Consider the following 57,671-nt stretch of genomic DNA (forward strand, 5'->3'; position numbering starts at 1 on the left):
GGAAGACATTTTAAAAACTGCTCTATTTCATGAGGAATACTCTGAAATGGTGATCGTAAAGGATATCGAAGTTTATTCCATGTGTGAACACCACATGCTTCCATTTTTCGGAAAGGCACATATCGCTTACATTCCAAATGGAACAATCGTCGGTTTGAGTAAAATTCCACGTGTTGTTGATGCCTTCAGCCGCAGATTGCAGGTTCAGGAGCGTTTGACGATCGAAATTCGCGATTGCATCCAACAGACATTGAAACCGAAAGGAGTTGCGGTTGTAATGGAATGCCAACACATGTGCATGCAGATGCGCGGTGTGCAAAAGCAAAATTCGGTGACCACTTCGAGTGCATTTACCGGATTGTTCCTGAGCAACGATTCTACCAGAAAAGAGTTTATTAATTTAGTACAGGCAAAATTGCATTAGATAAAAACGAACCAACTTATTACTAAATCACATGATTAGAAAACCACTTTTCTTAATCCTTACCGGTTTTTCGCTGCTTTGTTCCACACTGGTTTTTGGAACGGAAGGATTGAAATTCTCTTTGGAGAAAACAATTGTCAAAGTAAATTCGGATGGTTTCTATCAAACCTCCAATTATTTTGAGGGTTCCAATGAAACAGACAGAGAGCAGACCTTTCGCTTCTCTGTGATTGAAACAGAAAACCTTGCTTCAAAACAAGGAACCTTCATCATTAACGGGAAACCGAAAAAGATCAACTTCGAATCCAATCTGACGGTATCAACAATCAACTGGGGATCTGTTTTCAATGGAGTACGAACCTACAGTTTCAGCGTGCCGGCAAATTGCTTATTCAAGTTTGAATATCAAACAGCATCAAGTGAGCTCATTTTCCTAACCAATATTTTCAAAGACGGTATAAATGAAGCGGACGATTTCTTTTACGAAATCACACTTCCGGAGAACATGGAAGCATCATTCAGACATCGTGAAGGGAAAAGATCGGGACATTTTGTCATTACGAACCAGGACTTTCTTGCAGACGAAGAATGTATGTACTTTTTGATCCATCCAAAAGGAATGGAACCGAACCAATATTTCAATGATTGGTTTATCCAGAAAACAAAGAACCAGGAAGCCTTGAAGATGGATCTACTTCCTGAAGACTTGCGAAATCTGGCTAAGAAAGGAAAATCGTTGGAGTTGGCACAGGCATGTTACGAATATGTACAGGAAAATATTCTCTACCTGGATATTGAAAACGGATTGAATGCATTGATTCCAAGACAGGCGAATGAAACCATCACGAACAAATACGGGGATTGTAAGGACATGGCCATGCTTCTTCATCAAATGTTGCAAGCGTTCGGATTCGAATCCTATCTGAGCATCTCAAAAACCTCCATCAAAAAAGACACCTATGACTTCCCTTCCATTGCCATGGCAAATCACATGATCGTGTCGTTGATCTGGGAGAATAAGACCTACTACCTGGATGGAACGGAAAAACAATGCCTGTTCGGAGATCCGAGTATGCAAATCCTGGGAACAGAGGCATTCCTGCTTCAAAAAAAACAGAACCAATACCAAAAAGTGCCTGAAACATTGCTCTTTCAACCTAAATTATCACTTGATTATCAATTTTACCTGAACGAAAAAAGTCAACCGGCTTACCGTCTTAAAATGGTTTTCCAGGAAAAATTCGCGCTGATCTTCCGACATCTCCACAACTTTAACGGGATGGATGATAAAACGCAGAAAGTGGTGGATTATCTCATTCCATACGATCATAAAATCGACAGTTCATTCATGACGGAGCATCAAAAGACGATCTATGTTTCATGCAATCTTCCTTCGTCCTATTACAACATCGTCAATAACCAGCAGTACATCGATCTGAAATGTTTACCTGAACTAACGAAATTGATGGAAGTAGTCTACAGTAATGACAGTGCGCGTTTCGCAGCGGATTTTAACTTCTCATTCGATCATTTGAAATTCAAGTCGGGTTTTGACACAAGCAAGAACATCGATCTCAAGACCAACAATACCCAAAGCACCTTTGACTTGCATCTGACGAAAGAAAACTCCGGAAGCAAGGGCATTCTGGTGAATTATTGGAAAACCTACATCTTAAAACCTGCAACTTTTCAACCATGAAACCAGTTACTTTATCCATTCTATTTCTCTCATTCTTTATCCATCTTTCCTTCGCTGGAGATAAATACATCTGGCCCGAATTTTCAAACCCGGCTATTCCCGATTCACTAAAATCGGAAGATGCCATTTATTTTGAAAACCGCATTACGGTCGATTTCATGATGGATTACGAAACCTCTGTAGTTTATTTCAAACGAATAAAACTACTTTCAAAAAAAGGAATTGAAAATTTCATCAATCACGATTTATTCCAATTCAACAACGGAACAATCACCTTGAAAAAAGCCCGGATTATTAAGCCGGACGGATCCATCAAAGAACTCACCGATGAAAACATCAAGGAAACCTTCATTGATAACAAGAACAAATACGAATCCGATTATTACAAGCGCATTCAGTTTATCTTCCCCAATTTGGAAGTAGGAGATGTCATCGATGTCGTTTATCAGATTGATTATAAAAGCTACAGTCTTTCGCATTGTATTTATCTGGAAGATGATTTGTATTCTTTAAATTCACGCTTGTCACTTCGGAACTTCAGTAATTTCGAGTTAACCGTTTACCCTTCAAAGAATCTGAGCAATTATGTGGTAACGGACAAGAATTCTTCGCCCACTTTTTATTGGAATATCCAAGGAGTGAAAAAAAATTCCCAAAATGAATTCTCAGCACATCGCGCGGATGCTTCCAAGGTTGCCTATACTCTTTGGATGCCCAACGAAACCTTTTCATACGATCTGGTTTACTCAAAGGACTATGATCGCTACCACATGAATACGGGCTTCAAAAAAGCCGGTAAGGCATTCGACGACAGCGGTATTCTGAATCCGGAGCTCGGACCTATCGAGAATCTCAATGCAATCATTCACTTTTTCGAAACCGATTTTGAATGGAATGAGGATGAAGACATGCCGGAAAGCATTAATGCCGCGGACTGTTATTGGAAACGAATTATTGATGCCAAAATGTTCTTCCGACTAATCCAACAATATTTGGACGAAAATGACATTACCTATCATGTCGGTTTTACCAGAAATTTGAATGAAGGAGTTTTTGAACATGGATTTGTTGCGCTTTATCAATTGGACTATCGTTACCTCATCATTGAAAACATTATCGGAGAAAAACATTTTTTATTTGGTCCAACTAGCAAAAGCAGGTTCTACTATCTGGATGAAATCCCTGCAGCATGTGAAGGAAACCAATCCATCCTATTTACTGGCAACCGGGATAAAGTGGCTACCAGTGCAGTTCTGTTACCACAAAGTGATTTCAACGAGAACAAGCACACTGCAACCATTGTTTTGAAAACAGGACATCTTTCAGATAGCACTTTAGTCATCAACAGACGTGACAGTTTCAGTGGACAGCATTCTGTTTTCTTCCGAAACCCTTCCAGTTCCTATCGTTTCAAGATTATGAATGTATCGGACACCATACTCAAACCGTCGGAAGTAAAATACATCTATCCTTATCCCGTCAGTTTCAAACAAGAAGATACGGTAAGCACTTACTTTTCAAACTTTGATGAGAACTTGTATTCCTTCAATGCTGAAAAACTCATTCCGAATTTCATCTTTTTTGAAGGTGAAACCAAGGAACCAACAGCTGATTACAGTATCATTCCTTTCAGCAAACAGCAAAAATATTCCATCTACATTGAATCTCCTGCTTCCATCAAGATTGCAGATAAGATCACTTCATTGGTCAAAACGAATTCCGTAGGTTCCGTAAAAACGGAGATCATTCAAACGGATGCGAACAAGATTAAAATCAACTACGAGATCAAACTGGAAAAACGCATCCTTTCCAATGAAACAGAGAGCAATGAATACCTGGAACTGGTAAAGGAATGGGGAAATATAGTGATTAAAAAATGGATCCTTCAGGAAGGGTAATCCCAAATTTGAGTAAATTTAAACCTCTAAAAACAGACACATGAGTGAACTAATTGACAATTACAGCTTCGATACCGCTGAGAAACAAGCTGCAGCAAGAGTATTCTTTGGAAAAGTCTACGGATTTATGTTCTTTGCCTTGATCGTATCAGGTGCAATTGCATACCAATACGGAACAATTGAGTTTTACACAACTTATTTTTCGACTCTAACTCCAAAAGGATATCAACCTAACGCACTTTTTTATGTGGTGGTTTTTTCACCAATCGGGATCGCTTTGTTATTCCAGACCATGATCAACCGACTTTCATTTCCGGTGTTATTCGGATTGTTTTCCCTTTACAGTATCCTGATCGGGTTTGCATTATCCACCATCTTCATCCAATATTCGTTGGGATCCATCGCAGTAACTTTAGGAGTTACAGCCGGAACATTCGGAGTGATGGCAATCATGGGATACGTTACGAAAATCGACCTGACGAAAATGGGATCCATTCTATACATGGCATTCATCGGAATCTTCATCTCATCCATCGTTAACTTCTTCCTGAAAAGTGAAGCTTTCGACTACCTGATTTCCATTTTAGGAGTAATCGTCTTTACCGGATTGACAGCATATCATATGCAGCGATTGAAACAATTTGCACATGACTCCGAACTTTCTGCAGACGAAAAAAATAAACTAGCTCTTTTAGGAGGGTTCACCTTGTATGTTCTTTTCATCAATCTGTTCCTTTCACTGCTTCGTTTATTTGGAAGCCGGGATTGATCCGAGCATAACATTCTTTAAGTTAAAACCTGCTAAAATTCAAGTATAGCAGGTTTTTTTGTACTTACCTTTGCAGTATAAATTTACAAACAGATGATACCTCTCGGCCCAGCCATGCTCATAGGTTTAGTCTTCATGGGAATTGGACTAATTGTGAGCTGGCGCTTAAAAAGCAAATTTCAAGAATTCAGTAAAATTCCCTCTCAAAGTCGGTTAAGCGGTCGGGAAATTGCCGAACGTATGCTTCATGACTATCACATTTACGATGTAAGGGTAACCTGCATTCCAGGTCAATTGACAGATCATTACAATCCTGCCGATAAAACAGTGAACCTTTCAGAAGAAGTTTATCATGGAAGCAATGCGGCATCTTCAGCGATCGCAGCACATGAATGCGGTCATGCGGTTCAACATGCAAAAGCATATGCACCACTTCGCTGGCGGTCCAAATTAGTTCCATTACAACATGCTTCCGGGTTGTTTTTAAATATCCTGATGATGCTGACTTTCATTGGAGGAGCGATTTTGTTCGAATCATTCCCGATCAAATGGGTTCTTTGGGCGATTGTCATTGCTTACGGAGTCATTGCCTTATTCAGTCTGGTGACCCTTCCTGTGGAGTTTGATGCTTCAAGAAGAGCATTGAATTGGATCGAACATTCCGGAACAGCAACCAAAAGCGAATACGAACGCTCGAAAAAAGCATTGAATTTGGCTGCATCAACCTATGTGGTAGCCGCTTTGGGTGCCGTTGTCACGATGATTTATTACATTTTGAGATTAATTGGAGTAAACGATGATTAATTTCTTTTCATTTTTCAAACAAAACCTTACATTTGAAAAAAAATTGAAGTTATGTCAGAACACCATTCAGAACATCATTCAGATCACCACGAGAAGAATGACACTTTCTTTGAAAGTTCAACTGTAGGAATTGGGTTTGTGTACACAATCATCTTGTTGGCAATCATAGGATCGATTTACGCATTCGGATAGTATAAGGAGGAAAATAAATCCTCCTTTTTCATTTTATTGATTTCTTATTATGCCATTCAATTCAATTTTTGCTTGGGTCATAAAAAAGCGCTTGCATCAGATTGAGCTTTTTCGGAAGTATCCGGAAGATGTTCAAAATGAGCTGTTCGAAAAATTGATTGAACAAGGAAATCAGACCACTTACGGAAAAGAGAACCACTTTCATCAAATCAAATCTTACGAAGACTTTAAGAAATTAGTCCCGCTCAATAATTATGAATCCATGAAACCATGGATCGAACGATTGATGGAGGGAGAACAACATTTGCTCTGGTCCCAGGACACCAAATGGTTTGCAAAAAGTTCAGGAACAACAACGGATAGAAGCAAGTTCATTCCCGTTACCAAAGAATCCCTTGAAGATTGTCATTACAAAGGCGGAAAAGATTTATTGGCGCTTTATTACGAGAATTTCCCCAACAGAAAATTATATAAAGGAAAACACCTCATTATCGGGGGAAGTGCACAGGTTCTTCCCGTATCCGACAATGCATACCAAGGAGACTTATCTGCCATCATTCTGAAAAACCTTCCTTGGTGGGCTGAAATCAGGAGAACCCCTTCCAAGGAAATTGCCTTGATGACTGATTGGGAGGAAAAGATTGAACGCATGGCAAAAAGTACCATTGAAGAAGATGTGTACATCATTGCCGGGGTTCCGAGTTGGACGTTGGTGCTAGCGCGAAAAATATTGGAAATCACCGGGAAATCGAACTTACGAGAAGTTTGGCCCAATCTGGAACTCTTTATGCACGGAGGCGTGAGCTTTGAACCTTACAGGGAAGCATTCAGGGAAATGATCCCATTTGACGACATGCATTATGTGGAAACCTACAATGCTTCGGAAGGATTTTTCGGAATCCAGGATGTGGATGGCTCCAATGAACTCTTACTCATGCTGGATTATGGGATTTTCTATGAATTCATTCCCATGCACTCCTTTGAAGACACCGATTCCAAGATTATCCATAAACTGGACGAGGTGCAACTGGATGAAGAATATGCTCTCGTCATTTCAACCAATGCAGGTCTTTGGAGATACATTTTAGGAGACACCATCCGTTTTACCTCCAAAACTCCCTATCGTTTCAAATTATCAGGAAGAACCAAGCATTTCATCAATGCATTCGGAGAGGAACTGATCGTAAACAATTCGGATTTCGCCATTACGGAAGCTTCCTCCAAAACAAACGCCATTATCCGCGACTACACCGTTGCCCCTATTTACATGGATGGCAATACGCAGGGAAAACACGAATGGTTGATCGAATTTGACCGGGAACCGAATGATATCCAACGTTTTTTGACGCTTTTGGATGAGTCCCTTCGGGCTATCAATTCCGACTACGATGCAAAGCGAACCAAAAACCTGGCACTGGGAAGACCTTTGCTACACGTTTTAAAATCAGGGAGTTTTGATGCCTGGTTACAAAAAAAGGGTAAATTAGGAGGACAACACAAAGTGCCTCGTTTGATGAATACACGTGAAATCGTGGAACAAATCTTGCAAGAAACAGAATTCAAAACCATTGAATATGCATAGAATGCTCTTTTCATTCCTTCTGCTGCTTCCAATCTTGGGGCACTCACAGCAGGCATGGAAAGAACTTTGGCATTTGGATATCGATTCCACCGCAATCTGGGATATCGATCCGTTCCATCAAAGCATCATCTATCAAAATCAAAATATTCAAAAGCGGGATGCAAAAGGAGTAATCATGTTACAGGAAAGCATCAAATCTCTTGGGAATATTCAAAAAATCGATGCTCAAAACCCTTTGAAAATTGTCTTGTTCTCGGAAGATCAGCAAAGTGTCTGTTTTTTGGATAATGCTTTGGCACTTCAAGGTGATTGCATTTATCTGAGTGATCTGAATGTGAGTTTGGCAGCCAGTGTTAGCGCTTCCATTCAAACCGACCGAATTTGGATCTACGATGAACCGAATTCGAAAATAGAACTCATCACCCTTCGAAACAGTCAAGGTCAATTGGTGCAAAATGTCAAGGGCTTATTGAATATGAAGTCCATCGTGAACATGCAGGAAATTGACAACCGCTTGTATCTGTTTGATGAAATAAACCAGGTTGCCTGGTTTGATCAGTTTGGGAACTTTATTGATGTAGCGACTTTAACTCCCCACAAACCTATCTATCCCATTCAGGATTATTTTCTAATTGCCGAGGGAAAAAACATTCAGACTGTCAATCTAGATTCAGAATTCGTTTCCTTTTTCTTTGCCGGAGATTCCATTCTTGATTCAAAAATCTTAAAAATGGAGGTTTCAGGTGACCGTCTCTATGTTCAGACTCAGAGTAGGCTTTATTGTTTCCGAATTCTTCCTCCGACAAATTAATCGCAGATAAAAAGTAGGTACGCGATTAAACGCGCACCTACTTTTTTCAATTCCACATACTCAATTTTTCCATTCACCAAGTCAATTCGGGTAATCACACAGCAGTAATTATTTTTTGAACAAAGGGCAATTTATGTAGGCAGATTTCGTAATTTAGTCACCCCGAAAAACTTATAAATTATGCATATTGCAGTAGCTGGAAATATTGGATCTGGAAAGACGACTCTTACAAAAATGTTGGCAAAACATTATAACTGGGAGACTCATTACGAGGACGTTGAACACAATCCTTATCTAAATGATTTCTATGAAGATATGCAGCGCTGGTCTTTCAATTTGCAGATCTACTATTTGAATTCCCGTTTCACACAGATTCAGGAAATCAAAAACAGTACAGCTCATGTGATTCAGGACAGAACTATTTATGAGGATGCATTTATTTTCGCGCCGAATCTTCATTCCATGGGATTGATGACCACACGCGATTTTGAAAACTATTTTTCATTATTCAACCTGATGGATTCTTTCGTTTCCGCTCCCGATCTATTGATCTACCTTAGAGCATCTGTTCCCACTTTGGTAAACCAGATCCAGCAGCGTGGAAGAGAATACGAAGAAAGTATCCGTTTAGATTACTTAAAACGTTTGAATGAGCGTTATGAAGCCTGGATTTCAACCTACGACAATGGTAAGCTCCTGATTATCGACGTGGACAATAATTCGTTCCCGGATAACCAGGAAGACTTAGGGAAAATCATCCAATCAATTGATGCTGAAATAAACGGACTATTCTAAGAATAAGTCCTCCATTCCATCCAATTCAGAGAAATCCTTCAGAAGAAGTGCCAAATCGGTTAAGATTGCGTCTTTTTGGTCATCTCTATGTTCTGTCTGACCAAAATATTCGGTCAATAGAAGCTGTGATTCCAAAATAGCTGATTCCGGTGCAACGGTTTCAAAATTCTCTATCAATGTGATCGCCTCAAGCGCATCGAGGAAATCCCCTTCGATTCCAAACAAGACGAAATCTGCCAAATAATCGGAGAAATCCAATTTCGAATTCCAAAAAGTAGTCACCAATTTTCTGCGCAAATGTGCGTTCAATGGATTTTTAAAGGCTTCTATTAAAGGTTCAATGGATGGAGTATCCTTTAAACTTTGAAATAAATCCATAACCAGGGCCTCATTTTCGCTCGACAAACCGGATCTCCAAACCTCCATGATCGGCTCAATGACGCTTGCATGACCGTGAACAGCAAATGCCTTGATGGCACCGGCAATCTTCAATTCGTCCTTGCTTTGCAAATCACTCAATAACTGACTTATCTTTAACTTATCCTGTTTATTCAAATTGCTTTTCGACACCTGATTATTTTTTTTACAAAAGTACGAAATACCACTATCTTTGACCTACTATGAATTGGAAGATTTACGTCCTTTTTTCAGGACTCTCTATTGGGCTTAATTCCTGCGTTTTGGATGAAGCAAAACCAAGTGTACATGAAAAAGTTGTAGTGTATACTGATTTTTACTGTCCGGCAGATAGTCTGTTCATCCAGGAATTCGAGGAATCCAAAAAGATCTCCGTCCAAGTCGTTTATCAGACAAAGGACGAAATTGCCAGATCAATCCAGAAAAACAAATTCAATACCGGAATCGATGTGCTCTTATTGTCTTCTGACAGTTTAAGGGAAGCCCTGTACAACCAGAGTTTGTTCAGTCAGTTAAGAAGTCGTATTTTTTTCAGGAATATGGACCGTCAGTTTAGCAATAACCACGGATACTGGGTTCCAATTTGTCATAATCCGCTTGTCCTGGTCACTCAGAAGGACTCCAGTTCCAACTGTATCAACCTGAACTGGGAGAAATTAAAAAAGGACAGTATTCATCCTAAGATGGAAGTCGAATCCAATTTGAATGCTTATTTGGTGAAATTGGGAAAAACAAGCAAATTTTCATCCATCGCCAAGAGTAAAGCGCCCACTAACCCAAACTACCGAATTTATACACTAAGTCAGATTGCCGCATTCTCAGATAAGGATTTTCACTATGAGAAATCCAATTGTTTTTATTTCCTGGTTGAAAACCAACGCTTCATGACTAATTTCACGAGCATCAGCTTGTATAAACACAGCAGGAATAAAGTCGCCTCCCAACAGTTCATCGAGTTCTTTTGCAGGTATCAGCACCAGATAGCATCCAATCGAAATCAGCTATCCACCTTCAAGACGATACAACCTAATTTTTTAATTCGGGGACTCGAGATTCACTAGGTTTTGTAAGTAGCTTAAAATTAATTTGTTAAATTTTGAATAAGATTTTAAATTTATATTACATTTAAATAATCTTTACGCTACACTATTATGAATTCTACCGTGCTAATCAATACGGATCGAATACTATTAAACCCAGATAACCGTAAACAAACCTTCGGACTACTCGTCATCTCTTACCTGATGGTAAGCGCGCTATTCTTGGTTCTTTCGATTCAATTAACAGATCATTTTTCAGTTCCTTTATTAACTGCCATAAGCCTTGCTATTCTTTTCACTATTTGGGTGAAGATTATCCGCGTCACTTTGGCAACAGGTTACATTAAAAATGATGTAGTCATTCTTAAACTGCTCTCTGAGCGTTCGTATGTTTTGGAATTTATCTGCATCAAAAAAGCGCGTTCATTCTCCTTATTGGGAATATCGATCACTTTGTTGAAATTCAAATTTGACGGGGTCATCTACCACACCATTCTATGTGGAAAACCAATGCAGGGTGGAACCATTGAAACTGTTCTGAAAGAGCATAAAAAGGCTCATAAAGAGAGTTTCAAAAAAGGCAAGCCATAAGCCGGGTTCTGTACATCCGGATCCACCGAGGCGGATCCGGACTGACTGTCATTTATCTAGCACTGATGTCACCATCAGCGTCTATCGATCTACCCTCCAAGCATCTCCCGCCGAAACGAAAAAAGAGAACGAGCAGCCCTACTCGCTTGGTTTACATGATCTTTCAGCCCGTGAGGTTTACCTAGCTTCCGAATGTCGCCACCGGAACGGTGAGCTCTTACCTCCCCTTTTCACCCTTACCCTGACGTTCTTACGAAGTCCGGGCGGTTTATTTTCTGCTGCACTTTCTGTACCCATCCGGTTACCCAAATGAATCCTTCCTGTTAGGAAGCACGGTTACTCTATGCTGCCCGGACTTTCCTCGTTCCGCCGAAACGGACCGCGACAGTCGGCTTGCTTGATGCGAAATTACGTTTATTTAATGAATTTTACGGATGAATATCCATTTGGAAACAAAACAACCAGGGAATAAGATCCCGAAGCCAATTGAGAGACATCAATTACCTGATCTTTGGAAGTACCTGAAGTTTTACTCCAAACCCTTCCTGAATCATCCACGATACAGAAGTCACTTGCCAATTCCTGCGTTGAAACATGCAATTCATTCACTACCGGATTCGGATAAAACGAAACAGTCAATTCAGTTTCAGTTAATCCCAAACCATTGAAATTATCGCGGTATTCAATTGCTGTAACCGTTTCATTTCCTCCGATCTCATTGGTGCGAATTTTCATCACCGCTTCCTTATCCGAAGTGGATCTCCATTCGTACTCATGCGTCAATGGAACCGGAATAGGTATCCACATACCAAATCCCTGAAAGGTGATATAAATGGAATCCAATTCATCAATCACGTGGTGAATACGCAATGCATCGAACTGACCGAATGGTGTTTTTACAGTTCCCCAACCATCCACATTCGTAACACGGTGACGGTACTGTCTCCATTTCGCATCATAAATCGGATTCAAATCCAGATTCGTGTATCCGCGTGATTCATAATTATTCCCGTAAGTCATTGGAAGTGCATAACGCGTTTCGATCGTATCCGAACGGAAACCAAGACCTTGTCCGCTGCTCACTATTTCATATCCGATCGAAGTGATCGCACTGCTTGTCTTTCTTGTAAAGGCATTCAATTCATCAATTTGGATCGGTAAAAACGAAGATGCCTGATCCAATGGCAAATCAGTGGACGAATTGAAGTAAGTTGCCTTGTATTGAGTCGGAGCAAAACTTCCGAACTGGATAATTGACAAGCCGCTAATTTGACTGCTTGGGCGGGTGATCAGATTTCGTTGACTCTGAGGAACCATCGTTGAAAAGTCCCACGTATAGTTAGCACCTGTTGTGGAATAATCAATCGTCGGATCAGTCAATGTACTGAAAATATAGGTTTCACTCGGTCCGGCAAAATGCTGATCCGTCAATGTGATTTGTCCAAAAGAAATCGAGCTTAACGCAAGAAAAGGGAGTAGCAAATGTTTCATTCTAAAGTAGTTTCAACAAATATATGAAACTTATTGAACTCAAGCTACTTGGAAAATGTTCTTCTTATCACAATTTGCCCGTTCACAGGGAAAGTTGTTGATTTACCCAAATAATAATCCGTATGGAAAGGTCTCAATATATCTGCATTCACTTTCGCACCGATACTGTATTTCGGAGAAAGGTTATAATAGTATTGGAATCCGAATTCCATGCTCAATGAATTGGAGTGTTCCACTTTACCTGTATACGAATCTTCACGCTGAACAACCTGGTTCTGCATGATCTGTTCTTTTCCGTGAACAAAGAGTTGAATCCCCGGAGTGACACCGAAAGAAATTTCCGACTTTCTGAAAGCATAACCGAATTTCAAAGGAATATCTATGGAATACAATTGTTTCACAGAAACTGTTCTCACGATGTTTGGAGAGAAGTTTGTTTCCCGATAATCCAGTCCGCCAAATCCTTCCATACGTGCCTGCAAACCGAAGCTCACGAAAGCATTATCAATTCGTTTGGTATAACCACCACCCAGAACTGCTCCACCTACGACATTTCTTTTCTGATCGGAAGACAGATAAGGAGACTGACCAATGGTTGGTCCTAACTCCAAATACCACTGATTTGATTCATTAGAAACTTTCTTAGGTAAACCTGCAATTTCATCGTGAGGAGCGTTTTCGTAACGGGGTTCCAAATTGAGAGAATCCAGTTCAGAATGAGAAAGAGAGAGAGAATGAAGATTGGAATCATCCTTCGGATCTAAGATTACAGCCCTGTCTTCCTTATTTTCTCTGTTCTCGTTTATTAACTGAAGTGGTACTTCTTTTTCTACATTGTCATTAAATTCCTGTTTATGCAGTTGTCTTTTCTGCGCTCTGAAGGTTTTCTTGATTTTCGTATTCGTGTTTATGGCAATATCTGCAGATTGAACCGATGTATTTTCAGCTATCACTGAAGGTTCATTTTGTGGGGTGTGAGTTTGAGGGCTTAGTGTGAGAGCAGATAAATCATCATTCTGTTTCCCATTATCCATCTGTTTCGGTGCGGAGTGTGAGTGTGAAGTTTGCTTTTGGTCCAGATGATCAATTTCTACCGGATTTGGAGGATAGAACAAAACGATTCCAAACAAAACAGCTGTTGCCGCCAATGGAATCCAGTAAAATCCTCGCTTCGATTTCTTCTCGGCCGGAAGCATTGCCTCCATTTCAGACCAGAATTCAGGAACAAAAAGGGACTCCTGTCCTTCAGATGCATGTGCATCTCTGAACAACTGATCCAGCTCTTCGTCGCTAATATGTCGATTTGAATATTTCATATCACAAAACGTTTTTCATATCTATTCTCCATCAATTCGAGTCTTTCTCTAAGCAATTTTCGCGCGGTCGAAAGGTGCCATTTTGAGGTTCCTTCGGAAATCTCGAGTAAGTCTCCGATCTCCTTGTGATTATATCCGTCAATTATATACAAGGTAAAAACATGGGCAGAGATCGGTGGAATCGTTTTAAGCAAATCCAGGATTTCCTGGTAATTCAACTCCAACGCTCCTAAATTCTCCACTTTTTCAGCAGAATTCGCCAACTCTGCTTCTGTTTCTTTCGCTATAATTAACTGATTGTGATTTTTATTTTTCCGGTATTCATCAATCAAGGTGTTAACTATGATACGTTTTGCCCAAGCTGCAAAGTTCAATTCATCCAAATCTACATTCTGCAATCCATTCACAATTTTCAGGAACCCATTGTTCAAAGCGTGTCTGGCGTCTTCATGATTTGAATAATAGCGCATGCACAAGCGGATAAACTGCCTATAACAATACTCATAGAGCACTTTTTGCGAGCGTCTATCATTTTCAGCGGACCCCAACAATATCTGTTTGGTTACTTGCATTTATCTGGGTTCAAAATTGTTCATTAACAAGTCAAAATGTTAAACGTTGAAACTTGCTTTTTACACATAACGTCCTATCTTTACGTTTGGTTGGAAATTAAGTAAAAATGTTGACATTAAATCTTATTCGGCACGCAAAAACGCAGCAAATATCGCCAACTGGTAAGGATTACGATCGGGAACTTCTCGACAAAGGTGTGTCCCAGGCAAACGTTTTGGGCAATTATTTACAGACACATCACATCTCTTTGGGGAAAATCATCTGTTCAAGTGCCGTCAGAACCCAACAAACCAAATCGATTATCTGTCAACATCTCACCGAACGCTGTAATTCCGAACTCAGCAAAGAGCTATACGATGCCTTTTACAATGAAATGCTTCATATCATCGGATCTCTTGGCAAGAATGAGACAGTCGTTACACTCGTCGGACACAATGAGGGGATCTCGCAGCTGGCAAGTTACCTTTCCGGAGAATCCATTCATCTTCGCACTTCTGAAATGATTTCCCTTGCAATTCCTTTCGACTCGTGGGATTACCTAAGTCAAGGGACAGCAAGTATTATTTTTCAGTATCGTCCGGAAGTGTTCCTTCCTCTTCCGGTGGTTTCCTAGTGGGATTTACGTGGTAAATGATCTGGATCGGTGGATGCGGACCGTATTGCGCTGCTTGTTCACGATATAATTGCTCCAAATACTGCCGATGTGCCAACTCTTCCTGGTTTCTTCTCCACATTCCTTCCAGATCAGGCGGTTCAATTCCCAACTCCTTTTCAAGCTCATATTGGTACTTCGGATTCACAGGACCATGTTTTCGAAATGCGATTGCCAAACCAACCCCAACAATGAATCCACCAAAGTGCCCTTCCCAGGAAATGGATGGTTCGGTAGGGAAAATCCCCCAAATCATACTTCCGTATACGAAGATGATTGCCAGTGAAATCCCTTGCAGCGCCTTCACTCTTCTAAAGAATCCCGAGATGAACAAGAATCCGAAAAATGCGTAGATCACTCCACTCATTCCAATGTGATACGCACCGTTATCCTGTGCAACCCACCAGACGATCAGACCTGTTCCAAACCAGGAAATCAGGAATACCTTGAGTGCAATTTCCCGGTAATAATAGATTATGGCTGCAAGCAACAGGTAAGTCGGAAGTGAATTATTCAAAATATGTTTCACATTGGACGGATCATGCAATAATGGCATGAAAAGCACTCCTTTCCAACTGCTCCATTGCCTTGGGCGAATTCCCCATTGAATAAAATCACTCCCTCCGGAAGTTCGTTCCAAAAGCCAGATTGCCCAGCAAAGGAATAACAAAAGCAAAGGATAAATCAATGCTTCAGCAGCTGAACTCGTTATTTTAGTTTGTGTTCTCACGGATGGCGCCCGTCAAAAAGCAAACCGAAATTCAAATCCTGACAGATTGGCATTTGATCTGAAAATCAATGAATTTTGCATTTCAGAGATAAAGATCTGCGGCGACGGATTCACCCGCTACCTGAGTAAACATTCTATTTAACGGTAAAGAAGTGTCGAATCCCTTAAAAGCTAGACTCTAATTCCTAACTTTAGAAATATGAATTTCAAAAAAAACTTAGCACTTCTCTCGATCACCTTACTTCATTTTATTTCATTCGGACAGGACAATCACTATTGGAACGATCAATTCGGGATCAAGGCAACTGCTTTGGGCGGAGCTGCCGTTGGCGGACTCGATGATTATTCGATGGTCTATTACAATGCTGCTGCTATGACCCTGGTGGAAAAAAGAGCGCTGTCTTTTTCCGTAAATGCCTATCAAATCCGGAAATTCAAGCAGCAGAACTCACTCGGACCAGCTCAGGATTTACACAGCACGGAATTTTCGGTAGTTCCAAACATGGTGGCAGGAGTCACCTCCTTGAAAAAATTCAAGAAATGGCGTGTCGGCTACATACTCGTATCCAAAAATGTACACAACAGTAAATTGAATTCCTTACATACAGGACAATACGATGCGATCGACCTTCCCGGGAAAGAGAATTTCGTTTCCACTTACGCCCAGGAAATCCGCAACATCGAGTATTCGGTAGGGTTCGGACTTTCTTACAATGTAACACCTCATCTATCCTTCGGATTGACGCACATGGGGATTTTTAAAAGTGTCAAGTATTACAATAATTACTCCTTTATCGTACTTCCTCAGGACACCACTTCTTCTCAAGACACGCGGGTTTCATCCAACATTTCTTTCAATTATTGGAATGTAAAAGGCATGTTCAAACCCTCGGTTTTGCTCCATTATCCGAAATTCCGGATAGGTTTCACAGCAACGCTTCCTACATTCAATATTGTTGGAAGGGGAACTTTTTTGAGGGAATTCTCCACACTGAACCTGGATGGAGAAGGACTTCTTCCTTTTGACATTTCCATCGCATCCAAATCAACCAGAAACAAGGTCGTTACCAAGAATCCCGCTTCTTTCAGTTTAGGAGTAAGTATGCAATTGAGTGAACGGATATGGGCACATGTGAGCGCTGAAACATTCCTCAGACAGGATTATTACCTGATCCATGAAGACCCGACCTCGTCTGATCATTATCCTTCATTTATTGATGATTCGGTGGTCATTGCACTATTTGGCGGACAAAAATTCCTTTCCTATGGTGTTGCAGCCAGACCTGTGACAAACATCGGAATCGGCATTGAGGTTCAGGTATCGAAAAAAGGCGGGTTTCAATTTGGCGGACATACGGATTTCAACTACAACCGGTATCCGGTTTATACCTTCACCAGACAGAATATCCAATCATCCCAATACAACCGCCTGGTTTTTGCTTTAGGAGGAAACCTGGACCTGAAAGGTGGTAAACGCGCCTCCATGGTATTCGAATTCGGATTTGCACTTCCAAAAACCACGGATTATACGGTTGATTTCACCACACCCAATGCTGCCAGAAACGGATTGACAGGTGATCCGGGGACTGGAGTAAAAACGGGAGCTTATTCCTACCGACTCATGATTGAATTGACTTTGGGGAAACTGTTGCAGTAATTTTTTCAAATCACGAATTACAAATCAAGTTGACTGGTTAACTTTCCAATAACTCTTTGTTCCCTACTTTTTGCCAAGGCAGAAGAATGAGCACTGCTCATGAAGACGAAGTATGACTTTTTCAGAAAGTCAAATACTGAGGTAAGTAGGCAAAACTGCCTTTGCACAATTTCCACTTTCAAGCGACCTTTCGTTTCGGACCGATTCACGAAAAGGTGGGATCAGGATCCCAAATGACAAGCACTTTACGGAATCGGTTCTCCAAAACGAAAGGCCTTTTTCTTCGATAAACAAATTTGTGATTTATGCCTGACTATTTCTCATTTCATGATAGAGATTTGGAGCTGGAAATTGGATGCTTCGCTGCTAAAATCAGCACAGAACTTCGTAGTTTTCGGATGGAAGAATTTAACTATTCGTGTTTTTTTTTATCTTCGAAAAATGAAAACAAAAACCGGACTGACACTTCTGATTTTGAATCTATTATGCTTGCAAGTCATTGGTCAGGACAATCATTACTGGACGGATCAATTCGGAATTAAAGCTACGGCTTTAGGAGGAGCAGTCATTGCCGGACAGGATGACCATTCGATGGTTTACTACAATGCAGCAGCCATGTCGCTGATTCAGAACCCGAGTCTTTCTTTTTCATTGAATGCTTATCAATACCGGACCTACAATCAAAAAAACGCACTCGGTCCGAATCAAAACCTGGAAAGCACGGACTATGCTACTGTTCCGAATATGATGGCGGGAGTCTATGTCTTGAAAAAACATCCCAAATGGCGTTTAGGGTATAATGTCCTCTCAAAGAATGTCTTCAACAACAAGTTGGACTTATACAATTCGGGGAAATACGATGCCATTGATCTACCCGGTGACGAAACTTTTGTTTCTTCATACGCTCACGAAATCCATAACGGAGAATACTGGGCCGGACTTGCGGTATCTTATGAGGCAAGCCCTCATTTAGCTTTCGGGGTGTCTCACATGGGGGTTTACAAAAGCACGAAGTACTACAATGCTTATTCAATAACGGTTCTTCCTCCGGATACTTCTTCTTCTGAAGTCACGCGCTTTGCCTCTACGATGTCTTTCAACTTCTGGAATATCAAAGCTATTTTCAAGCCTTCGGTATTGCTTCATTATCCTAAATTCCGAATCGGTTTGGTGGCTACATTACCTTCCATCAACATTCTCGGCAAAGGGAATTTCTACCGGGAATTTTCTACCCTGAACATGGATGATATCCTTCCGATAGATATTGCTGTTATTTCCAGGGGACGCAAGGAAAAGGTCAAACACCGAAGCACCACTTCTATCAGTTTGGGTGTAAGTGCCCAATTGGGTGCCAAATGCTGGCTGCATGTAAGCGCGGAAACATTTCTTGCCCAGAAATACTACCTGATCCACGATAGCAAAAAAGAACCCGAGCATTACCCGGAGTTCCTGAATGATTCCCTGATCACCACCATCTTTGGCAACCAAAATTTCCTGTCTTATGGTGAGGAATACAAACCGGTGACCGACATTGGAATCGGATTGGATTTCCAATTGAGCCCTCAATTCAGTTTACAGGTTGGTTCTCACACGGATTTCAATTACAACAAGTACTCCGTTTACGAATTTGCCAAACAAGTCATTCAGTCTTCCCAATACGATAGATTGGTGAGCTCGATTGGCGGAAATTATGCCCTAAAAAACGGAAAACGGATTGCTTTGGCTTTCGAATTCGGTTGCGCCCTTCCCAAAACAACGGATTACAATGTTGATTTCACTACGCCGAATGAATCCCGGAATGGCTTGACGGGTGATCCTGCTAATGGGGTAAAAACGAGCGCATATTCGTTTAAGGTGATGTTTGAGTTGACATTGGGGAAACTGGGGAAATAATTACTAATTACGTCCCGATAGCTATCGGGAGCTGAATTACGAATTTGAACACTTCTCAAGCGCTCACTTCAATCTTGCCTCAACTTAGGGAATTCAATGAATGAATAAAAATTAGACACATGATAAAAATAATTGCACGGGCTTTCCTTTTTCTATTTCTCGTATCGTCCTGCGCCGATGCTTCAGTGAATAAAGAACTGAAGGATCTCAGAAGTGAGAATGCAGCTTTGAAAAAAAGACTGAATTCATATGATAATGCCTTAATCATTACTAAAGATAACATGCATAAATACGTCGGTTCCTTATGTTATGGACCTTTAGAGGCAAAGAAAAATGAAGTAGTTGAGGTAAGATGTGGTTTATACCTGCATCATCTTCCGTTTCAGGTTGAATGCAAGATGGATCAGGAAAACCAATCAGTCAAGAATTCTGATCAAATCAGCAGGTCAATTCAAAATTCATATCCAGGTTCAGGAGAAAGACTGATTAGCGGCATGTATACTGTTACATTCCCAAATGGGGAAAAATGGTCAATGCCTTGGGAAAAGCAAATCAAGGTTGAATAATGCCGAAATAAGAATTTCTACTTCAACGTCTCTTCCAGAACTGCCACCATTTTTTGGGCTTGGAAATGATCAGTTCACCAATTATATCCATTTCATTAACAGTTGTAGTCATCTCAATCAGAGAGGCTTTTTTAGTTCTGTCAATAATCACATCTTCTATTTTGTCACCAAAGTACTCAGCAGAAAGTGTAATTGTTTTTAAAGTGAATGTATCTGGTAAAACAAATTTGAAGTTGCCATCCATATCTGATATCGCAACAAATTTGGAATCGAGAATTTTTATCACTGCACCTGGAATGAATTCAGATGTATATCCATCTCTTATCCTTCCTTCTACAACTTGGAGTAGTGTGTCTTCATTTCGGTTATTTTCTTCCGAAAGGATTGATTTTTCAATTATGAAAGATTGAACCGGATTTGGTTTCGGTTGATACTCATCTGCACTAAAAGCACTTTTCGACGCTCCAAGAATAAAAAGTCCGGTTAGGAATTTGTATGGTGAGTTAACAGAGATCATTTTCTCATCTCCAATCAACCGATTCAACTGTTGTGGCTTCAATCTTCCACAAATTGGATTGGAGCTTGATGAGATTGCATGAATCAGTTCCTTATCAGATAAACCCGTATAATCAATGACCGATTTCGCACATCGTTCACAAAATCTACCCTGCTCATTTTCAGTCATCGAATTCCAATCCTGACTACAAGGGTTTTCTATGGAAAGTTTAAACGGGTGACTTTTCATGCTTGACGAAAGTAAGATTCTATTTAAAGCAGAACATTATTTCCTTGTTAATTTATCTCCTTAAAAAAGCAGATCCGTATTTTACTTTTTGAGAAGTTGGTTGTATCCAAGTTATCGGGTGCCGAATGCCGATTGCAAGGTTCTAATTTTTGCAACTGGAAAGGTTTTCTTCTTATCTTTGATTTATGAGCACGGCAGACAACAAACTAAATTTAGTGCAGATGATTATAGAATCAGAAGATAAAACTTTTGTCTCTAAAATGTTGGAATATGCACGTAGTCTTAAGATTCAGAAAACAAAGAGTGTCGAAGATGATATTCCGGATTATGTATTGGAAGAAGTCAGACTGGCAATGGAGGAACTCGATAACGGTACAGATGCAGGTACTCCACATGAAGAAATGTTAGAACAATTCAGAAAAGAATTCCCTAGCTTAAAGATTTAATTGGATGCAGATTATTTGGAGTGCCAGATCAAAAAAAACTCTGAAAGCTATACGTTTGCATATTCGAACCAATTTTACTTCGAATGAAGAAATGGAATTTGTAAGACAAGTTGTTCAGACCGTACAGTCGATAGATAGTTTTCCAAAAGGTTTTCCCGAATGTAAAACCCCAAAACACGCAAGAAAAGCTGTTATTCATCCACACAGCACTTTATTCTATCGCATTAAGAGTAAAAAAAGAATCGAATTACTCTTGTTTTGGGACAACAGAAACAATCCTAAAAAAATAAAATAATCTTCTCTATTTCTTAATTCAAAGGATGGAATTTTAGTACATTTCTTTCAGCCTTTTAATGTCATTTACAAGGTAGTTTTCTGTACTGGAAATATGGCGGTAAGCAGTGATAAAGGCATTTAAACGCAAAAATGAATTACTCGCAAGAAATTAAGCCTTCTCAGAATTGAGAAGTGTTCCGATGATTCAACGGAATCTTAGAAAAATAATGACTGAACCGATTGCCAACCACAACCAAAAGGTGCGATCTACAAAGTTCATTACTCTCAGTTTGTATTCTTTCATGATTTCTCTTTGTATTTTGTTTCTACAAAGCTAGATGTTCCGTTTTGGATGGGAGTTAAGTGCGGGTGAATGGTTTGTTAAATGAAATCGCTTGTTTTTTCAGGATTGTGAACACAGAATAATCGGTAAACTGACACGGTTATTTTTACGCAGAACGCTTATGCCGCCTCTAAAGCTTTGGCAACATGCGGGTCAGCGTTGGCGCATTTCGCTGATGGTCTCGGCGTGTCTAATCATACAAGGTTTCACTTTGGTTGACCAGCTCCATGATTTCTTCCGGAAATCCACCTTCCAATGAATTGAAATCACCTTCAATTGTTGTTTCCTTATTCGTTTTCAAATGCATGATCCGGATTCCTATTTCATCTTCGTTCCCTACTGATTCGGAAGCATATGTCTTATAGATAACATACCGGTAGCCGCTGTTTGTAAAGGACAAGTAATCCAGCGTCAGTCCCAAATTCTCCACTCCACCCCCACGGAAATAAGAAGAGTAATCAAACTTTTTGAAACTGGATTGGTCCAATTTATTCGGAAATTGCAATTCAACTTTTGCTTTGCTTCCAAAACGGTAAACGAGGTACTTATTATCCTGATCACGACATACGAATACCTGCTTGTTCTTTTTGGTTTGGAAACTTAACACAACAAGCTCATTCGGAAGTATAAAAGGGTTTGCTTCGATCATCTCACCAGAAGACTCGATGGAATCTTCTTCTTTCATTTCAGCAACGGTTTCAATCGATTTTGTTTTAACCGATTTTGTTTCCGGGGAATTGCAAGCAGTGATTGCGACAACCAAAAATATACTCCAACCTTTCATAAAATGAATATAAGAAAAAAGCGCCAAATCTCTATGAAGCCGTGTACTTTTATGGAACAGATCTAGTTATTCAATTAACCATTGCAGTTCAATATATTTATCGCATTCATTTTTCATGTCTTCAAAACTGTCGAGCAGGATGGCAGAACCACCTTTTCGGACGACTTCTCTAACAATTCCGAATACTTCTTCTGCACCTTTCGGGTCAACTCCTGTTAGATCAAATATAATATCGCTTGTTTTTGAAAGTGTGGCATACAAACTCACTAATTTTCTCGGAGTGCCTGCAAGCTCATTCACTTTTCGTTTTTTGTGAATCCATTTATTTTCATAAATTCTTGTAGCGAAAGGACTCTCCAAATCAGCATTCTTTTTTAAATATTCCCCCACTGTCACAGGACGAAAAAGTCTTCTAAATTTGGGTTCTATAAAATGTTCAACAAAAGTCAATTTTTCATAGACCTCCACATTTTCATTTTTCTTACTCCCACTAAAAATGTCCTTCAAAAACATCTCCGTCTGAAAAAAATGTGGTCCATTAGATAAATAGATGACAACGATTTCGCCTTCCTTTAAATCAAAAGGTGGTATATAAAACGCATCAGTTCTAATCCCCTTGTTTTGAATTCGCATTTGTTATTCTCTATTATTGTATCAATACTACCAAAAAAACTGAAATAGAAGAAAGTGCTTGATTTTTAAATCGATTCGTGATGCCACCCACCTTAGTCCTCCCTCGGAGGGAGGAGATATAATCGACTGTTTTAACTGAAAGAACAGCGGATTACTTCTCCCAGGAAGCTGCCAGTTGGTTCAGAGTCCCTGTTCTTTTTGCCATGCCCAATGTATTAGGGATATCTTTGTAATAGACAATTCCGGTTTCGCCAAAACGGATGATTGCAATCGCCGATTGGATATGAAAGGTTTCTCCGGTGCTCACCAATCTTCCTTTTGTGAAGTATTCCACCGTCACTGCCTCGCTGCCTTCGTAACTCTTTGTCATCACTTCTTCGATGCGGACAAGCTTTTCCATCGGATCTTCAGCCACACTTTCGAAATGTTTTCTGATCTCGGGTAATCCTTTGAGTAGGATCCCACCATCGACTCTGAAAGGAAGTTCAAAAACGGCATTTTCTTCAAAATAACTCAAGAATCTACCGTAATCTCCAGCCTGCAAGGATTCCGCAAGTTCTGTAATAATCTGATTTCTTTTGAACTCTGTCATCGCTGTTTTTATTTGATATTCCCTAATGTACGAAAGGAGAACCGAAACAGGGTCACAAAAGGTGTGAAAATACCACACCAATCCAACAAAGGAGAATTGAATTCCGGATTGAGGTGGATCATGAATTTTTCGCTTTCAATAGCTGAGCAACAATGATTCCGGAATATTTACCCACAAGTTAAGAATCGTTTCCTCTGAAAAGCTTCAAGCAGAAATCGGTCTATGGTCTGATAATGATTTTTTGCATCACCTTTTCGTCAGGCGTTTCAATGGTCAAAAAATAAGTCCCTCCTAAATCCAGTTTTCTGATTTTGCGCTGATAGGTATTTTCGCCAACAACCAGTTTGGTCAACATCTTCTCTTCTATTTTTTTACCAGCCATGTCGTACAGTGAAAGTTTGGTTTCCACGACTTTATTCAAGTGGAATTTTACCACAAATTCTCCATCATTGGGATTCGGAAATACTTGCATTTTCAAAGTTCCATTACTCTGTTCATTTAAGTCGTGCATGCCCGCTGTTGCGTCTTTAATGACATAAACCTTGAAAATCTGACTAGTTGCACTACTCTGTGTTCCGTCATTGGTAAAAAAGATATTGGCACCCGTACTGCTAATTCCTCCGTAGATATAACCAACCAAGGTACTGTCTGTGTTGAATTCGTCTAATTTGAACACTTCATTGTCGAATTGAGGAACGCTCGCAACAGGGATAAACTCAGCTCCAGCTCCCAATAAACCGGGCATTTCAACAGGAAGTTTGTATTCAGACATTGTTCCATCAGAAGTCCTTGTTACACGCGCAATTGTTTTCACAAAAGGAACCTCGTTGTCTTGTACCAATACTCCTGCACTGTCAAAGTATTGGGCAATACCTCCGAAGAAAACACTGTGCATTTCATTGTTTGATGCTGAGTAAAGTGGTAAAACAGCACAATGGTAATGGTTGTAAAATTGCTGGAATGAGTTATTTACGGAGTAGGCTGCGCTGTCTATGGTTACGCTGTTTAGAAATGGCAAGTCAATCGTTGGTTGAAACACACCTGAAAAAGCGGTAATTCCTTCTGCTCCATCGGGCAAAATCTGAGGCACAGCATTGTAATCTCTTCGGTGCAGGTTGTTTGCGTCGGTAATCGTTGGCAAATGAGTAATCGTGATCGTTGTTCCGTCATCGGATAAATTGAATTTGCGAATCGCGTCCGTGTAAACTTGGGTATAACTTGGATTTCCCATCGGATTGTAGTTTCCGTCAAATTTATTTCCGCCAATGAGGTAAAAAGTGGAGTTTATTTTTTTCAGATGCCCACCGGTTACTGCAAATTGAGGGTCACTTATTTGCCGGAAATAGCCTGTAAAAGAAGTCCCTGAAATTACTGCATCGATTACAGCAGGAACATCAATAGCGGTTAAATTATCGAATGTTTTTCGCGATGAGGATGCCGCGTTGTAACCATATCCTCCTATGACATACAGGTAGTTTCCTTCCTGATGAAATTCCATATTGGTGGAGCACAACTGTTCTTGCAATGCAACTGAAAGAGAAGTGATGGATACCGACCATTTTTGCTGACTCACCGGATCAATAACAATTAGTTGATTGTTATTCCCTGCAATATCAAAAGCTGCAAAAGGTTGCCTGCGGTGAAGTCCGTCGAGTCTTCCTCCAACAATAAGCCATTTTCCGTTGTGTTGTCCAAAAGCGTATGATTGAAGTCCTCCAATCCCTGCTATATTGATTGGTTCGATGTAAATATTGAACGGTGAGGTTTGCGCAGTGACTGCTATATTCAGCAAGATGAAACCAATAATTGTTGAGATTTTCTTTGTCATTGAGTCCGCTATTAGTTTTCCCCGAAGGTAAGCATTCACTGCTTATCGGTTCGTGACCTTTGTTACAAAGGGATTTGTTTTTTGACGGGAACAGATTAATTCCAGAAGATCTGACTTAACCTGATCTAATACAAATTACTTAAAACAAAAGTAAGAGGGAGAAGACAGATCGAAGCTTCGAACCGGGATTTCACTCCCGATAGCTATCGGGACAATTCTCACGCTCAGTTCTCAAAAAGAAAAAGCTACGACTCAGTGTGAGTGTGAAGTCTGAGTGAAGAGGGACAAAAAGAAAAACGAATGGAAAAGGAACCGGAATCGTTAATCAAATTACTTTTTAATCGATTTCTGATATTCATTCATCAAATCCAACATTTGTTCTGTTGGTCGGATATACTTGCTCTTTCCATCGATTAACTTTGTACCTAAATGATTTATTCTTGATCCGGCAACAGAAAATGGAAGATCACCCAATTCATATTTCCAACAGTTAATATCCTCTATTCTTTTATTGATATAAGCAATAGCTGATTTATCGCCATTTGTGGGATAAAATTTGATCTCTCCGACAAAGCTCTGAATTATATCCTCTTCAAAATTTTGTGTTTCTAATAATTGATTCATAAAATTTTCCAAGAAGAAAAATCTAATTTTTTCCAGTTTACTAGCTTTCACATCAGGAATAATCACCGTATATCTTGTAATTGAATGTGTAATAACCCAACATCGTTTCCCAAAAATTGCAACATAATTCGCATTCCATGAATTTGGATGTTTTTCCATATCACTCTTCACCGGAAGCTCATTTAAAGGCAACTTTTTATAGTTCTTTCGAATTTTATCTGATACATATATCCAGGTTTCCATTTTGAATTTTAGTTGTTGTCTCTTTTGGAATGTCTTTCATAACCCTTCCAAAATTCATCAGTTGAATAGAAAACAGTATCAATGAAATATAAAATATCATTTCGTGTCAACACATTTTCGTCATGCAAATCTTCTAAAATGACACCTAAATCAGGATTAAAATAATCGTTATTACGATTATTGATAAACCCGTTTGAGCTAAGAAATTTTTTTACTTGTTCTAAGTCTGTATTCTGCGTGATTGCAACATAAGCTTGTTGGACAACCGCATAGAGAATATCATTTTCTTTTGTAAAACCGATGAGTTCGTAGGCTGTATCAGTAAAGAAAAAGTTATGGAATAACAGATTATAAAAATAATCTTTCCAAGAACTATAATAAATGGAATCATTTAGTTTGAGAACATGCTCCGAATCTTTTAAAAAGACTCTCTGTTCAGCACCTTCACTTACGTATTGGGAAAAATCAATGTTATCAACCCAAAGATTATTTTGTGAAATGAAAATTTCTAGTCTCTTTGTTTCTTGTTCCCTGATTTGCTTTGAGCCTTCAACTTTTGAACCTGTTTTAGAGCCATCGCTAAGGTAACCGGCGACTGTTTGGATAGTTGTTCCAAACCTAACTTGGCTCTTTCCTGAAATGAGATCGTGTAGTTCATGTTTTAGACGATTTTGCATCTTCACAAAGATAAGCAAAAATAATTTTCGTTGTTTTACTGCTAAAAAACCAATAGGAATCTGAAATACAATGTCTTTCGAGCAAAAGGGGATCGAACTGCTATGAATTTTGGAAACTGCGGAAGATTTGGTTTTTATCCTCTCCCTTAGTCCCTCTCCAAAGAGGGAGACTTAAATCGTGCTTCGAACCGGGATTACACTCCCGATAGCTATCGGGACAATTCTCACGCTCGTCGCTCAAAAAGAAAAAGCTACGACTCAGTGTGAATGTGAAGTGTGAGTGAAGAGGGACAAAGAGAAAAAGCATCCAACTTGCGCTGAATGCTTTTTCTTTTTGTGGAGAAGGGCAGATTTGAACCACATCCCGTTCTGATTCTTATTCTATTTTCTGGAATTTTTGAATAAACCTTCCTGCAGTTGCACCAACGCAATCAAAAAAGTAAACTCCCGCAGACAAGGATTCGGTATTCAGCACATTATTTCCAACCGAAAATTCACCGGCAGCAATGGTCGTTCCATCGGTTGCCATCAATTTATAACTCGTTTTTTCATCCGCATGGATAGTTACAAGGGTTGTGGCCGGATTCGGATAAAATTCAATCGTTGACTTTTCTAAAATGCTTAAACCAGCAACACAATCTTCGTCAAAAGAGGTGCCTGCATCAAACGCAAAACTATTTCCGGTCCAATTGGCTGTAGAATAGGCTGCGTCGTCAACCTGGATGCATGTCAACTGGTTATTCGAAACCCAAAGCAATTGCAGGTTCGGATTGGTTCCGTTGGCAATATTCAAAGAAGTCAGGTGACTCGAAAAACAATACACGACCTCCAGTAAGGGATTATTCGAGAAATCAAGACTTGTTAACTGCGTGAACGGACAATCAAATCGTTTCAAATTGGGACAGTTGGACAAATCCAATTGGGTATAATATCCATTTACCCCACGAAATTCCACAAGAGCAGGACAATCTTCCAAACTGATAGTTGACAATTGGTTGCCATTACACATAATGTATTCCAGCGCATTGTTTGCGTCCCAATCCAACTGATTCAGCGGATTTGAGCTGCAATCCAATCTTTTAAGCAGCGCAAGACCCGTTAAATCAAGTGTTTGAATGGAATTACTTGTACAGTATAATTCAATTAAATCCGGATTTTGACTGACATCAAGCAGAGTCAAACCATTGCTTTCGCAGTACAAATATTCCAGATTCGGGTTATTGCTGATATCGAGACTTTGAATCGGATTGATGGAGCAACGGAGATTGCGCAGGTTGGTATTCAATGAAACATCCAGGGAGCTAATATGATTCATGGCGCAAATCAAATCCTGCAAAGCTAAATTATGCGATACATCCAATCCTTCCAATTGATTGTTTACACACGACAAAAATGTGATGTTCTCAAACGCTTCGATACCTGCTAAATCATAGATCTGCATTCCCGGACACATGATACTATCGGTGAAGTTCAACGCTTCAGATACCTGGATCTCATTATCGGAATTCGTGTTGATCCCGGGATGGTTCAATAAATAGTTTTTAAAGTTAGCATCGGGAATATTAACGATTTGTGAGTGCGCAATGGAAAGGACTCCACATGCGAAAAGGATAAATAGAACTTTTTTCATGGTGATTGTTTTTAGGATTAATACTCCATTGTTTTAAAGAACGAGATTATTCCTTCCTTGGTTTGATACATCTATTTAATCCGGACTAACTATTATTGATTCATGAGTCAGATCAAATGATTCAGGTGGCTTGGATAGGTTTTACAAGTACCAAAAAAATGGAATAGAATACCATCCCTGTTTGTATATCCTGTACAACGACTAAAACATAAAGTCATGAGACTTGAACAAGGAAAAAGTTTTGACAAAACATCATATTGATATCTAAATCATACTATTCAAATTACGACTGATGTTTCTTATCCGGAAAGTTACTTTTTGACAATTCGGCGTACGGTTCGAAACTGTTTTTGGTCGGTTATCTCCAGCAAATAAACACCACTTGTCTGTTGAAGTTCAATCTCGGCCTGTTTTCCGGATTTCAGTTCTTGTGTACTCAGCAATTGTCCGTTGATATTTCTCAATTGGAAATACAACTCGTCGTAACTTCCTTCGCATATAACAGTAACATTTCCACTGGTTGGATTGGGATACAGCATTATCCCATCATGAAGGTCATTCGGAGTTAATCCCAATTCCGAGTTCTGGCTCAATTTGGTCACAAACATATTGTAACTGGAAGCTGGTCCTGTGAGGTTGAAAATGGAAATCGAAGGATCAAAATCTGCCGATTGACTAAAATACCCGGCTACATACATGGCGTCGTTCTGATCAATCGTTACATCACAGGCCCAAACCTGATCGGTTCCACTCAGCAAGCCCGCCCAGACAAAGTTGCCGGATGAATCGAGTTTGCGGATATATGCATCTGAATCTCCTCCGGAAAGTTGAAAAACCCCCTGTCCAGGATCAAAATCATTGGTCCCGAAAAACGAACCGATAGTATATACGTTCCCACTTGCGTCTAATGTAATGCTTTGAGCGTTGTTACCTCCCAATTCCTTTTCCCATACCAATTGACCGGATATATCCATTTTGTATATCTGAGGAGTGTATCCCAGAGGTGTTGATCCGCCACAATATACTTCTCCCTGGTCATTCACCGCTAATGCATTTCCTTCACCGGGGCCCATGGCTCTAGCCCAACTAAAATTTCCATTAGCATCCAATTTGCTTAGGTAGCTTTCCGTATTATTCGGAACTGATGGCGCTAAATAAAAATTAGCCATTCCCGGATCAAAATCAACAGGCCCTCCTATTGTCCCGGTGGTATAAACTTCACCGAGTGCATTGACAGCGATGTCATATCCCACACCTCCGAAATGAGGCTGATTCCCTTGAAATTGTTTGGCCCAAACGAATGCTCCGTCTGTATTTAATTTGCACACAAAAATGTCTGTGGAATTTGTTTGGGACGACATTTCGAAATCAACAGACGGATCAGGATCAAAGTCGATTGTTCCGTCAAAATACCCCGTTAAATACTGATTCCCTGATGCATCCACGGCAATTGCAGCAGCATGAGCCGGGGTAGGAAAAAAGTAATTAAATGGCCCACCGATTTGTTTAGCCCAAACAAAATTTCCATCATTATCCAGTTTCAGAATAAAGATATCCCGATCCATTGCTTGGGAGGTCATAGAAAAAGTTCCTGTTCCGGGATTAAAATCTATCGACCCCAGGAATGAACCGGTGAGATACAAATTACCCAGGGCATCTATTCCCATTGTACTTGCTTCATCTACAAAAGCGCTATCGCCGAATTGTTTAGCCCAGATAAAGTTGCCGTTGGAATCGAGTTTAGAGATAAAGGCATCTCTTTCATCCACAGAAGTCATTTGAAAAACTCCCGACCCCGGATCCAGATCAACGGTACCTTCAAAACTACCAAAGAGGTAAACCTGATTTAATCCATCTGTTTGAACCACATTTACGCGATCCCATCCTGAACTTCCTGCTTGTTTGGCCCACTGGAAAGTTTGCCCGAAAGAAAAGGATGTGAGGAACAGGCAAAATGAAGTCGCTGAAATAAAAAAATGATTAGAAAATAGTGACATGTGTTAGTGTTTTTAAGCGTGTTTGTGTTACTTAACGTTAAGTCAGGTATTTTATTTTCCAAATTACAAGTCCATATCTTAAAATCGAGATAAAACACCTTTTCTGTAAAAGGGGAATCGAAGCGCTATAAATTCGGGGGAACCTTATGAAATCAATGCTTGTGGGAGAAAGGCTCGCCATCCTCCTCGGTCCTCCTTCAAAGGAGGAGGTTAAATCTCAGCTTCGGACCGGGATTCCACTCCCGATAGCTATCGGGACAATACTCACGCTCACTACTCAAAAAGAAAAAGAGCTCCAGATTTCTCTGAAGCTTTATCAAGTGGAGAAGAGTGAATGGAAATGGAACCATTAACAGATTGTGATCCCGCAGTCCGATATTCTCTTTCCCATTCATTACCATGGAATTTCACCGGTTTCCGGATTGCTTTCCTCACTGAAAAATTTACCAGTCGGCCCATTCTGGTCAATTAAAGCATATTTTGTAATTCTATTTCCAGCGGTATCCACTTCACCGCCGTTGTAACCGGTAAAATCAGTTTTTGTATAACCTGGGCAAACCGCATTAATTTTAAAGTTCGAATCGCGCAATTCATAAGCCAAATGAACAGTGTACATATTCATAGCTGCCTTTGACGATGCATAAGCTGCAAACTTAGCAAAATCATACGCAGGCCAGTCAGGATTGCTCTGGAGTGAAAGAGATCCGACACTTGTACTCACGTTTACAATTCTTGGCTCAGCGGATTTTTGAAGCAGATCCATAAAAGTTTGTGTAACGCGCACAACACCATAAAAATTGACATCGAATACATCTTTGAAATCATTAACATCCGTTCCCACAGCAGTTTGAGGAACAATTCCACTGACACCGGCATTATTAATCAGAATATCTAAATGCCCTCTTTCCTCCTCAATAATATTTCTCGCGGATAAAATCGTATCCGGCTTGGTAACGTCGATGCTAATGACCTTTATATTCCGGTAGCCAGCTTCTTGTAATTCTTTAACGATAGCATTCCCTTTTTCAATGCTTCGGCTTCCCAGGTAAACGAACAATCCATTTTTTGAAAGTTGCTTTGCCGTTTCGAGTCCAATGCCTTTGTTGGCCCCTGTAATTAGTACTGATTTCATTTTTTTCTATTTTAAACTATAGGACAAAAATGATCCTTCAAAAAATGAAATGGTTTACCATTTGGTAAAAAATGATTCAGCGGATGTTTTTTCTAATCCTGCTCAGCGATTGTTGAGTGACACCTAAGTAAGAGGCAATGTATGCCAATGGAATTCGGTTGATCAGCGACGGATAATTTGCCATAAATTCCAAATAGCGCGTAGTTGCATCCTGTGAGATTACAGGGCCTTTTCTTGATTTTTGAAAAAGGCATTTCTGAACCATCTTGTTTTTGATGGTATCCCAGCCCACAATTGTCTCAGAAAGATCTTCCCAATTTTGTTTTGAAAATACGATAAGTCTGCAATCGGTGCCGGCCTGCAGGTACTCCGATGAGGCGGTGCTGTTTTCAAAATTGAAGTAGTCGACTACGAGACTGTTTTCGCTGATAAAACAGCGTGTAATTTCTTCACCTTTGTTATTATAGTAACAGCCGCGAATAACTCCTTCCACAACGAAGCCTACTTGTTTCGGGACTTTTCCTGCCTCAGAAAAATATGCGTCTTTCTGAAGCTCCAGCACTGTTGTTTGTGCTTTTATAAAATCGATCTGTTGCTTATTGAGGCTACCGAACTGTAAAATGTATTCAATGAAATCTTCCATGGTTGCAAGTTAATTAAAGTGCGCTTTATGAATTTTATCATTTGGTAAAAAGAGCCACAAAAGTTTGAGCGTATTCCGATAGCTATTGGAATGAGGGAAAACGAAAAAAGCATCATTTACATCTTTCGAGCATAAGGGAATCGAACCGCTTTAAATTTTGGGAACCTGAGTGAGATCGGTTCTTGCGGGAGATTTGACAACGCCACCCTCCTTAGCACCTACGCTGAAGCTTCGGCGTAAGCGTTAATCCTCCCTCGGAGGGAGGAGACTAGATTAAAGTTTCGAACCGGGGTTCTATCTTTATTCTCGTTCTCCATTCTCGCTCTGCAAAAAGAAAAAAGCCCGGAAAGAGTGTCCCGATAGCTATCGGGAGTGAGAGCGAGTCTTGAGGGACAAAAAGAAAAAAGCTCCAGATTTCTCTGAAGCTTTATCAAGTGGAGAAGAGCGAACGGAAATGGAACCGGAAACACAAACACCAATAACGGGATGATTCCAACGAATGGAACTAAAACCTCTTTAAGGTTATTTATTAGACTTTAACTACCTTGCAACTATGCAAATCAAATCATCAAATAATTACGAATCCACATTTCTATATGTTTTTTTGGGAGCGCTCATTTTGGGATTATTTCCCCTTGCAGTTGCTCTTGCAGATGCTCATTGGTTATTAACTGTAGTTGTGTCGGTGATCCTTTGCTACCCACTTACAGAATTCATTTTTCACAGTGTATTAAAAATTCAACTCACTGATGAATTGATTTGTTTCTCCAAACCGTGGAGAAAATACAGTTTAATCAAAAAACGACCGGATTATTTCTGTGTGTTGCGTTCTGACGAATGGGATCAGGTAATCTTTATCCACAAAAAAGATTCTTCAACTTATTATTTCTTCAACGCCAAAAAGGCCGTCTACTCCTTTTCGTGCAGCGGAATCCCCGAATTTGAAAATCAACTCCGTTCCGTTTACTTTCCTCAAAAAATCTTTACACAGCATGAAAGTTTACAATCAATCAACTTGATGCCCGAATTGTTTACCCATTATCCCGAAGCCATCTTGTGATTAAATAGAAATCTTTTTGTTATCGAATTCTCTTTTTAATGAATCTGGAAATAGAGAGAAGTCTCTAAAAGGGATTTTTTCGTCTTCAATGTTGGATACTTAATCCAAATTTATGCAAGATTTATTTGTGCCTACACAGAATTGTGCACTGATCCATCATTTTGTTTTTCACTATTCAATACTACCCAAAAAAAATCTGAAATACAACACCTTCCGAGCAAACCGGAATCGAACCGCTCTAAATTTTGGAAAACTGAATGAGATCGGTTCTTGCGGGAGATTTGACAACACCACCCTCCTTAATCCTCCCTCGGAGGGAGGAGACAAAATTGAACCTTCGAACCGGGATTTCGCACTCTTCTCTCACTCTCCGCTCTCGCTCTGCAAAAAGAAAAAAGCCCGAAAAGAGTGTCCCGATAGCTATCGGGAGTGAGAGCGAGTCTTTTTGTGGTGATGAGGGAACCCCCGATTAATCTATAATACCTTGCTTTCGAAGAAAGTTCTTTCCAGCTGTCGATTTTAAATACTTTTCGCGTTGACGAGCCAATGGGGCTTCACCAACCTCTTCTGAATAAATCAATTTCCATGGAATGAATGATTTCGTGTAAGTTGATTTACCGGCATTATGTTCTTTCAAGCGTTCTTGAACATCTAGTGCCATTCCTACATAGAATGATCCGTTAAATTCACTTTGAATTACATAGACTGAATAGTGTTTCATGAATTGAATATAAACAAAAAGCCCAAGATTTCTCTGAAACTTAACTGGTGGTGATGGAGGGAATCCCTGCCTGACTGCGTCAAGCAGACAGGGAACCCCCAACACAAATCTGAAAATCCTTGCGTTGGGGGAATAAAAAAAGCTCCAGATTTCTCTGAAGCTTTATCAAGTGGTGATGGAGGGAATCGAACCCCCGACACAAGGATTTTCAGTCCTTTGCTCTACCAACTGAGCTACATCACCATCCTCAATTGTGGGGGCAAAGATAGTAATAGAATTCATTCCTCCTAAAAAAAAGTGAAAATTTTTCTAAATCAATCCTATCTTTGTCCCTGATGGAACAGGGAATTAAATCAATTGTAGTGGATGCCGGAAATACCCGGATCAAGGTTGGTTTATTCCAAGATTCTAATTTACAAGAAGTTCATGCTTTTTCAAATGAGGAATTGGATAAGTTCAAATCCTACTTGCTCAAACACAAATTGTGTGCAGGAATTATTAGCTCTGTCCGGTCAGATAAGAACACCAAATGGATCAAAGGTCTTCTTCCCAATGCCATTTTGTTCAATCAGAAATTACCCATTCCATTAACCAACCATTACGAGTCTCCGGAAACGCTTGGAATAGATCGCCTGGCAAATGCAATCGCCGCAGCCAATATTTCGGAGAAAAATGCGTTAGTCATTGATGTTGGAACCTGTATCAAATATGATTTTGTTCGTTATCCCCAAATCTATGAAGGAGGAAGCATTTCCCCCGGAATTGAATTGCGGTACAAATCAATGAATCAGTTTACGGGAAAATTGCCGTTAATCGATGATCGGATTCAAGGACCGTTCATCGGGAAAAACACCCTGGATGCGATGCGAAGTGGTGTGATGAATGGAATGCATTTGGAAATGGTAGGTTTTATCGAAGAATATCGAAGACTTTACCCCGAATTAACAATTTTTCTCACTGGTGGCGACAGTCAATATTTTGAATTAGGTAATAAATATGGCATATTTGCCGACGAGAATTTAACCTTAAAAGGATTATTAATAGCACTCTTACATGCTCAAACAACTCTTTCTTCTAGTATTTAGTACTATTTCGTGTTTCACTATGTGGGCACAAACCACTTCATCATCACCGTATAGTACAACAGGTATTGGCGAAGAAGGAGCCCTTCCCGAAGCCCAATTCGGTGGAATGGGGAATATTTCCAGTATTAGTTTTGATTCAACTTTGATCAATACGTACAACCCTTCCAGTTATTCCCTATTGTCTTACGGTCAACCCTTGTTTTCGGTTGGAATTGCATCCCGATTCTCAACTTATTCGAATAGTTCAGGCAGTTTCAATGGAAAAACAACCGGGATTTCAAACATTACCATGGCGATTCCCATCGGAAACCGTTTCGGAATTGCACTCGGATTAAAACCATTTACGCGAAAAGGATACAATCTAAGTCAGCGGTCATACACCTACGATGATTCCACCACGTTTAACTATCAGGGTTACGGATCAACGAACTTACTTTTTGTCGGATTGGCTTACTCTATCATCAAAACAGAGAGATCGTATTTAAGTGTCGGTTTCAATCTGGGATACTTGTTCGGATCTGTCACCAACCAACGAAGCAGCGTATTTGATGCCAATAGCCCGGCTGGAGGTGTTGACCTGACAACGTATCGTTTGAAATCACTTTACTATTCGTTTGGAGCCAACTATCAGCGTTTCCTGGATATTGACAAACGGAAACAACTCTTTGTATCTGCAGTTTACACTCCTCAAATCTCTATTAACTCTTACCTGGATTACTCCCTGTTTTATGCTACGGATGTAAACAACCAGCTTTCATACACCGATACGGTCAGTTACGTTGATAACAACAAAGGGAAAATCGTTTTCCCAAGCAAGCAGACTTTCGGAGCCGGTTATGCCTTCACTCCTGACACGAAAAAAACAGATGGGATGAAGTATCAACTGGGAATATTCGCAGAAGTGACACTGATGCAATGGAAATCCTATGCTGAGCAATTCGGTGCACATACTTCCTCTGAGTTTTCAAACACGTACGTATCCAAAATCGGGTTGCAATACATTCCAAGTATCGATGTAACCAAAAAGGTTAAGGGTATCAAGTACTTTTCAAAAATCAAGTACCGCATTGGTGGTCAGTACGGTTTGCTTCCGAACTCCATAAACGGAAGACAATTGAAAACTGCTGTGGTTACTGCTGGATTGGGATTCCCGTTCCTGGCTCAGAAAACAAACTCCTCATTAAATGTCAGTTTCAATTACGGAGCTAACAGCACGGGAAATGCCGCTGACCTGAAAGAACGATTCTACTCTATCAACTTCGGGATCATTATTGCTCCTTCGTCTTACGAAAAATGGTTCAAAAAGTATAAATTGGATTAATGAGGCACGGACAAACATTCGTTTATCTTTGCTTTGCATGTGCACTGGTAGTTTGTTCTTGCGTGAACGATCTCGATACGATCAAGCAAATCACATTCAAGTCAACGGATCCCGAGCAAAAAACAGAGGAATTGTACGTCCTTCAAACGGAAGGTGGTTTCCCGCAATTCAAATTGTACGCTCCATTAGCTGAAGCCTATTCAAAACCGGAACAGGTCACCAAGTTCAAGGAAGGGATCAAGGTAGAATTCTTCGATGACGGAGGAAACCAGGAATCCGTGCTTACAGGACTTTATGGCGAAATCAACGAAACAAAAGGAACCATGCGTGTTCTGGATTCCGTTCAGTTGTACAATCCTGCACGAAAACAGACCCTGTACACCGAAGCACTTTACTGGGATCAAAAAGATAGTCTTATCTTTACAGACAAAATGGTCATGATCAAAAGTCCCACGGAACTGATTTATGGAAAAGGCATTCGCGCAAAGCAAGATTTTTCGTTTTATGAGTTCCTGGAACCTCAAGGTCGTATTTCAATAAAAAAATAGAACGAAGCACCGCTTCGGATAATCGATCCACGGCAGTGGATCATAAATTAAAAGATAACAGGCATGAAAATATACAATCGCATCATGGAGCTCTTTTGGCTGTCAATGGGAATCATCATCATCATTCTGGTGACAATTATGTGTTTGAAGGAAAGTTTCAGTAGCTGGGCGGTTTACTACGCCTTCGCTTTTATGGCATTGGGCACTTATTTCATGAGACGTTTTATGAGAAAGAGAATGGAAAAACACCAAGCTTTTTTGAATAACCAACAAAAGAAATAACCGCTCAAACCTAAATTTGATCTTTTAACTTATTTTCAATTAATTAGCATCCAAATCTACTTATTTTCGCTTCACAAAATACGCCAGGTTAAATGAAGCTTTTGAAGGTTTTTTACCTACTCTGTTTTATCTGTTTACCTACTCTTACATTTTCCCAATGGAATTTGAGTGGGACGGTTTTGGATGAGAAAAAAATCCCGATCCCATTTGCAAATGTTTATATCAAGAACAATACGGATCTGCGAACCCAAACAGACGAAAATGGAAAATACTCGCTTCAGCTGTTCGACGGGGAATACTTCATCATTGTCAATCTGGCGGGTTACGAAGAACGGGAAACCTATGTGGTAATTGCCAACAAAGGTGCGGTAAAGGACATTCAACTTTTCCCGATAAAGATCAATGAACTGGATGAAGCGGAAATCTCCGTAAAGCGAGGAAATCCGGGAAGAGAAATCATGCTGAAGGTTGTCAAAAAACGCGACCAGATCAATCCCTGGGCTTATCCCCATTCCACCGATGTCTATATCAAGGCCACGGAGTCGATCGTCCGAAAGGAAAAAGACTCTAGTTCAAAAAACGACAGACAGGAAGCCGATCCCTTTGAGGAAGAACAGCGGAGACTGGCCAAATTGGCCGGGAACATGAATATTGCGGAAATCCAGGTCACACGCCATTACGCACCGCCGAATAAAGTGAAAGAAATCCGCAACGCCTATGAGCTTCGTGGAGAAGACAGGACACTTTACTACACCACGACCGTCAAATCCAATTTCAACTTTTTTGAAAACCTGCTTCACCTCGAAGATCTGCACAGTACTCCGGTGATGAGTCCCATTTCTACACCCGGGATCTTGTCTTACCGTTACCGGTTGGAGGCACAATACGAAGAAAACGGAAGGCGGATCAATAAGATCAGGATCATCCCGAGAATGAGCTCCACTTCCACGCTCACCGGTTATATCTATGTCGTCGATTCCCTGTGGCTCATCCAGAAATTGGATCTCACCATGGAAAAAGGAAACCTGTTCATGTACGATTACTTTACCATTCACCAGGAATTTGACCTAGCCGGAGATTCGATGTGTGTCTTGAAAGAACAGGTTCTGGATTATGGGGTGAAATACAAAAATCAGGCTTCAACCTGCAAAACCACCGCACAATTCTCGAATTACAATTTCCAACCGAATTACCCTCCCAAATTTTTCAACAATGAACTGGCAGTCACAACAGACGAGGCTTATGACAAGGATTCCCTTTTCTGGAAAGAACAGCGTGCTGTTTCATTGACTCCCGAAGAGCAACGGTTTATTCTCGTCAGAGACAGTATTCATGACGCCATGAACCGGAAAGAATACCTGGATTCCATTGACAAGGTCTTCAACAAAGTGACTTTCCTGAAAGTGATCTGGTTTGGTGTCGAACATCGGAATCGTCCTAAAAAAGTACAATGGTCGATCAATTCACTGGCAGCGATTCTGAGACCTTTGTATCCTGCCGGACCACGGATCGCACCGGGTTTCAACTACTTCAAGAAATGGGAAGATCAACGAACATTGGATGTCAATGCAGAAATCTCGTATGGGTTCCTGAATCACGACATTAAAGGAAATATCAATGGGAATTATCTCTACAATCCATTTAAACAAGCCCGGTTAAAGTTCGGGTTCGATCATGATTTTGATGCCATTGTCTCCTACGATGCCATCACACAAATCTATAAACGGAGTAATTTCATTGAAGCCACCTCTTTGGACATCGGGCAAACACAGGAATACATCAACGGACTCTATGTCGATTTCAACTTCCAATTCTGCGAACGGCGATCCATTAACGGATACAAGAAATTGGGATTCCTCGACGAAGTCATTCCCAATGACGATTTCAAACCTTTCCAAGGATACCAAGCTCTTTTGGGTGAGGTGACAATTACCTACACTCCGGGACAAAAATACATGCGCGAACCTCATCGGAAAGTGGTGCTCGGTTCCAAATGGCCTTCCATTTACGCCTATTATGAGCGTGGAATTCCCAAATTATTCGGAAGTGATGTGGACCACGAATACGGTTTGGTCGGAATTTATCAGAACTTTCAATTAGGAACCTTCGGAACATCTTCTTACCATGTGAAATCCGGAAAATTTCTGAGTTCCAAGAATCTGAAGGACGCAGATTTCAAATACCAGCGAAGAAGTGATCCCATCTGGTTTTCAAACCCACTATACTCATTCCAGGATCAGGATTCATCACTTCCTTCACGAGATTATTACATCGAAGCGCATTTCATTCACCACGACAACGGATCCATCATCAATAAGATCCCCTTCATGAAGAAAACCGGAATCGGATTGGTAGTTGGTTTCGGAGCATTGTATGTGGCACAATACAACTGGAAACATTACGAGGTATTGGGTGGAATTGAGCGCAATTTCAAATTCTCGAAACGAAGACTTCGGATTGGACTATACGCAGTCTTTTCAGATGGAAATAATATTACTCCCAGATGGACCGGGAAGATTTCCTTTGCCGTTTTGGACGACCGGAATATGAAATTCAATTTTTAAATTGATCGCGAAATAAATTGCAGTAGGGACGTGATGCGTCACATCCCTACCAAATTCATCCGTCGCGTTATCACGAATTTCATCCAATTACTTTTCAAAATCAAATCTACTGTGTATCTTTGCCCCAGATCTTTGATATAACTTATGAAGAAAGGTGGAGGGACAGGCCCTGCGAAACCTTGGCAACCTGCCGACTCTTGCGAGAAGGAGAAGGTGCCAAATCCGATTCATCAGCCGTGGCTGAAGGAAAAGATAAGTTACAAGTAGTTTTTAGCTACTTCCCCTACTTCATAGTTTGCAAAGAATAAATAGAGCTATGAAAGACATCAAGCAATTAATGAACGAACGCATTCTCATTCTCGATGGAGCAATGGGAACCATGATCCAACGTTACGAGTTGGACGAAGACGATTTCCGTAAGGGTTGGTTTGAAGATCATCCACATAAATTAAAGGGCGATAATGACCTGTTGGTTCTAACCCGTCCCGATATCATCAAAGAAATTCATGCGCAATACCTGGAGGCTGGGGCTGACATCATTGAAACCAATACGTTTGGTGGAACGACTGTTGCTCAAGCTGATTATCATTTGGAACACGCTGTTTACGACATCAACTACCACGGGGCGAAAATTGCTCGTGAAGTTTGCGATGAATTTACAGCAAGAGAACCACATAAACCGCGCTTTGTTGCAGGTTCCATGGGACCTACCACCAAACTGGCATCCATGTCTCCGGATGTGAATGACCCGGGATTCAGAGCAATCACGTTCAATGAATTGGTAGTCGCGTTCAAAGAACAGGCAACCGGTTTGATGGACGGAGGAGCAGATTTCCTATTGGTTGAAACCATCACTGATACCTTGAATTCGAAGGCAGCTATGTTTGCCATTGATGAATTAAGCGAAGAACGGGGAATCCAAATCCCGATCATGATTTCCGGAACGATTACCGACCAGAGTGGGCGGACATTAACGGGTCAGACTACCGAAGCATTTTTGGTTTCCGTTTCCCACATGCCACTTTTAAGCATCGGATTGAATTGCGCTTTGGGTGCCGATGCGATGAGACCTTATTTGCAGGTATTATCCAATCAGGCTCCTTTTGCAATCAGTGCACATCCCAATGCCGGTTTACCGAATGAATTCGGTCAATACGACGAAACTCCGGAAATGATGGGTTCCCAAATCGAGGAATTCCTTCAGGAAGGATTGATCAATATCATTGGAGGCTGCTGTGGCACAACTCCGGAACACATTCGCAAAATGGCTGAAATTGCAGCAAAGTATTCACCAAGAAAAATTAGCGAAACAACAAACGCATGAACTATTTACGCTTATCGGGCTTAGAAGCCATTACCATCACACCTGAAAGTAACTTCACAAACATCGGTGAACGAACCAACGTAACCGGATCACGGGCATTTCTGCGCATGATCAAGGACAATGATTACGAAGCAGCCTTATCCGTTGCACGTGAACAGGTTGAAGGAGGAGCACAAGTAATCGACATCAATATGGATGAGGGAATGATCGATGGCAAGGAAGCCATGGTGAAATTCCTGAACCTCATTGCTGCCGAACCCGATATTTCCAGCGTTCCGATCATGGTGGATAGTTCCAAATGGGAAATTATCGAAGCCGGATTACAATGTATTCAGGGAAAAGGAATCGTCAACTCGATTTCTCTCAAAGAAGGCGAAGAAAACTTTATCCGTCAGGCAAAACTGATCAAACGTTACGGTGCAGCTTCCGTTGTAATGGCTTTTGATGAGAAAGGTCAGGCAGACAGCTATGAAAGACGTTTGGAGATTTGCGAACGTTCTTACCGCATTTTGGTCGACGTGGTCAAATTCGCTCCAGAAGACATCATCTTTGACCCGAATATTTTCCCGGTAGCAACGGGAATGGAAGAACATAACAACAATGCACTGGATTTCTTCCGTGCAACGAAATGGATTCGTGAAAACCTTCCGGGAGCGCATGTTTCAGGTGGAGTTTCAAACGTTTCATTCTCTTTCCGTGGAAACAACCCGGTACGTGAAGCAATGCATTCCGCATTCCTGTATCACGCAATTCAGCACGGAATGGATATGGGAATTGTGAATCCTTCCATGTTGGAAGTTTACGATGATATCGACAAAGAATTACTGGAACGTGTAGAAGACGTTTTGTTGAATAGAAGAGAGGATGCAACTGAGCGCTTATTGGATTTTGCGGAAAGCTTCAAAGGAGAAGACAAGAAAAAGGAAGTTTCTCAGGAATGGAGAAGTCTTCCTGTAAATGACCGTCTGGCTCATGCATTGGTGAAAGGAATTGTAGACTTCATCGATGAGGATGTGGAAGAATGCCGTCATCAATTTGAAAGACCGATCCAAGTGATCGAAGGTCCGTTGATGGATGGAATGAATATCGTTGGAGATTTGTTTGGAAGCGGGAAAATGTTCCTTCCTCAAGTAGTGAAGTCGGCACGTGTAATGAAAAAAGCAGTAGCTTACCTCCTACCGTATATCGATGCGGAAAAAGATGGAAAATCGAGTTCTGCAGGAAAGATCATCATGGCAACCGTCAAAGGAGATGTTCACGATATTGGAAAGAACATTGTTTCGGTCGTACTCAGCTGCAACAACTACGAAATTGTGGATTTGGGTGTCATGGTTTCTGCTGAACGGATCATCCAGGCAGCCATTGACGAAAATGCCCATGTTATCGGACTCAGCGGATTGATCACTCCTTCACTGGATGAAATGGTTCACGTAGCGAAAGAGATGGAACGGGCAAACCTTTCGATTCCATTATTGATTGGCGGTGCTACGACTTCGAAAGTGCATACAGCTGTAAAAATCGAGCAAAACTATCATAAAGGACAAACGGTTCACGTATTGGATGCTTCGCGATCTGTAACGGTGGTTGAACAATTGTTGGGCTACAAAAAAGACCAGTTTGTGAAAGACATACAAGCAGATTATGCACGTGTTCGCGAACACCATGAAAAACACCGCGGTGCAAAACAAGTACTTTCATATGAAGACGCTTTAAAGAATCGATTGGTACTAGATTTCAATAATGAAACCATCAAAAAACCGAATCAATTAGGTGTTCAGGTGATCGAACAACAGGATTTGTCGCTTTTAGTTCCGTATATCGACTGGACTCCTTTCTTTCAAACCTGGGAATTGCATGGGAAGTTTCCACGTATCCTAAGTGATGAGGTAGTTGGAAAAGAAGCTACCCAACTCTATGCAGATGCACAGGCAATGCTGAAGCAGATCGTAGATGAGAAATGGCTTACAGCTAAAGCAGCTTTTGGGATTTTTCCGGCAAATAGTGTGGATGATGATATCGAAATCTATTCGGACGAAGAACGAACTTCGGTATTGGGAATTCAACACTCACTTCGTCAACAGACAAAAAAAGCACAAGGACAACCCAATCTTTCCCTGGCAGATTTCATTGCTCCGAAAGAAAACGGTTTAATCGATTACCTGGGAGCTTTTGTCGTAACTGCCGGTCATGGGATTGACGCGCACGTCAAGCGTTTCGAGGAAGATCACGACGATTACAACTCCATCATGATAAAAGCACTTGCAGATCGTTTTGCGGAAGCATTTGCCGAATTCCTGCATGCAAAAGTCAGACGCGAAACATGGGGATATGCCAACGATGAAACATTGGACAATGATGCCTTGATCGCGGAGAAATACAAAGGAATCCGACCAGCGCCAGGCTACCCTGCTTGCCCGGACCACACGGAGAAACCAAACCTGTTCAAACTATTGAATGCAGAAGAACTAAGTGGAGTTTCCTTAACAGAAACGTTAGCCATGTGGCCGGCTGCATCTGTTTCGGGGTGGTACTTTGCACATCCTGATTCCAAATATTTTGGCTTAGGTAAAGTTACTCTGGATCAAGTAGATAACATTTCATCCCGAAAAAAGATGGATTTAAATGAAATGAAACGCTGGCTATCAAGCAACCTTATCGATTAATTTAGCATCTTTACAATAGAAGATTAACGGTTTAATTACCTAATTGTTAACAAATTAACAATGGGCGTTGGTTAATCTCACATATTGTGAACCTTGAAACTAAGCTAAATATGCGTTTACTACTTCTATGCCTATTGATTTCCTCTTATGGATTATCTCAAACACCACCTACTGCTCAATTCACTGCATCACCACTAACTGTTTGCCTGGAACAAAGCATTCATTTCACCAATCAATCCACTGCGGGTAGTTCACCTATCACGTCTTTTTCATGGGATTTCGGGGATGGGAATGCTTCTACCTTGCAGAATCCGGACCATGTGTATAGTGCCCCCGGCAACTATACAGTGACATTAACAGTTCAGGCATCCAATGGACAAGCAGATTTTGAGTTGAAGTCGGCATATGTAACAGTAAACCCGAAACCAACACCGAATTTCACCACGACCGCAAACGGTTGTAGCCTTCCGGTTGGTGTTAATTTCGGAAACACCTCCACCGGAGCCGTTTCGTATAATTGGAATTTCGGGAATACACAAACCTCTACCCTTGAAAACCCGCCAGCTGTCAATTATACCACTGCAGGAACTTATAACGTAACCTTAATTGCGACGAATAGCTTTGGCTGTAAGGATACGATTGTCAAACCCATTGTCATTTCCAATTTTCAAGCGGGAATCACCGCACCTACAACAGCCTGTCAAAATACAGCTGTATCAATCACCGATAATTCCACTGTCGGTGCGAATTCCTGGAACTGGAGTTTCACCGGAGGACCTGCAAATTCAACATCTCAAAACAACACTGTTGTCTTTTCAACTCCCGGAACTTACACCATCAGTTTAACTGCTCAAAACACGAGTTTGGGTTGTTCCGGCTCAACAACGAAACAAATTACGATATTACCAACTCCAGTCCCTTCATTCACAGCGAATCCAACTACCGGATGTGCTCCACAAGGTGTAACTTTCACGAATACAAGTCCAAGCGGAACAAATTTCCAGTGGACCTTCGGAGATGGAACGACTTTCAATGGACAAACCCCTCCTGTTCATACCTATCAGAACAATGGGACTTATAACGTTACGCTTACGATGACCGGCGCAAATGGATGTCCCGGATCAATCACCTTAACTGCAGTTACACTTACTCCTCCTGTGGCTGGCTTCACAAGTACAGATACAAGTGGTTGTGAACCGCTTACAGTTACATTCATAGATACTTCATCGGCAAGTATTCCTATCACAAGCTGGGTATGGACATTCGGGGACGGAACCACATTTGTTGGACAGAATCCACCACCACACACCTATAATTTAGGAGTTTATGATGTTTCTTTAACTATTACAACGCAAACAGGCTGTCAGGGAAGTGTTACCATTCCGGCTTATATCGAGGTAGGGAAAGTAGATGCGGTTAATTTCACGCTCGACCAATCTCCTGAATGTGCGAAAAGATCCATTCATTTTCACAATCAATCGGTTATATTGGCACCACACACCTCGAGTGAAGTCACTTATCTTTGGAATTTCGGAGATGGCGGTACTTCGACGCAGGAAAATCCGGATTACTCCTATTCACAAGACACCGGATATTTCGATGTGAGTTTGATTGTAACCTTCAGAGGATGCAGCGACACTTTGATTATTCCAAACGCGGTCTATATCAAGGCACCTATCAGTCGTTTCACACCGGCACAGACACTTTATTGCAACCCGGCAAGTTTGCCGGTGAATGTAGTCGTGAATGACCAATCCATCATAGGGAAAATTCCGGATGATTGTTTGATGATCTGGCGTTGGGGAGATGGAACAAATACCACTTTTGACGATCCGACTTTTGATGATTCCGATCTGGGTTCCACTTCGCATAATTATGCGACTTACGGAACGTATACCATTAAACAGGTCATTTACAACTATACAACGGGTTGTGCTGACAGTACGACTCAAACTGTTCACATTTCGACCACCACAGCTGGAATTGCCGGGATATCGAATGACAGCGTTTGTGTGAATTCTCCGATCACGCTTTTGGATAATTCCACTTCCTCTCATCCTTTCGGAACTTATTCCTGGAACATGGGGAACGGTCAAACCGTTACCGGTGCAAATCCGAGTTACGCTTATCCGAACTTCGGAACATTTACGATTACTTTGACAGCCACTAATAGCGTAGGATGTGCCGATGATGCGACATTCAATCCGATGACAGCTCTGGCTTTACCCTTAGCTCAGATCACACCGGACGACAATGCGGGGTGCGCGCCATTTCTGGTGACATTCAGCAATGGATCCACCTTACAAAACAATGGAGTGAACCTGGCTTCCTTCCTGTTTACATTCAATGACAATAACACGACTCAAACAACGACCAATGTAGGAACAACGGTAAATCACACCTACAATACGGAAGGAACTTTTACGGCAACCTTAGTGGCAACTGATCAATTCGGTTGTGTTTCTGCTCCTGCCTCCACTTCTATTTCGATTACAAAACCAACAGCTGTATTTACCATTGATCCGGTTGTCTGTAACCTGGAAAATGTAAGCACGGTGAATGCTTCCTCAGGGCTAGCACCATTAACTTATCAATGGATTGTTGATGGATCGCAGGTAAGCACCGCAACCGATTATGCACATGCATACAATGAAAGCTTAAACAGTTCTACTTCGAGTTTTACGCATGGTTACGTACTGATCGTTACGGATGCAAACGGATGTAAAGACACCTTGTCCAACCCGTTAACAATTTCCACTCCGGTGGCAATTCCTCAGTATTCGTTCAGCGGTGCTGCAACTAACGCAAATGGTGATTACTTGTGTCCTCCTGTTTTTGCATCCCTGACCGATGCATCGCTTTCCTTTGGAAATATTTCAAGCTACAGCTGGATTTTCGGAGACGGAAAAACCTCTGTTCTTGAAAATCCGAATAATACGTATGTATTTCCGGGAACTTATAGCCTGACCTTATCAATTACGGATGAATTCGGCTGTACTTCCGATACGACCTACATCGATTATTTAACCATTTTCGGACCGGTGGCAAATCCTTCATGGACACAAAACTTAGGTGGATGCGGTCAGGATGTCCAATTCAATATCGGCGCAACAAGTTTCCTGGAAACCATTGTATGGAATACGGGAGATGGAACCGTTGTAACCGATTCAACCAGCTTCTCTCATACTTATCATGATGTAACGACCTATAATCCAACCTTGACGGTAACAGACAGCAACAATTGCGAGGTCATCTATCCGATGAATCCTATCACTATTCCGGATATCGGATTGAATGCCTATTTTGTAGTGAATCCGACCTTGATCGATTTGGGTACAACTGTTGAATTTGATGATCAATCAACGAGTGTGAACGGAATTTTAACGTGGACTTGGGACATGGATCCGAATCCTCAAACGATCAATAATTCAGATGCATCCGTTTACACCAATTACTACACTCCTGGATCTTACACCGTTACACTTACCGTAGAAGATCCAAACGGATGTTTCGATACATACACAAAAGTGATCAATGTTGTCGGGGATTTTGAAATGCCGAATATCATCACACCGAATGGAGACGGCACGAATGAATACTTCTCTTTCAAACACGACATTTTCAAGTCGTTTGACATCGTTATTTTGAATCGATGGGGGAATGTCGTTCATGAGGGTAAAAATGTCACTGGATCCATTTTCTGGGATGGAAAAACACAAGGTGGCGATCCTTGCAGCGAAGGAGTCTATTTCTATAAGCTGAATGGTATCTTAAAGGACAACAATTCCATCCAGAAATCCGGGTTCGTGGAGTTGTTTCGATAAACAGATTTGAATAGAAACGGGTTAAAAACAAAAAGCAGTCATTGCTGACTGCTTTTCGTTAACCTAACCTAACCACTATTCACTGAATCAGAAACTGAAGATATCAGCTCCTTTTCGATTACAAAATTGCGCATTTAATTATCTAATTCAAAACCCAATTTCTTACATTTAAAAGATATCTTGAAAGTTAATGACCTGTTACTAAATTAAAAACCATTGGTTTATCGTTAAAAACAGCGCATTCAGAAGAATTTTATATGCATTCATCATTTCCGACTATTGGAATCCTAAAAAATCCACCAGGGTGAATTTTTAACAACTATTCACCTAAATTGATTTTTTTATCGCTTTATGCAAAAATTTTAAACTAATAGATTTTTATACCTTTGCGTTGTGTCAGAATACATTCAAATATACACAGATGGCTCTGCCAGAGGGAATCCTGGGCCAGGCGGCTATGGTATCATCCTGAAGTACAAGCAATCCGTAAAGGAAATTTCTCAGGGCTATCGGCTTACGACGAATAACCGAATGGAGCTCCTTGCAGTAGTTTGCGCCCTAGAAAACCTAAAAACCACTACCATTCCTATCCGGATCTACTCCGATTCAAAGTATGTCATTGATGCTATTGAAAAAAGATGGGTTTATGGCTGGCATTCGAAAGGCTTTGTCAAGAAAAAGAACAAAGACCTTTGGCTCCGGTACCTTGCTTTGGCAAAGTCGTTCCAGATAGAATTCATTTGGGTAAAAGGACATAACGGTCACCCTGAAAACGAACGATGTGATGTATTGGCAGTTGAAGCTGCGTTGGGAGGCAATCTATTGGTTGATCACTACTTCGAAGAAGTCCAACAACATGAAAACTAGTTGCCGATAAAGCAGGATTTGACAAATGTGTAAACCAATGGATGCGGGAGTTCTCTTGTGGAACTGATTTGTGGGCAAAATCCACAAGCCAGGAAAAATTTACGGTTCTTCAAACTGATGATCTCCGGTTCTTCGAATTGATTGTAGGCTTCAATATCCAAATCTGTCTCTGTGAGGCTTCCTATCAGTTGCGGATACAAACTATAGCGTGTTGCTGTGAGCTCTTCGGGATTACGTGTTTCGTACAAATGGATCAGTGCAGAAGAATGAGGAACAACGTATACTCTTTCGAAATGGTTTCCATCCACCAAATTATCTGAAATCAGCTTTTCCCCGTTTGCACTCAGATTATTGCGGTGAATCAAGACATCGATCAATGCCTTATACCCTTCGCCTGTAATAAAAACGGGAGTATCCTGTTGTAATAACAAATCGATGACCCCATTGAGATAAAACAAATTGAGGTAGGGACCCGGAGCAAACCAAAACCCGTCGTAATTTGACAGTTGTTGTGGTTTCATGTTGATCAGTTCATTGATCTTGATCCAATAATAGGATAACTCGACTTCCAAAAACCGCCCTGCATGGTCTAAAGCCATGTTAGTAGCATGATGCGTATTGAAGGTAAAATTAAAATCCCCAATAATTCCAATCTTCAGTTGCTGCATAAGGTATCAACTAAAAAGCCATTTATCGGTTGACAAATGGCTTTTCTAAATTTTATCGTTTGAACCAACCCTTTAAGATTGCGTTTTGGATTGGTAGCGAAAGCGTTAACGAATCAGTCAGAACAGGAGTAGTCAGATCTGGCACAGTCCGGTATACGTTACAATTAAATGTACAAGTGAATTTCGAGTAATCTCCCGAACCATCCGATTCCTGAACAATTCCTGTGAAAATAACATCCTGAACAGGTTGTGTATCATCAGAAGTCCAAACATTCCCTGAACCATCACGATAAACTACTTCAAAACCGTTAGCAGCAGCAGCAGAATAAACAGGTGCAGTCATAGATGAGAAAAAACTATTAAAAACAGCCAAACTCGGATCGCTGTCAGCGCTTCCGTCAAAACTGATCGAACCCAAACCAACCCGAATAGAAACCAATCCATTTGAAGATTTCATGTTTGCGTAATAAGCAGCTTTTGAAGGTGTAGGTGAAGGAAGAATATATTTAGTTTTTGTAGCTTCCAAATAGTAACCGTCAACATTTTGTGTCAACTCCAGCTGACTTCCATTGACAATCCCAATAAAACTTGATTCCAGTTCAACCTTTGGTGTCGGTGCCGGGATAATTTCATGCTTTGGACAACCCGCTAAAAATAGAGACCCAAACGCAAAAAGTGCAATAACTTTTTTCATAGATAATGTTTTTCAAACCAATATGTTCTGAGAACACAATTCGAAAATACAACTTTTTTTTATATGCCAAAGATATTTCTGAAAATCTCACTCAACCCGAGTTAGATATACAACAGATCAAACCAGATTATCTAAGCTCTCAATAATTTGTTTTGCTCAGGGAAACAATAGTAAGGTAAGAAAATCGGTTTTTCAATCTCATTGGTCAAATCCATGGAGTAAATCACCTCTGTTTCAGAGATCACGATCGTATCCAGATTCTCATCCATATTCAAGTCAATCCCCCTCACGCTCAACTCACACATTAACTGATTAAATGCACTCATACTTACAAAGATCTGACTCTCATAAGAACTTCCGTTTTCATAAATACAACAATCCAGTTGAACTTCCGTTGATGAACTTTCGAATTGGATACGATTTAATAAGATGCTGTCGAATATTGTTTTCATACTGTTTGACTTTGATGATACAAATTTGCACCCAGTAGTTCGTAAAGTACTTACGACCTACTCCGTCAAAGTGAAAAAAATGAAAGAAAATTGACACTTCGACTTCGCTCAATGTCCTTTCAATCCTGAAAGTGAGTCCTGCGGGTAGTTGAGCGTAGTCGAAGCAACGCAATATGAACTTTTTTTTCGTAATTTCACGACACCTTATAGATTGAAAGACATGAAGTATTTCCAAATAGACAAAAACCTTTTTATTGAAAACCGTAAGAAATTTACGGCAAAAATGGCAAAAAACACATTAGCTGTTTTCAATTCGAACGATATTTATCCGGTAAGTGCGGATGGAACCTTGCCTTTCACCCAACACCGGGACATTTTTTACTTATCTGGAGTGGATCAGGAAGAAAGCATTCTGGTTCTATTTCCAAATGCAAGTAATGAAGCTCACCGGGAAATTCTTTTCCTGAAAGAGACAAACGATCACATTGCTGTTTGGGAAGGTGCCAAATTAAATAAGGATCAAGCATTTGAAACAGCTGGAATCAAAACAGTTTATTGGTTGCAACAATTCCCTGTGATCTTCAAACAGTTGATGGCTGAGGCAGAAGGAATTTACCTGAACACGAATGAGCACTTGCGTGCAGATACCACTGTTCAAACACGTGAGGACCGATTCATCATCCAGGTTAAGCAGGATTATCCCGCACACCAGGTACATAAAAGCGCGCCCATCATGCACCAGATCCGTTCCGTGAAGGAGAAAATCGAATTGGACCTGATGCAGACTGCTTGTGATATCACAGAAAAAGGGTTTCGCCGCATCCTTGGGTTTGTAAAACCGGGTGTTTGGGAATATGAAATAGAAGCTGAATTCTCACACGAATTCTTAAGAAACAGATCGAAAGGATGGGCATACACTCCCATTGTAGCATCCGGAAAAAATGCCTGTGTCCTTCATTACATTGAAAACAACTTGCAGTGCCAGGATGGCGATGTCATCTTGTTGGATGTTGGTGCAGAATATGCCAATTATTCTTCCGATATGTCGAGAAGTATTCCGGTAAACGGCCGCTTCACCCCAAGACAAAAAGAAGTGTACAATGCCGTTCTTCAAGTGAAAACACAAGCAGAAAAAATGCTTGTTCCCGGAACCATGTTGGCTGAATATCAAAAAGAAGTGGGCAGATTAATGGAATCCGAGCTGCTTGGCTTGAAATTATTGGATCAGACCGATATCAAGAATCAGGATCCGAATTGGCCGGCTTACAAAAAATATTTCATGCATGGAACTTCGCATTACCTGGGACTTGACACACATGATGTGGGTCTGTGGAATGTACCTCTTGAAGCAAACATGGTATTCACCTGCGAACCCGGAATCTATATCCCTGAAGAAGGATTGGGAATCCGCATCGAAGATAATTTAGTTATACAAGCTTCCGGTCAGCCATTCAATCTGATGAGAAACATCCCGATTGAAGCGGATGAGATAGAAACATTGATGAATCAAAAATAATGAGTGAACAATTGTTGAATTACAGGATTTCCGGAAATGGGAGTCCTGTTGTTTTTTTGCATGGTTTCATGGAGGACATCAGCATGTGGGACGAATTGCTTCCCCATCTTCCCGTGAAAGCGATCTGCATTGATTTACCGGGTCATGGATCAAGTCCAGTGGATTTCAATTCAACGCCATCCATCCTGTCCATGGCCAAAGAAGTGGAGAAAATAGTTGTTCATGAAAAACTGAAACACGCCTTGGTTATCGGACATTCAATGGGTGGTTATGTCGGTTTGGAATTGATTAAACTAGTTCCAAGCCTGGAACATCTCATATTGTTTCATTCACATCCCTGGAGCGATTCGGAAGACAAGAAAAGAGATCGTGAACGCGTTGCAAACCTGGTTCTCACCAAAGCCTCCGTTTTCATCCGGGAAGCTATTCCGAATTTATTTTACAATCCTTCCAAAATGGAAGATGCCATTGAGCATTACATCCGACTTGCAGACCTTATGGACCCCAAAGCGATCGGATGGGCTTCTTTAGCCATGAAAAACCGCTTCGATCTGGCATATCTGATGGAGAAAAATCCGGAGAAATTTACAGTGATCAGCGGTGAGAAGGACAAACTCATTCAAGTCGCCTTACTGGATGTCTTTTGCAAACAAAACAAAATCTCTTCTATAGTCCTACCAAACGTTGGACACATGGCACATGAGGAAAATCGGGAGGAAGTAATCCACTTACTGAACACTATTTTTTAATTCATTCTATCAGAATCCAATGTACTTCCCACTAAGGAACACGGACGAGCACAGATATACTTTCGGGAATATTCTAAAATAGGGTTGATAATTTGCATTTCTATGGATCAGAAAAACAGTTTTCTTAAGTGTTCCACCGTGCACGTCTGTGGGAAAATTATAATTACCTTGTTGTGCAAAGTTTATCTTTAAGCAAGTATTCGACAAAAAATAAATAATTTTAACGGTATTAACTTTTGATTATACTACCAGCTGGTTTAATTTAACAGTTAAAATCTGAGTGTGTCTGGTTTCAAAACCATAACTCAGTTTATTAGAACTCGTAAATTGTCGGTAAGAACAAGTAACAAACTACATTATGGAACCGAAAAGACTACGCGCCTTGGTCATTGATGACGAAGAATACGCACGCAAAAATTTAATAATGATGCTGGACGATTTTTGTCCTGAGATTGAAGTGATCGGTGAAGCTTCCGGAAAAGAGCAAGCCAAAGCATTGATCACAGCCAGCAAACCGGATGTAGTATTTTTGGATATCCGGATGCCAAGCGGCGCGGAAGGATTTGAATTGTTAGAGGAAGTAGAAGAAAAAAACTTCCTGGTTGTCTTTGTTACTGCATTTAAGGATTATGCGATTCGTGCATTCAATGCCAGCGCAGTCTACTATTTGTTGAAGCCAATTGATATTGACGATTTAAGAATTGGAGTAGAAAAATTAGTGGAAGCAAATACTGTTTTCGCCCAGGATCCTGAAAACTACGTGACCTACTTCAGAAGTTTACGCAACTTGTCAGACCAACTGCTTCGCAACAAACCCAACAACCGCATTGCAATCAGTCATACAAAAGGATTGAAGATCGTTGAGGACAATACCATTTCCCATCTGGAGGCAAGTGGAAACTGTACAACCATTTATTTCAACGATGGCACGCGTTATCTGGATACCAGAACTTTAAAGATTTATGAAAACATTTTGAATCCTGCCAAGTTTTTCAGGGTTCATAAATCACATATTATTAATCTCAACAACCTTGCTGAATACATTAATGAAGACGGGCATTTTGCCGTTTTGAAAAATGGATTGCGGATTCCTGTTGCAAGAAATCGTGTAACTGATTTTGTAAAAATGCTAAAGGAAGGATGAGAATATTCGCATTGATAGTCTTTGCAGCCATTTCTACTATTGGAATGGCTCAGGACTATTCTTTTATCACTTATTCTAACGGACAAGGTTTACCTCAGTCTCAGGTGCAATGCATCACACAGGACAACGATGGTTACCTGTGGGTTGGAACATTGGGTGGACTTGCCAAATTCAATGGTAAGAACTTTACCACCTTTCCACTTGAACAAGGATTATTTAATAACCGAATCTCCTGCCTTCAAAACATCCAAAAAACGATTTGGGTAGGACACGAAGGTGGAATTACAGAGATTACAAATAATAAAGCTCAGACCTATTCATTTGGCGACAATAATAAAACAGTCAGTGTAACCGATTTCATATCGTATCAAGGGAAAATTGTTGCGGCAACGGAAGGAAGTGGTTTATACATCATTTCCAATCACCACATTTCAAAAATTACACTTAAAAACGAAGATGCCTCAACCTGCCGGGATTTGGAAATCATCAACGGAAAATTGTATATCGGAACACGCGACGGCTTATACTTCACAGATGACCTGACCAATTTCAAACGAGTGGAGGCATTCAAGGACCGAAGCATTTCCGGAATTGCCCTGACACAAAACAAGGTGTTCATTTCCACCTTTTTCAAAGGATTGTTCCGAACAGATTTCACTTTGAAACAGTTTGACTCTATTCCAGTCAAATCAAACGATTTATATATCGGAGCCATCAATAGTGATAAATCCAATCAATTGTGGCTCGTTTCACCGGAAGGAGTGATTCGTTTCTCCCCGCAAATGAAACAGCTTGACCTGAATGAGGTAAATGGTCTTCCTGTAAACGCAATCAATTGTTCCTTCCAGGATAACGAAGGAAATATGTGGTTCGGGAGTGATGGAAAAGGACTCATACGCTTCGCCAATCAGAATTTACAGATCTATTCCACAAAAACAGGAATGCCTTCCGATCTGATCCTCTGCGGCAAAAAACTGAACAGCGGATCTTATTTATTCGGTTCTTACGATAAAGGGGCTTTTAAGATGAATCTTCAGGGAGCCTGCGAAAAAATTCCCCTTCCTGCAACTACTGTTTGGGACATCGAATATTTCAATGGAAATGCCTGGTTTGCCACTGAGTTGGGAATATTCCGATGGGATTTCAAATCCGAACCACAACAATATAACTTTCCCAATTATTCAAGTCCTTTCCGGGTCATTAAAATCTATAAAAACAAACTGATTGTTGCTGATGAGGAACGTATCGGGTATATTGAAAACAATGTACTTCACCGCTATTCCGATTTCAAATTCAATCTCAATAAAAACGGGAATATCCGGGATGTTTCATTCTATTATTCAAACATGCTGGTTGCCACATCCAAAGGATTGTATGAACTGAATCTGGCTAAGAAAACGCAAAAACTTCTTAAAAAATTCAAAGCGAGTATCTCCTCCATAGAAACAGATACAGACAACCGGATCTGGATCGGTACGGAAAACGGATTGGTCATTTTTGACGGCATCAATTATAAAAATATTTCCTACAGTTCAAAAAGCGGGGCACGTTTCATCAACTTCATTCAACGCGTAGAAAGTCATATTTTCGTTGGAACAAACGACGGATTATACGTTTTTGAGAACAGTGAAGGCTCCCAAATACTGGTAAAACACATTGGAACGAATAATGGACTCATCAATCTTGAATCGAATATCAACTCTTCACTTTTTGAAGAAGGGAACTTTTGGTTTGGAACCACTGATGGTCTTGCAAAACTTCATGTAGGCTCCAACGATGAAGGATTCTCCGATTTTTCTCCTAAACTCAATATCGCACGGGTGTTGGTCAATTACCGGGAAATCGATCCTTCGAACATCTACAACGGTCTGAAACTAAATTATTCCAAGAACAACCTCATCATCGATTTGGACGGAATTTCAATGGAAGATCCTGAATCGGTCACTTTTCAATACAAGCTGGAAGGTGAATCTGACAAATGGTCTCCACCAACTTTAAATCCGACGATCATTCTTTCAAACCTGGATGCCGGAGATTATGTGCTTCATATCCGTGCCATTTCAGGAACAAAGAAGATTTCAGAAGTCAGTTCTTTTGCAATCACTATCACTCCACCATTCTGGAGAACCTGGTGGTTCTACATCCTCGTATTTGTGGCAATTGCATTTGGAATCCGGTATTATTTCAGATTGCAGATCAAACGGGAAAGAGAGCGCAACTACAAGATCAACCTGGAGAATAAATCGCGTTTGCTTGCATTGGAACAGCAATCCCTGAATGCAAGTATGAACCGACACTTCATTTTTAATTCCCTGAATTCCATTCAGTATTTCATCAATACACAGGATCGGGTTTCCGCAAATCGGTATCTGACCAGTTTTGCCAAGTTGATCCGGAAAAATCTGGATAGCGCTTCCGAAGGAGATAATGTCGTGACGCTGCACCAGGAGCTTGAACGATTGGAATTGTATCTTTCACTCGAAGCCATGCGCTTCAAAGACCGATTCGTTTACCGAATTGACAATCAAGGAATTGACCTCGAACAAGTAACTGTTCCCGCAATGCTTCTTCAACCATTTGTGGAAAACAGTATCATTCATGGAATTCTGCCGGATGAAACGAAAAAAGGTGAGATTCTGGTGACGATAAAAGCACTTGGTGACCAGCTCGAAATCTGTATTGATGACGATGGAATCGGAATTGATTACAGCTTGAATAAAAAAGCCAAATTCCAGGGGGATCACAAGTCTCAAGGAATGGAAATCACTTCTAAAAGAATCGACCTTATTCGCAAGATGTGGAATAAGGATTACGAGCTGATCGGTCCCTTTCAAATGACGAATCCTGACCGTTCAATCAAAGGAACGCGCGTTTTAATCAAAATTCCTTATGAAAATTTGGAAATGAATGATTAAATAGTTTATATTTGTTCAGTATGGCTTTTAAGAGTATGAAAAAGATAACAATCATAGCGTCATTATTAATAGTGTTCACAGCTTGTCAAAAAGCTGATATTCGTCCGAGAACACAGTGTGGAACAGAGACTCCAGAGATGCAACGTATCTCTCAGAATGGTTCTACAGGTACAACTGTTGGTAGCCCAAATGCTTTGGGTGGTTCCGAGACGACTACAACTACGGTTGATCCAAATGATCCTGAAAATCCTAACGGAGGAGACATTACGGATCCATTGAGAAAGAAAGATCAGAAAGACAATAAATAAAAAAATCCCGATTCAATGAATCGGGATTTTTTTTGTTCCATTATTTCCAATCAATTACTTATTCTGAAAATGATTCCACCCTTGAGCCTTTATCGGAATCAATGAATCATTTGTATCCACCAAATAAATCCCTTCACTTACATCTGTCATATAACCAATCACTGTCATGTGCGGATTCCCTTTGATCTTATCAAAATCATTTTGAGAGATCGTGAATAACAATTCATAATCCTCTCCTCCATTCAGCACGCATGTTGTTGGATCCAGATTAAAATCAATTGCCGTAGTTGAAGTCAAGGAATCAACAGGAAGCTTCGCATTGTAGATCATCGCTCCTTTATTACTTGCTTTGCAGATGTGCATCACTTCAGAAGCCAATCCATCGGAGATATCAATCATCGATGTTGGAATCACTTCCAATTCTTTCAAGTAAGTGATGATATCCACCCGTGCCTCAGGTTTCAACTGTCTTT

The 57,671-nt window shown here is 40.6% G+C and carries 52 protein-coding genes, 1 tRNA gene, 1 other RNA gene and 1 riboswitch (2 of these 55 only partly in view); of the genes, 31 read left to right on the forward strand and 23 right to left on the reverse strand.

Annotation, left to right across the window (positions count from 1 at the left end):
- From folE to AAG807_RS09645, 9 genes are all read left to right on the forward strand, one after another.
- A protein-coding gene (gene folE, locus AAG807_RS09605; protein ID WP_341902920.1) for a GTP cyclohydrolase I FolE crosses the window boundary here: on the forward strand, window positions 1-424 show its 3' portion. 167 nt of this gene lie to the left of the window's left edge; 424 of the gene's 591 nt are visible here — the last part of the coding sequence; the start codon falls outside the window, past its left edge; its stop codon occupies window positions 422-424.
- A gap of 31 nt (window positions 425-455) precedes the next feature.
- Entirely contained in the window at window positions 456-2,123 is a 1,668-nt protein-coding gene (locus AAG807_RS09610; protein ID WP_341902923.1) for a hypothetical protein, read from the forward strand.
- Window positions 2,120-4,021 carry a DUF3857 domain-containing protein gene (locus AAG807_RS09615; RefSeq protein WP_341902925.1) on the forward strand — a complete coding sequence of 634 codons (1,902 nt, stop codon included), beginning with the start codon at window positions 2,120-2,122 and terminating at the stop codon, window positions 4,019-4,021. The genes AAG807_RS09610 and AAG807_RS09615 overlap by 4 nt, the downstream gene beginning before the upstream one ends.
- 40 nt (window positions 4,022-4,061) lie before the next feature.
- On the forward strand, window positions 4,062-4,790 hold the full coding sequence (locus AAG807_RS09620) for a Bax inhibitor-1/YccA family protein (protein WP_341902927.1): 729 nt from the start codon (window positions 4,062-4,064) through the stop codon (window positions 4,788-4,790).
- Between the two features lie 93 nt (window positions 4,791-4,883).
- Window positions 4,884-5,594 (forward strand): zinc metallopeptidase, encoded by a 711-nt coding sequence (locus AAG807_RS09625; protein WP_341902929.1) that lies wholly within the window; start codon window positions 4,884-4,886, stop codon window positions 5,592-5,594.
- 51 nt (window positions 5,595-5,645) lie between these two features.
- Window positions 5,646-5,786 carry a hypothetical protein gene (locus AAG807_RS09630; protein WP_341902931.1) on the forward strand — a complete coding sequence of 47 codons (141 nt, stop codon included), beginning with the start codon at window positions 5,646-5,648 and terminating at the stop codon, window positions 5,784-5,786.
- Between the two features lie 49 nt (window positions 5,787-5,835).
- Window positions 5,836-7,368, forward strand: a complete 1,533-nt coding sequence (locus AAG807_RS09635) for a GH3 auxin-responsive promoter family protein (RefSeq protein ID WP_341902934.1) — start codon at window positions 5,836-5,838, stop codon at window positions 7,366-7,368.
- The gene (locus AAG807_RS09640; protein ID WP_341902937.1) at window positions 7,361-8,179 is read left to right on the forward strand and encodes a hypothetical protein; all 819 of its coding nucleotides are present in this window, start codon (window positions 7,361-7,363) and stop codon (window positions 8,177-8,179) included. Before AAG807_RS09635 ends, AAG807_RS09640 begins: the two co-directional genes overlap by 8 nt.
- A gap of 180 nt (window positions 8,180-8,359) precedes the next feature.
- Window positions 8,360-8,974, forward strand: coding sequence for a deoxynucleoside kinase (locus tag AAG807_RS09645; protein ID WP_341902939.1), 615 nt, complete (start codon window positions 8,360-8,362; stop codon window positions 8,972-8,974).
- Here AAG807_RS09645 and AAG807_RS09650 read toward each other — a convergent pair.
- Window positions 8,966-9,544: a hypothetical protein gene (locus AAG807_RS09650; RefSeq protein WP_341902941.1), complete on the reverse strand. Its 579-nt coding sequence runs from the start codon at window positions 9,542-9,544 to the stop codon at window positions 8,966-8,968. The two genes, AAG807_RS09645 and AAG807_RS09650, sit on opposite strands and share 9 nt — an antisense overlap.
- A 50-nt stretch (window positions 9,545-9,594) precedes the next feature.
- On the opposite strand from AAG807_RS09650, the gene AAG807_RS09655 reads away from it, so the two are divergent.
- On the forward strand, window positions 9,595-10,452 hold the full coding sequence (locus AAG807_RS09655; RefSeq protein ID WP_341902944.1) for a hypothetical protein: 858 nt from the start codon (window positions 9,595-9,597) through the stop codon (window positions 10,450-10,452).
- Window positions 10,453-11,004: 552 nt separating this feature from the next.
- Here AAG807_RS09655 and rnpB read toward each other — a convergent pair.
- The 4 genes from rnpB to AAG807_RS09675 form a co-directional block, all read right to left on the reverse strand.
- Window positions 11,005-11,422, reverse strand: an RNA gene (gene rnpB, locus AAG807_RS09660) — RNase P RNA component class A.
- 14 nt (window positions 11,423-11,436) lie between these two features.
- Window positions 11,437-12,513, reverse strand: coding sequence for a T9SS type A sorting domain-containing protein (locus AAG807_RS09665; protein ID WP_341902947.1), 1,077 nt, complete (start codon window positions 12,511-12,513; stop codon window positions 11,437-11,439).
- Between the two features lie 44 nt (window positions 12,514-12,557).
- Window positions 12,558-13,829, reverse strand: a complete 1,272-nt coding sequence (locus AAG807_RS09670) for a hypothetical protein (protein ID WP_341902949.1) — start codon at window positions 13,827-13,829, stop codon at window positions 12,558-12,560.
- Complete coding sequence (locus AAG807_RS09675) at window positions 13,826-14,401, reverse strand: RNA polymerase sigma factor (RefSeq protein WP_341902952.1); 576 nt, start codon at window positions 14,399-14,401, stop codon at window positions 13,826-13,828. The genes AAG807_RS09670 and AAG807_RS09675 overlap by 4 nt, the downstream gene beginning before the upstream one ends.
- Before the next feature lie 107 nt (window positions 14,402-14,508).
- Between AAG807_RS09675 and AAG807_RS09680 the strand changes: the two genes are divergently transcribed.
- Entirely contained in the window at window positions 14,509-15,015 is a 507-nt protein-coding gene (locus tag AAG807_RS09680; protein ID WP_341902955.1) for a histidine phosphatase family protein, read from the forward strand.
- Here AAG807_RS09680 and AAG807_RS09685 read toward each other — a convergent pair.
- Window positions 14,963-15,784, reverse strand: a complete 822-nt coding sequence (locus tag AAG807_RS09685; protein WP_341902958.1) for a rhomboid family intramembrane serine protease — start codon at window positions 15,782-15,784, stop codon at window positions 14,963-14,965. The two genes, AAG807_RS09680 and AAG807_RS09685, sit on opposite strands and share 53 nt — an antisense overlap.
- Before the next feature lie 199 nt (window positions 15,785-15,983).
- Between AAG807_RS09685 and AAG807_RS09690 the strand changes: the two genes are divergently transcribed.
- From AAG807_RS09690 to AAG807_RS09700, 3 genes are all read left to right on the forward strand, one after another.
- Window positions 15,984-17,441, forward strand: coding sequence for a hypothetical protein (locus AAG807_RS09690; protein WP_341902960.1), 1,458 nt, complete (start codon window positions 15,984-15,986; stop codon window positions 17,439-17,441).
- A 441-nt stretch (window positions 17,442-17,882) separates the two neighbouring features.
- Complete coding sequence (locus AAG807_RS09695) at window positions 17,883-19,334, forward strand: hypothetical protein (RefSeq protein WP_341902963.1); 1,452 nt, start codon at window positions 17,883-17,885, stop codon at window positions 19,332-19,334.
- A 119-nt stretch (window positions 19,335-19,453) separates the two neighbouring features.
- Entirely contained in the window at window positions 19,454-19,900 is a 447-nt protein-coding gene (locus tag AAG807_RS09700) for a hypothetical protein (RefSeq protein ID WP_341902967.1), read from the forward strand.
- 22 nt (window positions 19,901-19,922) lie between these two features.
- Here AAG807_RS09700 and AAG807_RS09705 read toward each other — a convergent pair whose 3' ends face one another.
- The gene (locus AAG807_RS09705) at window positions 19,923-20,645 is read right to left on the reverse strand and encodes a hypothetical protein (protein ID WP_341902969.1); all 723 of its coding nucleotides are present in this window, start codon (window positions 20,643-20,645) and stop codon (window positions 19,923-19,925) included.
- 221 nt (window positions 20,646-20,866) lie between these two features.
- Here AAG807_RS09705 and AAG807_RS09710 point away from each other — a divergent pair, with 221 nt between their 5' ends.
- The gene (locus AAG807_RS09710; protein ID WP_341902971.1) at window positions 20,867-21,091 is read left to right on the forward strand and encodes a hypothetical protein; all 225 of its coding nucleotides are present in this window, start codon (window positions 20,867-20,869) and stop codon (window positions 21,089-21,091) included.
- An 809-nt stretch (window positions 21,092-21,900) separates the two neighbouring features.
- On the opposite strand, the gene AAG807_RS09715 is transcribed toward AAG807_RS09710, so the two are convergent.
- The 8 genes from AAG807_RS09715 to AAG807_RS09750 all read right to left on the reverse strand — a co-directional run bounded on the left by AAG807_RS09715 (window position 21,901) and on the right by AAG807_RS09750 (window position 30,718).
- Window positions 21,901-22,494 carry a hypothetical protein gene (locus tag AAG807_RS09715; protein ID WP_341902973.1) on the reverse strand — a complete coding sequence of 198 codons (594 nt, stop codon included), beginning with the start codon at window positions 22,492-22,494 and terminating at the stop codon, window positions 21,901-21,903.
- Window positions 22,495-22,560: 66 nt separating this feature from the next.
- Window positions 22,561-23,127 carry a hypothetical protein gene (locus AAG807_RS09720; RefSeq protein ID WP_341902976.1) on the reverse strand — a complete coding sequence of 189 codons (567 nt, stop codon included), beginning with the start codon at window positions 23,125-23,127 and terminating at the stop codon, window positions 22,561-22,563.
- Window positions 23,128-23,278: 151 nt separating this feature from the next.
- Window positions 23,279-23,719, reverse strand: coding sequence for a nuclear transport factor 2 family protein (locus AAG807_RS09725; RefSeq protein WP_341902979.1), 441 nt, complete (start codon window positions 23,717-23,719; stop codon window positions 23,279-23,281).
- Between the two features lie 220 nt (window positions 23,720-23,939).
- Window positions 23,940-25,547, reverse strand: coding sequence for a T9SS type A sorting domain-containing protein (locus tag AAG807_RS09730; RefSeq protein ID WP_341902982.1), 1,608 nt, complete (start codon window positions 25,545-25,547; stop codon window positions 23,940-23,942).
- Window positions 25,548-25,877: 330 nt separating this feature from the next.
- Complete coding sequence (locus AAG807_RS09735) at window positions 25,878-26,414, reverse strand: hypothetical protein (RefSeq protein WP_341902984.1); 537 nt, start codon at window positions 26,412-26,414, stop codon at window positions 25,878-25,880.
- 8 nt (window positions 26,415-26,422) lie between these two features.
- Complete coding sequence (locus AAG807_RS09740) at window positions 26,423-27,091, reverse strand: hypothetical protein (RefSeq protein WP_341902987.1); 669 nt, start codon at window positions 27,089-27,091, stop codon at window positions 26,423-26,425.
- A gap of 376 nt (window positions 27,092-27,467) precedes the next feature.
- On the reverse strand, window positions 27,468-28,721 hold the full coding sequence (locus AAG807_RS09745; protein WP_341902991.1) for a T9SS type A sorting domain-containing protein: 1,254 nt from the start codon (window positions 28,719-28,721) through the stop codon (window positions 27,468-27,470).
- 311 nt (window positions 28,722-29,032) lie between these two features.
- Window positions 29,033-30,718, reverse strand: coding sequence for a T9SS type A sorting domain-containing protein (locus tag AAG807_RS09750; RefSeq protein WP_341902995.1), 1,686 nt, complete (start codon window positions 30,716-30,718; stop codon window positions 29,033-29,035).
- Window positions 30,719-30,864: 146 nt separating this feature from the next.
- Between AAG807_RS09750 and AAG807_RS09755 the strand changes: the two genes are divergently transcribed.
- Window positions 30,865-31,071: a hypothetical protein gene (locus AAG807_RS09755; protein WP_341902997.1), complete on the forward strand. Its 207-nt coding sequence runs from the start codon at window positions 30,865-30,867 to the stop codon at window positions 31,069-31,071.
- 41 nt (window positions 31,072-31,112) lie between these two features.
- On the opposite strand, the gene AAG807_RS09760 is transcribed toward AAG807_RS09755, so the two are convergent.
- Window positions 31,113-31,850, reverse strand: coding sequence for an SDR family oxidoreductase (locus tag AAG807_RS09760; RefSeq protein ID WP_341902999.1), 738 nt, complete (start codon window positions 31,848-31,850; stop codon window positions 31,113-31,115).
- A gap of 76 nt (window positions 31,851-31,926) precedes the next feature.
- Window positions 31,927-32,493 (reverse strand): Crp/Fnr family transcriptional regulator, encoded by a 567-nt coding sequence (locus AAG807_RS09765; RefSeq protein ID WP_341903002.1) that lies wholly within the window; start codon window positions 32,491-32,493, stop codon window positions 31,927-31,929.
- Between the two features lie 553 nt (window positions 32,494-33,046).
- Here AAG807_RS09765 and AAG807_RS09770 point away from each other — a divergent pair.
- Complete coding sequence (locus tag AAG807_RS09770; protein ID WP_341903005.1) at window positions 33,047-33,553, forward strand: hypothetical protein; 507 nt, start codon at window positions 33,047-33,049, stop codon at window positions 33,551-33,553.
- A gap of 469 nt (window positions 33,554-34,022) precedes the next feature.
- Here the strand turns inward: AAG807_RS09770 and AAG807_RS09775 are convergent, their stop codons facing one another.
- Window positions 34,023-34,274, reverse strand: coding sequence for a GIY-YIG nuclease family protein (locus AAG807_RS09775; RefSeq protein WP_341903007.1), 252 nt, complete (start codon window positions 34,272-34,274; stop codon window positions 34,023-34,025).
- A 170-nt stretch (window positions 34,275-34,444) separates the two neighbouring features.
- A tRNA-Phe gene (locus tag AAG807_RS09780) sits at window positions 34,445-34,517 on the reverse strand.
- Between the two features lie 92 nt (window positions 34,518-34,609).
- Between AAG807_RS09780 and AAG807_RS09785 the strand changes: the two genes are divergently transcribed.
- From AAG807_RS09785 to rnhA, 9 genes are all read left to right on the forward strand, one after another.
- A complete protein-coding gene (locus AAG807_RS09785; RefSeq protein ID WP_341903009.1) occupies window positions 34,610-35,359 on the forward strand; it encodes a type III pantothenate kinase in 750 nt (249 codons plus the stop codon).
- A 19-nt stretch (window positions 35,360-35,378) separates the two neighbouring features.
- Window positions 35,379-36,680 carry a hypothetical protein gene (locus AAG807_RS09790; protein WP_341903012.1) on the forward strand — a complete coding sequence of 434 codons (1,302 nt, stop codon included), beginning with the start codon at window positions 35,379-35,381 and terminating at the stop codon, window positions 36,678-36,680.
- The gene (gene lptC, locus AAG807_RS09795; RefSeq protein ID WP_341903015.1) at window positions 36,680-37,228 is read left to right on the forward strand and encodes an LPS export ABC transporter periplasmic protein LptC; all 549 of its coding nucleotides are present in this window, start codon (window positions 36,680-36,682) and stop codon (window positions 37,226-37,228) included. The genes AAG807_RS09790 and lptC overlap by 1 nt, the downstream gene beginning before the upstream one ends.
- Window positions 37,229-37,291: 63 nt before the next feature.
- A complete protein-coding gene (locus AAG807_RS09800) occupies window positions 37,292-37,510 on the forward strand; it encodes a hypothetical protein (protein ID WP_341903016.1) in 219 nt (72 codons plus the stop codon).
- 92 nt (window positions 37,511-37,602) lie between these two features.
- Window positions 37,603-40,074 carry a DUF5686 and carboxypeptidase regulatory-like domain-containing protein gene (locus AAG807_RS09805; RefSeq protein ID WP_341903019.1) on the forward strand — a complete coding sequence of 824 codons (2,472 nt, stop codon included), beginning with the start codon at window positions 37,603-37,605 and terminating at the stop codon, window positions 40,072-40,074.
- Between the two features lie 139 nt (window positions 40,075-40,213).
- Window positions 40,214-40,333: riboswitch (SAM riboswitch) on the forward strand.
- A gap of 57 nt (window positions 40,334-40,390) precedes the next feature.
- Window positions 40,391-41,398 carry a homocysteine S-methyltransferase family protein gene (locus AAG807_RS09810; protein ID WP_341903021.1) on the forward strand — a complete coding sequence of 336 codons (1,008 nt, stop codon included), beginning with the start codon at window positions 40,391-40,393 and terminating at the stop codon, window positions 41,396-41,398.
- A complete protein-coding gene (gene metH / locus AAG807_RS09815) occupies window positions 41,395-44,061 on the forward strand; it encodes a methionine synthase (RefSeq protein WP_341903024.1) in 2,667 nt (888 codons plus the stop codon). The genes AAG807_RS09810 and metH overlap by 4 nt, the downstream gene beginning before the upstream one ends.
- Window positions 44,062-44,171: 110 nt before the next feature.
- Window positions 44,172-47,885, forward strand: a complete 3,714-nt coding sequence (locus AAG807_RS09820) for a PKD domain-containing protein (RefSeq protein WP_341903027.1) — start codon at window positions 44,172-44,174, stop codon at window positions 47,883-47,885.
- Between the two features lie 393 nt (window positions 47,886-48,278).
- On the forward strand, window positions 48,279-48,752 hold the full coding sequence (gene rnhA, locus AAG807_RS09825; protein WP_341903029.1) for a ribonuclease HI: 474 nt from the start codon (window positions 48,279-48,281) through the stop codon (window positions 48,750-48,752).
- Here the strand turns inward: rnhA and AAG807_RS09830 are convergent.
- The 3 genes from AAG807_RS09830 to AAG807_RS09840 all read right to left on the reverse strand — a co-directional run bounded on the left by AAG807_RS09830 (window position 48,749) and on the right by AAG807_RS09840 (window position 50,566).
- Window positions 48,749-49,420: a hypothetical protein gene (locus AAG807_RS09830; protein WP_341903031.1), complete on the reverse strand. Its 672-nt coding sequence runs from the start codon at window positions 49,418-49,420 to the stop codon at window positions 48,749-48,751. The two genes, rnhA and AAG807_RS09830, sit on opposite strands and share 4 nt — an antisense overlap.
- Before the next feature lie 52 nt (window positions 49,421-49,472).
- Complete coding sequence (locus tag AAG807_RS09835) at window positions 49,473-50,114, reverse strand: hypothetical protein (protein ID WP_341903033.1); 642 nt, start codon at window positions 50,112-50,114, stop codon at window positions 49,473-49,475.
- A 131-nt stretch (window positions 50,115-50,245) separates the two neighbouring features.
- Window positions 50,246-50,566 (reverse strand): hypothetical protein, encoded by a 321-nt coding sequence (locus AAG807_RS09840; RefSeq protein WP_341903036.1) that lies wholly within the window; start codon window positions 50,564-50,566, stop codon window positions 50,246-50,248.
- 220 nt (window positions 50,567-50,786) lie between these two features.
- Here AAG807_RS09840 and AAG807_RS09845 point away from each other — a divergent pair, with 220 nt between their 5' ends.
- From AAG807_RS09845 to AAG807_RS09865, 5 genes are all read left to right on the forward strand, one after another.
- Window positions 50,787-52,082, forward strand: coding sequence for an aminopeptidase P N-terminal domain-containing protein (locus tag AAG807_RS09845; protein ID WP_341903038.1), 1,296 nt, complete (start codon window positions 50,787-50,789; stop codon window positions 52,080-52,082).
- Complete coding sequence (locus tag AAG807_RS09850) at window positions 52,082-52,831, forward strand: alpha/beta hydrolase (RefSeq protein ID WP_341903041.1); 750 nt, start codon at window positions 52,082-52,084, stop codon at window positions 52,829-52,831. Before AAG807_RS09845 ends, AAG807_RS09850 begins: the two co-directional genes overlap by 1 nt.
- 358 nt (window positions 52,832-53,189) lie before the next feature.
- Window positions 53,190-53,975, forward strand: a complete 786-nt coding sequence (locus tag AAG807_RS09855) for a response regulator (protein ID WP_341903043.1) — start codon at window positions 53,190-53,192, stop codon at window positions 53,973-53,975.
- Window positions 53,972-56,890 carry a two-component regulator propeller domain-containing protein gene (locus AAG807_RS09860; protein WP_341903046.1) on the forward strand — a complete coding sequence of 973 codons (2,919 nt, stop codon included), beginning with the start codon at window positions 53,972-53,974 and terminating at the stop codon, window positions 56,888-56,890. The genes AAG807_RS09855 and AAG807_RS09860 overlap by 4 nt, the downstream gene beginning before the upstream one ends.
- 35 nt (window positions 56,891-56,925) lie before the next feature.
- Complete coding sequence (locus AAG807_RS09865) at window positions 56,926-57,198, forward strand: hypothetical protein (RefSeq protein WP_341903049.1); 273 nt, start codon at window positions 56,926-56,928, stop codon at window positions 57,196-57,198.
- A gap of 54 nt (window positions 57,199-57,252) precedes the next feature.
- Here AAG807_RS09865 and thiL read toward each other — a convergent pair whose 3' ends face one another.
- A protein-coding gene (gene thiL, locus AAG807_RS09870) for a thiamine-phosphate kinase (RefSeq protein WP_341903051.1) crosses the window boundary here: on the reverse strand, window positions 57,253-57,671 show its final stretch. 625 nt of this gene lie beyond the right edge of the window; 419 of the gene's 1,044 nt are visible here — the last part of the coding sequence; its start codon lies beyond the right edge, outside the window; it ends in the stop codon at window positions 57,253-57,255.

Source organism: Fluviicola taffensis DSM 16823, from assembly GCF_943372375.1.
Lineage (GTDB): Bacteria > Bacteroidota > Bacteroidia > Flavobacteriales_D > Crocinitomicaceae > Fluviicola > Fluviicola taffensis_A.

What these genes read in the sequence shown, in the direction of transcription:
- AAG807_RS09705 (WP_341902969.1), bottom strand. Translation starts at nt 20,645, where the DNA reads ATGAAAAGTCACCCGTTTAAACTTTCCATAGAAAACCCTTGTAGTCAG.
- AAG807_RS09755 (WP_341902997.1), top strand. Translation starts at nt 30,865, where the DNA reads ATGAAATCAATGCTTGTGGGAGAAAGGCTCGCCATCCTCCTCGGTCCT.
- AAG807_RS09695 (WP_341902963.1), top strand. Translation starts at nt 17,883, where the DNA reads ATGAAAACAAAAACCGGACTGACACTTCTGATTTTGAATCTATTATGC.
- AAG807_RS09835 (WP_341903033.1), bottom strand. Translation starts at nt 50,114, where the DNA reads ATGAAAAAAGTTATTGCACTTTTTGCGTTTGGGTCTCTATTTTTAGCG.
- AAG807_RS09765 (WP_341903002.1), bottom strand. Translation starts at nt 32,493, where the DNA reads ATGGAAGATTTCATTGAATACATTTTACAGTTCGGTAGCCTCAATAAG.
- AAG807_RS09675 (WP_341902952.1), bottom strand. Translation starts at nt 14,401, where the DNA reads ATGCAAGTAACCAAACAGATATTGTTGGGGTCCGCTGAAAATGATAGA.
- AAG807_RS09630 (WP_341902931.1), top strand. Translation starts at nt 5,646, where the DNA reads ATGTCAGAACACCATTCAGAACATCATTCAGATCACCACGAGAAGAAT.
- AAG807_RS09710 (WP_341902971.1), top strand. Translation starts at nt 20,867, where the DNA reads ATGATTATAGAATCAGAAGATAAAACTTTTGTCTCTAAAATGTTGGAA.
- AAG807_RS09745 (WP_341902991.1), bottom strand. Translation starts at nt 28,721, where the DNA reads ATGAAAAAAGTTCTATTTATCCTTTTCGCATGTGGAGTCCTTTCCATT.
- AAG807_RS09785 (WP_341903009.1), top strand. Translation starts at nt 34,610, where the DNA reads ATGGAACAGGGAATTAAATCAATTGTAGTGGATGCCGGAAATACCCGG.
- AAG807_RS09720 (WP_341902976.1), bottom strand. Translation starts at nt 23,127, where the DNA reads ATGCGAATTCAAAACAAGGGGATTAGAACTGATGCGTTTTATATACCA.
- AAG807_RS09615 (WP_341902925.1), top strand. Translation starts at nt 2,120, where the DNA reads ATGAAACCAGTTACTTTATCCATTCTATTTCTCTCATTCTTTATCCAT.
- AAG807_RS09845 (WP_341903038.1), top strand. Translation starts at nt 50,787, where the DNA reads ATGAAGTATTTCCAAATAGACAAAAACCTTTTTATTGAAAACCGTAAG.
- AAG807_RS09725 (WP_341902979.1), bottom strand. Translation starts at nt 23,719, where the DNA reads ATGACAGAGTTCAAAAGAAATCAGATTATTACAGAACTTGCGGAATCC.
- AAG807_RS09860 (WP_341903046.1), top strand. Translation starts at nt 53,972, where the DNA reads ATGAGAATATTCGCATTGATAGTCTTTGCAGCCATTTCTACTATTGGA.
- AAG807_RS09740 (WP_341902987.1), bottom strand. Translation starts at nt 27,091, where the DNA reads ATGCAAAATCGTCTAAAACATGAACTACACGATCTCATTTCAGGAAAG.
- AAG807_RS09655 (WP_341902944.1), top strand. Translation starts at nt 9,595, where the DNA reads ATGAATTGGAAGATTTACGTCCTTTTTTCAGGACTCTCTATTGGGCTT.
- AAG807_RS09670 (WP_341902949.1), bottom strand. Translation starts at nt 13,829, where the DNA reads ATGAAATATTCAAATCGACATATTAGCGACGAAGAGCTGGATCAGTTG.
- AAG807_RS09750 (WP_341902995.1), bottom strand. Translation starts at nt 30,718, where the DNA reads ATGTCACTATTTTCTAATCATTTTTTTATTTCAGCGACTTCATTTTGC.
- AAG807_RS09810 (WP_341903021.1), top strand. Translation starts at nt 40,391, where the DNA reads ATGAAAGACATCAAGCAATTAATGAACGAACGCATTCTCATTCTCGAT.
- AAG807_RS09760 (WP_341902999.1), bottom strand. Translation starts at nt 31,850, where the DNA reads ATGAAATCAGTACTAATTACAGGGGCCAACAAAGGCATTGGACTCGAA.
- AAG807_RS09800 (WP_341903016.1), top strand. Translation starts at nt 37,292, where the DNA reads ATGAAAATATACAATCGCATCATGGAGCTCTTTTGGCTGTCAATGGGA.
- AAG807_RS09680 (WP_341902955.1), top strand. Translation starts at nt 14,509, where the DNA reads ATGTTGACATTAAATCTTATTCGGCACGCAAAAACGCAGCAAATATCG.
- AAG807_RS09625 (WP_341902929.1), top strand. Translation starts at nt 4,884, where the DNA reads ATGATACCTCTCGGCCCAGCCATGCTCATAGGTTTAGTCTTCATGGGA.
- AAG807_RS09790 (WP_341903012.1), top strand. Translation starts at nt 35,379, where the DNA reads ATGTGGGCACAAACCACTTCATCATCACCGTATAGTACAACAGGTATT.
- AAG807_RS09635 (WP_341902934.1), top strand. Translation starts at nt 5,836, where the DNA reads ATGCCATTCAATTCAATTTTTGCTTGGGTCATAAAAAAGCGCTTGCAT.
- AAG807_RS09840 (WP_341903036.1), bottom strand. Translation starts at nt 50,566, where the DNA reads ATGAAAACAATATTCGACAGCATCTTATTAAATCGTATCCAATTCGAA.
- AAG807_RS09820 (WP_341903027.1), top strand. Translation starts at nt 44,172, where the DNA reads ATGCGTTTACTACTTCTATGCCTATTGATTTCCTCTTATGGATTATCT.
- AAG807_RS09855 (WP_341903043.1), top strand. Translation starts at nt 53,190, where the DNA reads ATGGAACCGAAAAGACTACGCGCCTTGGTCATTGATGACGAAGAATAC.
- AAG807_RS09715 (WP_341902973.1), bottom strand. Translation starts at nt 22,494, where the DNA reads ATGAAAGGTTGGAGTATATTTTTGGTTGTCGCAATCACTGCTTGCAAT.
- AAG807_RS09620 (WP_341902927.1), top strand. Translation starts at nt 4,062, where the DNA reads ATGAGTGAACTAATTGACAATTACAGCTTCGATACCGCTGAGAAACAA.
- AAG807_RS09730 (WP_341902982.1), bottom strand. Translation starts at nt 25,547, where the DNA reads ATGACAAAGAAAATCTCAACAATTATTGGTTTCATCTTGCTGAATATA.
- AAG807_RS09640 (WP_341902937.1), top strand. Translation starts at nt 7,361, where the DNA reads ATGCATAGAATGCTCTTTTCATTCCTTCTGCTGCTTCCAATCTTGGGG.
- AAG807_RS09805 (WP_341903019.1), top strand. Translation starts at nt 37,603, where the DNA reads ATGAAGCTTTTGAAGGTTTTTTACCTACTCTGTTTTATCTGTTTACCT.
- AAG807_RS09770 (WP_341903005.1), top strand. Translation starts at nt 33,047, where the DNA reads ATGCAAATCAAATCATCAAATAATTACGAATCCACATTTCTATATGTT.
- AAG807_RS09610 (WP_341902923.1), top strand. Translation starts at nt 456, where the DNA reads ATGATTAGAAAACCACTTTTCTTAATCCTTACCGGTTTTTCGCTGCTT.
- AAG807_RS09830 (WP_341903031.1), bottom strand. Translation starts at nt 49,420, where the DNA reads ATGCAGCAACTGAAGATTGGAATTATTGGGGATTTTAATTTTACCTTC.
- lptC (WP_341903015.1), top strand. Translation starts at nt 36,680, where the DNA reads ATGAGGCACGGACAAACATTCGTTTATCTTTGCTTTGCATGTGCACTG.
- AAG807_RS09645 (WP_341902939.1), top strand. Translation starts at nt 8,360, where the DNA reads ATGCATATTGCAGTAGCTGGAAATATTGGATCTGGAAAGACGACTCTT.
- AAG807_RS09665 (WP_341902947.1), bottom strand. Translation starts at nt 12,513, where the DNA reads ATGAAACATTTGCTACTCCCTTTTCTTGCGTTAAGCTCGATTTCTTTT.
- AAG807_RS09775 (WP_341903007.1), bottom strand. Translation starts at nt 34,274, where the DNA reads ATGAAACACTATTCAGTCTATGTAATTCAAAGTGAATTTAACGGATCA.
- AAG807_RS09735 (WP_341902984.1), bottom strand. Translation starts at nt 26,414, where the DNA reads ATGGAAACCTGGATATATGTATCAGATAAAATTCGAAAGAACTATAAA.
- metH (WP_341903024.1), top strand. Translation starts at nt 41,395, where the DNA reads ATGAACTATTTACGCTTATCGGGCTTAGAAGCCATTACCATCACACCT.
- AAG807_RS09850 (WP_341903041.1), top strand. Translation starts at nt 52,082, where the DNA reads ATGAGTGAACAATTGTTGAATTACAGGATTTCCGGAAATGGGAGTCCT.
- AAG807_RS09690 (WP_341902960.1), top strand. Translation starts at nt 15,984, where the DNA reads ATGAATTTCAAAAAAAACTTAGCACTTCTCTCGATCACCTTACTTCAT.
- AAG807_RS09865 (WP_341903049.1), top strand. Translation starts at nt 56,926, where the DNA reads ATGAAAAAGATAACAATCATAGCGTCATTATTAATAGTGTTCACAGCT.
- AAG807_RS09700 (WP_341902967.1), top strand. Translation starts at nt 19,454, where the DNA reads ATGATAAAAATAATTGCACGGGCTTTCCTTTTTCTATTTCTCGTATCG.